Consider the following 57,477-nt stretch of genomic DNA (forward strand, 5'->3'; position numbering starts at 1 on the left):
GGCTTTCTGGGCGTCAATGTCGCGCCTGAATATGGGGGCCTTGGCCTTGGCAATCTGGAAGCTCTCATCGTTGTAGAGGAGTTCGCCAAGATTTCCTCCGCCGTGGCCTTTCCGATCTTCGAATCCTGCGTGGGCCCGGTGCGCGCGATTGAGCATTTCGGCAGCGAAGCGCTCAAGCGCCGTGTGATTCCGAAAGTGTGTAGAGGCGAGATCGTCGTTGCTGTCTCCATGTCGGAACCCGATGCGGGCAGCGCGTTGACGGACCTCAAGACGCGGGCGGAGATTCGTGGCGACGAAGTGGTGTTGAACGGCACGAAACGTTGGTGCTCGGGTGGCGGCCATGCCGACGGCTATGTGGTTTATTGCCGCATGTCCGACGATCCCGGCGCCAAGGGGATCGGCGCGGTCTATGTGGAAAAGGACGCGCCGGGCCTGACATTCGGGCCGAATGAGACGCTGATGGGATTTCGCGGCGTTCCTTCCAGCGACCTGTATTTCGACGATGCCCACGTGCCGCGCGAAAACATCATTGTTCCGGCCGGCGGCTTCCGCAAATTGATGGAAGCCTTCGATCTGGAACGCTGCGGCAATGCGACCATGTCGCTTGGCCAGGCATCGGGCGCGCTGGAGGATGTGCTGGCCTATGTCCAGGAACGCCGGCAGTTCGGAAAGCCGATCGTGGATTTCCAGGCCGTGCAGTTGCGCCTTGCGGAAATGCAGATGCGCGTCGATGCGGCTCGCCTGCTGATCTATCGCGCGGCGGCCAATTCGGAAAAGGGCCTGCCGTCGGTGCTGGAATCGTCGCTCGCCAAATGTTTCGCCAATGAAATTTCGCGCGAGGTGACGGGCCATGCGGTGCAGTTGATGGGCGCTTATGGCTATTCCAGCGAGTTTCCGATGGAACGGCGGTTGCGCGATGCCTGGGGTTGGGGGATCGCGGGCGGCGCTATCGACATACAAAAGACGAATATTACGAGCGCCATGATCGGTCGGCGTTTCGATCAGCGCGGCTGAACGCAATGTCCGGCCGCAGCGCGTAAATGATGCGACAACAAAAAGGGGGGAGCGCGCGTCTCCAAGCCCGATGAGTTCATCGGGCTCGGAGTCCCTCAACTTATGCCGAAGCCGCCATCGACACGGAGCTCCGCGCCGGTGACATAGCTGCTTTCGTCGGACAGCAGGTACAGCGCCGCGCCGACGATTTCCCGTGTCGCGGCCGTCCGGCCGAGGGGCACCATTTGCGCGCCCATCGCCAGGCCTTGTCCCCCCGATGCGTCATGCAGCAATTTCGTGTCGAAAAAGCCTGGATGGATCACATTGACCCGGATATTGCCCGGGGCAAGTTCTGCCGAAGCGGAACGCGACATGCCGACAATCGCGCCTTTCGTCGCCCCATAGACGGCCTGTTGTGGGATAGCCTTGACGAAACTGACGGAACCGATGTTGATGATCGAACCGCCACCCGCGGCTCGCATCGGCCCGACGACATGCTTCATTCCCAGCAAAGGACCCAGCTGGTTGACGCGGAACACGGCTTCGGCCGTATCCGCGCTGATATTCTCTATGGCGGACAGTTCCGGACGGCCGGCATTGTTGACCAGCGATGTGATGGCGCCGAAGCGTTCCAGCGTGCCGCTGACAACCCGCTCCCAATCGCGTTCATCCGCCACGTCCATCGGCATGTAGATGGCACGGTCGTCCAGCGACGCGGCGATTGACCGGCCCGCCGCGCCGTCCCTGCCGCCGATGACGACCCGCGCGCCTTCCGCCACGCATGCACGCGCAATCGCTTCGCCCATGCCACGCGTGCCGCCGGTTACGATGACGACCTTGTCAGCCAGCCGGGACATGGTTCAGCACCTGCCGCCGATGGAGGCGAGATGATCGGTGCGCAATTCCGGCAATTGAGACACGCATTCTTCCGCTAGCAGGAAGCGATTGCGGCTGCGGTCGAAGAAATTCTCCTCATCCTCCTCGAACGCCTGTTTCAGGGCAGGCTCCGTCAGCAGGAGCATCGCCTCCTCGAAAGAGGCCCGGTCGTCATACCACATCTCGGTAATGACATCGAATTCCGGTTCGACCAGCTGGCCCGTGAACGGTTCGCGATAGGCCTCCAGATAGGTGCGGCTGTAACGGCGCAACTGCGGCACATAACGGGCCATCTGGCTGTGACGATTTTCATAATAGTCCCGGAAATCCTGCATCGACATGCCCGACTTGCGTTTGAACAGTCCTATGGTCTTGAACATCGATGCTCTCCTGGGCTTCCGGTGGGCGAGCCCGGCTTTGCCGGGGCCCGCAGCCAGCGATGGCGGTGCGGAACAAATCGACCGCATTTCGCGAGGATTGTCGACTGGCCGTTCAGTTCGACTTCCATTCATCATGCAGGTGATTTCGGCATGCGGACTTTGACGAAGCATCAAAGGCGGGCGGATAAACGCGCCGTTGCAGCATATCAGATGAAATTCGAAGGAGAAGGTCATGACGCGCATAAGCACCGTGGACAGTCCAGACCATCCGGTCGCGAACGTTCTGGACCATGTCGATGCCGTGCTGTCCCATCGGCCCGACGCGCTCGCCGCCATGAAGGGGCTGGCCGAAAAGATCCTGACGACCGGGACATTGCCGGGGCGCCTCATGGAACTGGTCCGCCTGCGCATCGGCTTTCACAATCAGTGCCGGACCTGCATGGCCGTCCGCTATCAGCCCGAAGATGTGGTGACGGAGGATCTGGTCTGCTCGCTCGAACGGCCGGAGGAGGCGGATGATCTGACGGATCAGGAGCGTGCGGCGCTGCGTTTCGCCGACCTGCTGGCCGTCAATCATTTCGGGATCGACGACAGGGCATATGACGAGTTGCGGCGCTATTTCAGCGATGGCGAGATCGTCGAACTGGGCATGTATTGCGCCTATTGCGTCGGTTTCGGCCGCTTCTTCGCAACGCTCAAGGTCACGGAAATGCTGGTCGACACCTTCCGGGTACCCGGCGACGGTGAACGGGTCACGCCTTGGGGCCATGACCGGGTCGAGCGCCCTCTGGGCTGAGGGCGCTGGCCCGGCTTCAGCGCGGCGGCGGAATCTGGCCCTTGCGGGGGCCGAGATAGCCGAACAGATAGCTGGCGACCTTTCGCATCTGGATTTCCTCAGACCCTTCCGTGATGCGATAGCGGCGATGGTGGCGATAGATATGCTCGAAGGGCTTGTGGCGTGAATAGCCGATGCCGCCATGCACCTGCATGGCCCGGTCCGCCGCCTCGCAGCAGAGGCGGTTTGCCCAATAATTGCACATGCTGACCTTGTCGGAGATGCGCTTTTCCACTTCGGGATGCGGCATCTGGTCCATTTCCCAGGCGGTCTTGCGGATCAACAGGCGCAGCATCTCGATCTGCGTCGCCAGTTCGACCAGCGGCCACTGGATCGCCTGGTTGCGGGCCAGTTCCTCGCCGAACGGCTTGCGCGCGCGGGCATAGCGCACAGATTCCTCGACGCAATAGGCCGCGGCGCCCAGAGAGGAGGCGGCCTGCCTGATACGGTTTTCGTGCACGAATGCCTGGGCCAGCGCCAGGCCGCGATCAGGCGGACCGAAGATGCAGCTGTCGTCGACCCACAGGTTCGAAAAGCTGACACGGGGATGATCGGTCGGCATGTTGAACGTCCAGAGATATTCCTCGACCGTGATGCCCGGCGTGTCGGTGGGGACAAGAAAGGCGGTTATACCTTTCGCATCGCCATCGTCGCCAGCGGTCCTGGCGAAGATGATGACATGCGTCGCGGTGTGCATGCCCGTGGTCCACATCTTGCCGCCGTCGATGCGCCATCCGGCCTTGCCTTCGCGCATTTCCGGAACGGCGCGCGTTTCCATGTGCGTCGCGTCAGAACCATGATCGGGCTCGGTCAGGCCGAACGCCAGGAACAGCTTGCGATCCAATATTCCGGGGATGAAGACGTCCTTTTGCTCAGCCGATCCGAAATCGCGCAGCATGATAACAGACGGGAAATTGCCAACGATTGAATGTTCGTTCTGAAGGTCGTTGTGCAAACCCAGCCCGCGGGCGGCCAGATGCTCGCGGATGACCGTCATCCAGAGGTTCGACCCATTGCTGCCGCCATATTCGCCGGGCAGGGCGAAGCGCAGGAAGCCTGCCTTGTCGGCGCGCCGCTTGGCCTCTTCCAGCAGTTCCTCCCACTCATGGCGGGGCAGGCCACCCTCCTCGAAATTCGTCCGTGCCCATTCCCGACGGTGATCGAAGAAGCGGATATTGTCGTCGGCTTCTTCGAGAGGCTTGATCTCGCTTTCGATGAAGGCGTCGATCTTCGCGAGATATTGAGTCAGTTCATCGGGAAGTGAGAAATCCATACCATACCTCTCCATCAGTCTTTGTCGTCGGACAATGTCCGCAAGGTGGGATAGTTGGGCTGGTCGACACGGATCTTCTCCAGCGTCGTTTCCCAAAGATGCGCTGCAACCTGCGCGTTCATGCCGTCGGCACCCTTTTCGCGCAGCTGGACGCAAAGCGCCTCGTTCAACATTTCCAGATCGCCGTCCATTCCCAGCAGAGCCTGAAGACGGGCGCGTTCTCTGGTTTCGCTCGCAATGCCCAGCGATAATTCGCGCTGGACGAGGCCCAGCGCGTTGATCGCGACGCGGACCTCGAACTGTTTGCGGGCGGGCAGATGTTCGATCACGCTGCGCAGGGTGGCAATGACGGCGGTCAGGAAGTTGTCAGGACCGGGGCGATCAAGCATCGGCTATGCCTCCGTCCAGCGAGCGTCGAACATCCAGCGCCACCAAAAGGTCCAGTTCCGTTTCGGATGCGCGTCGCGCGATTACATGGCGCTCCAGCGAGCGATCCACGCCGTCCAGCACCCATTGCCCCATATCAGCGCACATTCCCCCCCATCGCAGTAATGAAACGATGCTCCAGAAACGAAACCGTGCCGGGTCGATGCGGCGCCCCGATGCGGCGGTATAGGCGTTTTCAAGGTCAGCGAATTGCCCGATCCCGCCAACCGGCTTGTCGAGGGCGCCGAACCGCCAGCTTGGCATGCAGAGCCAGGCAAGATCCTCGACCGGATCGCCGACATGACAGACCTCCCAGTCGAGCACGCCGATGATGGAGTCAGGCCCGAGCATCAGGTTACCGGTGCGAAAATCGCCGTGAACCAGTGTCGGCTGACCGACCGGCGGCGGCATGTTGTCGGCCAGCCACCGGAACGCATATTCGAACACGGGCCGCCGGATCGATGTCTGGCGATAGCGGCTTTCCAGATCGGCGACCATCGCGGCCGGTTGTTGCAGCGGAAGGCCAAGATTCTGCCAGTCGAGGGCGTGAATTTCGGCGAGGATATGTCCGGCGTTTCGGGCATAGGCTTCACGGGCCGAGGCATGATGGGGATCGCGCATGATCCGCTGGGGAAGCGCTTCGCCCGCGATGAAGGTCATGACCAGGGCGGTGCCGATTCCGTCTTCCGGTGCGAATATGTGCCGGATCTGCGGGACGGGCACCTGCGCCTTGTTGACATGGGCGATGAGCGCCGCCTCGCGCAGCAGGCCGATACCGCGGCCGTCGGCGCTCCTGTCGTCGGGTTCGCGCCGCAGGATCAGCTTTTCGCTATGGCCGTTGCCAGATACGTCGAAAAGCCAGGTTTCCATGCTCGCGCCGCCGGACAATTGCCGCAGCCCCTCAATGGCGCCCCCGCCCGGGGCAAGCCGTTCTGCCTTCGCCGACAAGGTCGCAAGAATTTTCGCGCTGTCCATCAGTCGTTCCCGCAGCTGGATGCGATGCGCCGGGGAAGCATCAAAGTGCGGCTGAGACGGCGTATGGTCATTATCTGATGAACAGGCTGGCCAGCCATATCTTCTCTCCTTCTCTTCCGCTTCGTCGTCGGCTCGGACCGCTCTTGCAGGAAAGGCTATACAGCGCGTGCCTGCAACAGCACGCAAATAGATCATCACGGATGTAATGCCTTGGGGTCCGGAAGATCAGGCATCATTCATCTGATGGCTTGACCAGCGGTGGCGATTTTCGCTGCGGATCGTTCCGTCTTCGATAGAGAATGGGCCTGTCCGCCAAAGGAGCGGACCGCAAGCCGATCCGTGTGATCAAGGAGAGCCGACGTGGATGAACTGCTTCTTCGCGCCCCGTTCGAGCTGCGCGAATATCGCACGATGATGAGCGCCTATCCCACTGGCGTATCCGACGTGACAGCGACGGACGATGAGGGGCGGCGTCGGGCGATGGTGGTTGGATCGCTGACCTCCATCTCGCTTTCGCCCCCGTTGATCGGCTTCTTCCCCGATAAGATGTCGACCAGCTGGCCGCCCATCGGCCGGGCAGGGCGCTTCTGCGTCAACATTCTGGGCACGCATCAGCTGGACCTGTGCGATCGGTTCGCCGTCAGGGCGGAGGACAAGTTCGCGGGCCTCGTTCACGGCTTTTCTCCCTCCGGCCAGCCGTTGCTGGACGAGGTCGTTGCCTGGATGGACTGCGCAATCGACCGGGTGATCGAGATTGGGGACCATTGGCTCGTCGTGGGTGCGGTGGAGGCCATGGGCCGATCCGGTGACAGAGACGCGCTGCTGTTCCATCGGGGAAGCTATGTCGGTGTCGCCGGGAAGGAGGCTCGCTGATATGCCGAGATTGCCGGTTATCGACGGCGATAGCTTACCGGCAGATGCTCGATGGCGCGGAACATCCAGTTGGGGGCGTAGTTCACCGACGACCCCGGCTGCACACGCATGTCGCACACAGTGTCGAGCAAGGCGCGGAAGCCCCAATATAGTTCGCGCCTAGCCAGATAGGACCCAAGGCAGGCGTGGGCGCCTGAGCCGAAGGATAGATGCGTCGCGGCATTGCCCCGTTCCAGATCCACCGATGCCGGGCAGGCGAACTGGCCATCGTCCCGATTTGCGGCTGCCACGCGCAGGGCGACCAGCGCGCCCTGCGGAATGGTCAAGCCATGCAGCGAAATGTCGCGTTTCGCCAGCCGATATAAGCCGACCGCCGGGCCTTCCAGTCGCAGCACTTCCTCGGCAAAGCCGCGCCGCAGGTTGTCAGGGCCGCTGGCAAGCCGATCCTGAAGCGCGCCGTCCTGACACAGCAGATAAATGCCGCTCGACAAGGCCTTGGACGTTTGTTTCTTCCCCGGCCATGAACAGGTCCAGCATGACATGCATCAGAATCTGGGCATCGGTCATGCGCGTGCCGCTGGGCAGGTCAGCGTTCACGAATGCGCTGAGGATCGTGTCATCGGGATGGGCGCGTTTGGATTCGATGAGCGCCATGAAATAATGCTGGGCTGCGATTTCCTTCTTGGCTCCGGCGATCTCCTCCTCTTCCGTTCCCACGAAGCCCAGATTGGCGACCATCGCGTCCAAAGCGTCCTTGATGACCGGCAGGGCGTCGGTTGACGCACCCAGCAGTCTGAAGATGATGCGAAATGACATTTATTCGTAATATTGCGATACCATTTCAGCTTGACCCCGATCCGCTATCGTCCTGGCCAGAGCATAGGCGATGTCCTTGATGTCATCCTCTTTCTCGCGAATCCTGCCGGCGCGCAGAAAGCTTTCGAACAGGCGGCGCCTTTCGCGATATTCCTGGCCCTCATAATGGCCGATCGCGCGTTCGCGCGGCCAGCCTTCGTCAATGAACAGCTGGCGGATTCGCGCCGCCCGTTCAGGATCGGGATCGCCACGCAGCCGTTCGCCGACATGTTCGGATGTGAGCGCCGTGGCGTCGCTTAACAGGGTCCGGCAATCCTCATAGCGGCTGACGACATAGAATCGCGCGACCGGATCGAAATAGACCGGCGCCTCGTTCAACAGATAGTCATGCGCCTGCTGCGGGCAGCGAATGACATCGGCATCCTTGAGAGAAAAGGCCATAGATTATCCTCGTCCTGATATATTATCCGGGGGCATGCCGGTTATCTGCGCGAGATGACGAGATGAAAGGACGCAGGGCCTCTACAGGCAAGATGGGCATTCGATTATTACGGTGGTGATGGACACTGCGGTCATGTGCCCGATTTCTCCCATCATGCATATGATGACTTTTGGCATAGTTTGCTGGCGCGCGCACGGAATGATAATTCTGCTCGACCGTTGCATATATCCGGTTGCCCTCATTCCCCGGAAAGGGGAAGTAGCGCGTCTCCGGCAAGATTGATTCAGATCATAGTCAGAACAGATAGAGGAGAGGCCGTGCTCGATCTTGTCATCAGAAATGGGCTTGTGGTGGATGGCAGCGGGGGGCAGCCCTTTGCTGCGGACGTCGGGATTCGCGATGGCATCATTGTCGAAGTGGGGCGCATCACCGCCGATGCGGTCGAGGAGATAGACGCGCGCGGGCATATCGTCACGCCGGGCTTCGTGGATATCCATACCCACTATGACGGTCAGGTCATCTGGGACACGCATCTGCGCGCATCCTCCGCCCATGGCGTGACCACTGTCGTCACAGGCAATTGCGGGGTCGGCTTCGCTCCGTGCCGCGCGACGGATCGCGAGCGGATGTACGCGTTGATGGAGGGGGTCGAGGATATTCCCGAAGTCGTGATGGCCAAGGGATTGACTTGGGAATGGGAAAGCTTTCCCGAATATCTCGACGCTATCGAACGCCGGCCGCATGACATCGATGTTGCGGCCATGCTGCCGCATTCGCCAATGCGGGTCTATGTGATGGGCGAGCGCGGCGCCAATCGGGAACCGGCAACGGATGACGACATGGCGCGCATGAAGGACATCACGCGCGAGGCGATGGAGGTCGGCGCGCTGGGTTTCGGGACGTCTCGCCTCATTCTCCACCGCACGCGAGAAGGCTCGTTGATTCCGAGTTACGATGCAGGCGCGATGGAGCTCAACGCCATCATGTCGGGCATCAGGGAATCGGGGCGCGGGGTCGTCCAGGCGGTTCTGAACCTGGGCGCGGGCGTTGACTTCGACAAGGAGTTCGGCGTCTTCACGGATATGGTCACCAACGCCGAACGACCTGCTTCCTATTCCCTCGCGCAGACCTGGGACGCACCGGATCTCTGGAAACGGGCGCTCGAATTGACGGAAGAGGCGAATGACAAGGGGCTGGAAGTCCGGGCGCAGGTGATCGGCCGGCCGACCGGGCTGCTTTACGGGCTGGACCTGTCCTTCCACCCTTTCTGCCGGCACCCGTCCTACATGGAAATTGCGGATTTGCCTCTGGCTGAGCGCGTGGCGCGGATGCGCGCGCCGCAACTGCGTGAGCGGATATTGGCCGATGAACAGCGAGCTGACGATGATTTCCCGCTCCTGGCGCTGCTCAACAGGTTCGAATGGATGTTCCCCATGGGCGACCCGCCCATATACGAACCGGCGCCCGAACTCAGCATTGCGGCACAGGCCCAGGCGCAGGGGCGCACGCCCTATGAAGTCGTCTACGATCTGTTGCTGGAGGATGATGGACAAGCCATTATTTTCCAGGCCGTCGCCAATTATGTCGAAGGCAATCTGAACGTCGTGCGGGAAATGCTGTCGAACCGGCACACCTTGTTGGGCCTGGGCGATGGCGGTGCGCATTACGGGGTCATTTCGGATTCCAGCTATCCGACCTTCATGCTGACCTATTGGGGGCGGGATAGAAAAGACAGTGTCCTAAGCGTCCAGGAAATCGTGCGCAAACTTACCGCCGATCCGGCCCATGCGGTCGGACTTCACGATCGCGGCCACATTGCGGCAGGGTATAAGGCGGACCTGAATGTTATCGATTTCGACAAACTTCGGCTGGCGCCGCCGCAGGTTCATCACGATTTGCCGGCGGGCGGCAAACGGTTGATGCAGGGGGCGAGGGGCTTTCGTGCCACCATTGTCAGTGGCGTGATTATCCAGCGCGACGGAGAGGCGACGGATGCGCTTCCAGGCCGTCTTGTACGCGGGGCGCAGCCGGTTCCGGCATAATAGCGGCCGAACAATTTCCGGATAACCGGAAATCGTTCAGGACTTTTGCGTTAATTCCGTACAAAAATCCCGAATAATTTCGGTTTCCTATCCCGTCCGGAGAGAGGCTATGAAAATATTTGTCCAACGTACTCATAATTAATTATATATATCCTATACATGATGATATTTGAAATATCATACAATTATATTGTACGTAACATTATTAATTGTAATATTATTAATATAAATATTATATAGGAGAGTGCGTTGACTGGGGGTTATCAGGGGAGTGAGTTGAAACTGGTCTTGTGCGGCTTTGCATTGATGATGCCGTGCGAAGCCTTTGCGCAGGGTGTCGATGAAATCATCGTGACTGCGCAGCGTCGCGAACAGGCTTTGCAGGATGTCCCGGTCTCTGTTTCGGTGGCGACTGGCGCAAGCCTGGCAAGGCAAGGCGTCATTTCGCTGGCGGAACTCAGCGCGCGATTGCCGAACCTGCGTATCGTTCAGGGGTCGTCGGCGGATCAGTTGCACATCCGCGGCACGGGGTCCGGCTATAATGGCGGTTTCGAGCAATCCGTCGCAACCTTCGTGGACGGCGTCTATCGCAGCCGCGCCCGCTCCACGCGCCTTGCGCTGTTCGACATTGAGCGCGTCGAAGTGCTGAAGGGGCCGCAGACGACCTTTTTCGGCGCCAATGCCATCGCTGGCGCACTCAACATCACCACCAAGCATCCGGGCGATCGTTTCGAACTCAACGCGCTGAGCCTCTACGCGCCGAGCGATGGGGAATATAATGCCGAACTGGGGGTGACCGTGCCGGTGTCGGGCAACTTGAGCCTACGCGCGGCCGGCCGGTTCTCCGGCATGGACGGCTATGTGAATTTCGACCGCGACGTCGATGGTCCGCATCTCAATGACCGGCAGGGACGGGTATCACTTGTCTGGAAACCCGGCGACAGAGTCGAAATCTTCGCGCGGTTTGATGTCGCGCGGATGCGCGACCGGGGCGCATTCCCTATGGAAATCTATGGCTGTCCGCCAAAGGGGCTGCCCGCGACGGGCATTTGCGCGGCCGCGATTGCGCAGTTCGGACCCATTGACGACAAGATTGACTATCATTCCGATGGTGCTTTTTCTGGCCGGTTCAACCTCAACATGCGGGAGGGGTTGATTAACAGCCGGATCGAATTCGAAGACTTTGATCTTATCCTGTCGACTGCCTATATCGACCAGAACCTTCGTGCTATCGTGGATACAGCACCATTCCCCGGATTGACTGTGACCGGAACCGGGACAAGAGTGCCGGTCAATACAGGTGAGGACTATCAGCAGTTCAGCCAGGAAATCCGACTGCAATCAACCGCCGATGGTCCGTTGCAATATATGATCGGCGCCTATTACGAACATGGCGATCTTTTTACGGACACTTATACGGGCCTTTACCTGGCCAATCTTGCCGCGGCGGCTCCGGCGTTTTTCCCTAATAAGACACCTATCGCGATTGACTGGGACTTTCACCAGAAGTCAGAAACGATGTCGGGCTTTGCGTCGCTGACCTACAATCTGACGGATGCCTTGAGCATCAGCGGCGGCCTGCGCTATTCCCGGGTGAGGAAAACGGCGAGCAGAAGTGCGCGAATGGGAACGGGCGGCCACCTGTTCGTGACGCCCGAAGATTTTGTGGAGGCGCCTGAAGCGGCGCAGATCCTGCTGGCTCGCGCCGCGGCTGTCAATCGCTCGCCCTTCGCGGTGCCGCGGCGGGTGGATTCGGAATGGATGCCCAGTGTCAATCTGCGCTATGAATTTTCTCGCGATGTCATGGCCTATGCCTCCTTCTCGAAAGGGTTCAAGGCGGGCGGTTATGGCTTCGTGTCGCCGGACACCTTTGAACCGGAAACGGTCAAGGCCTATGAGGTGGGTCTAAAGGCCTATTGGTTTGGTCGTCAGTTGCTGACCAATATTGCCCTGTTCCGCAGCGACTATGACAATCTTCAGGAATCGCAGAACATCACCACCGCCGCCGGCATCCCATCGCTGGTCATCGGCAATGCCGCGAAATCGCGGGCCGAGGGCGTCGAGTTTTCCGGGCAATGGAAGGTGAGTTCCGCGCTCAATCTATTTACGGAAGTCGCTTATCTTGATTCGAAATATGTGAGTTTCCCGAACGCGTCCTGCAATCCCATCCAGGCGGCTGGGCAGACTTCCTGCGTCCAGGACCTGTCGGGCCGGCCGCGACCATTCGCATCGAAATGGTCGGGCAGTGCAGGAGCCGACGTGACTCTTCCTCTCGGCCGCGGCCTGCAATTCGAAACGGGTGCGGTTGCCTATTTCACAAGCAGTTTCTATTCGCAATCCGTCCTTGGCGCGCCCGTTCGTCAGCCGAGTTACGGAAAGCTCGATCTTCGCGCCGCGCTGGGCTCGCCCGAGGGCAACTGGAAGTTTTCGATCATTGCGAAGAATGTCCTGAACCAGAAGACGGCATCATTCAGAAACTACGCATCGGGAACATCGGGCACGGGAAGCGTTATTGCGGATCGGCCCCGGTCGATCGCGCTTCAGCTCAGCTATTCCATGTGATGATGCACGCGAGCGCGATGAGGGTAACCGAACAGTCATTCACGATATCAGCCAACTGCACGCGGGGTTGATCCGTATTTCGCCGCCAGCCCGGGCAGAATGTATCCCATAAGGCGAACGAAGGAGAGTTAGGATGGATTTTCCAGTTATTTCCGCCGATTCCCATGTGACCGAACCGCCCAATACCTATGTCGACTATGCCGATCCGGATTTTCGTGACCGAGCACCTCGTCTTGCGGAGGAAGAGGAAGGGGTAGCCTTTGACATTGAAGGCATGGGCAAGTTCCGCATCGCCGTCGCCGCCGGCGCTGGTGTTCCGCCCGAACAGCGAACCGAACGCTTGAAGAACATGTCGGATTTGCACCGCAGCGGATGGGATGCCAGCTATCGTCTGGCCGATCAGGCAAAAGACGGCGTGGCGGCCGAAATCATCTATCCGACCGTGGGTATGATCCTGTGCAATCACCCCGACATCGATTTCAAGGTGGGCTGCTTCAACGCCTATAATCGCTGGATCGCCGAATATTGCGCCTTTGCGCCCAATCGGCTGCTGGGCGTTGGTCAGACTGCAATGCGCACGCCGCAGGAAGGAATCCGCGATATCGAAGCCATCAAGGCTGCCGGGCTGCGCGGGATTATGATGCCGGGCGTGCCCGGCGTCGAGGACTATGATTCGCCGATCTATGACGATTTCTGGGCGGCTGCCGTTGAAAATGACATTCCGCTCGCTTTTCACATCCTCGCCGTTGGCGGCCATGAGTTCAAATATCGCGGTGAGAAGGTCAATATCTTTTCGATGGTCCTGCGGGGCGTGCAGGATGTCATTGGAATGATGATCTTTGGCGGTGTGTTCGAACGCCATCCCAAGCTAAAGATCGTTTGCGTCGAGGGCGACGCCGGATGGCTACCGCATTGGGGTCATCGCCTGGATAGGGCGTATGTCGAACATCGCCATCATCTTGGCAGTCGTGGACTAACCAAGATGCCCTCGGAGTATTTTTTCGAGAACATCTATTTTACGTTTCAGGACGATCCCATCGCGTTCCGCTGTGCGGACATGATGAACTGGAAACGGCTTATGTGGGCGAATGATTTCCCCCATTCGGACGCGACATGGCCGAACAGCCAGAAAATATTGGAAGAACACACACGCTGCGTGACCGAAGAACAGAAGCGTGCCATTCTTTGCGATAATGCAGCAGATCTTTACAAGATAGATCTCACGACTTTTGATAAGATGCTTGCCGCATAGTCGCATTCGTAGACGACATAATATCTCGTGTGACCGGGTTCAGGACAGATCTGACAACTTGTCCTGCCACGTCTGAAGCACAGCAATCCGTACTTCCCAAACCTGCAAGCATGGTCCGTTCCTATTGAAACGGACCATGCTTCTATTCCTTTTTTCCCAAGTCGTCCGGCGACCGGATTCCCGGAAATGTTTCGACAGGATTGCCGATCCTAAAATTTATGACGCAATTCCAACGTATAGGTTCTCGGATCACCCGGAATTAAAGTATTGACCTGATAGATTTCGCCGACCTGAAGGCCGCCGGTATAATATACTTTGTTGAACACATTCTTGATGTTGCCGGTAAGCGACCAGCCCGCTGCCTGGTCTTCTATGCCCGCGCGGAAATTGGCGAGCGTATATGGCGCCATTCGCGTGCCCGCCGAATTTGCCGAACGCGGGGAAGTGAAGCTTTCGGACTGATGGTACACATCGCCATGCATGATCAGGGCCAATCCGCTATCCATCAGGGGCACATTCACGTCCGCGAAAATCGAAGCGCTATATTTAGGCGTGTTCGGTACACGGTCATATAATACGGACGTGCCAAGGAGCGTCACATTGCCATCGGTAAATTCTGCCTTGGTAGAATTGAAGTCACCCCCAAGAGTCAGCCATTTCAGCGCTCGGATCTGCGCCTCGAGTTCGGCTCCGTAAGTGCGTGCCTTGGGAACGTTGACGGTCAATGCGGCCGGACCGCTGTTGACCAGCGCGAATCCCGCACGCTGGCTGTTGACAATCCAGTCGTGGAACAGGGCAAGACTGGCGCGGGCGGGACGTCCGCCGATGCGTCCATTGAACTTGGCGCCGACCTCTATGTCAGTCACTCGCTCCGCTTCATAGCTGTCGCCGCCGATCTGGGCACTGCCCACTATAGGAGCAACAGCGGCGTTGAAACCGCCGCTCTTATATGCCCGGCGGCTGTTGGCATAGATCAGGAGATTAGGGTCGGCCTGATATTGCACGCCAAGAGTCCAGCTGAAATTCTCGAAGGTCCGACGCTGGTCGTAGTCGAAACCGGGGGGTGCCGGCTCGCCGAGCGCGACCCGAAAGGAATCTGCGGGCTCGACATGCTTGGCGGAGGTTTCGCGGGTGTAGCGTCCTCCGGCCGTCAGTGCAATGCCGCTGTCCCCCAGATGATAGGTGCCCTGTGCATAGCCGGCATAGGTGCGATTGGTGTTTTTCGCGGCATTGCGCTGCTGGACGCCGCCGAAGACGACGTCGAAGAAGGTCGAAGTCTGATCGAAATATGACGATTCATAGGAGTAATATCCACCGACGACATAATCCAGCTGGCCACTGAAAGCCTTGCCGAGCAGCTGGATCTCCTCCGAGAACTGCTTGATATCATTGATCTGCGGAAAGGCCTCGGATCCAGTGACCGACAAACCGTAGGGCGTACCATCCGAGTCTGTAGAGGATTTCGATTTAACGTTTATATAGCCGATGATGTTCTTGATCTCGATATCATTCGCGATTTCGAACTTAGTCGTGTTGGTGACGATCACGTTGCGCGAACGGTAAAAATTCGTACCGTCCAAAGCAACGGCAAATGGACCTCGCACCTTTTGGTCGGCAAGTATTTGGGAGATCCCACCTGAAGGATGGGCGGGATTTGCGAAGTAAGCGTCGTAGAAGCCCGCAAACATCGGATTGACCGGCGGGCAGGTGCCCGGAAACCGGACGAATGCCTGAACTGTGCACTGCCCGGTGAGAGTTGCAATCGGATTGGCCGTGCCGGCGTAAAGAAATTGCGTTGGCACGAATGGGGCGCCTGTCCCCGTGAAGGGCATCAGTCCAGAAATGACGGCTTCGGTATTTTCACTGTCGATTTGGGTATAATCGACGACGAGTTCGTTGGTGATAACCGGACCGAGATGGGCAGTCAGGCTGGGACGGAAACCATAGCTTTCCTGATCGCCTTCACGTCCGCCGGTCAGGAGGTTGTGCTGAAAGCCATCGCGACCTCTATAATATCCGGCAACACGGAGTATCAGCTGATCGGTTGACAGGGGCAGATTGACCGCACCTGCGATCTTGTATTGATCGTAGTTGCCGTAAAGCGCGCTGGCATAGCCGCCAAAATCGTCCGTAGGCTTCTGGCTGGCGTAGAGCAGGGCGCCGCCTGTCGCGCTCCGGCCGAAAAGAGTGCCCTGCGGCCCCTTCAGCACCTGGATTGACGCGAGATCGTAGAAGGTTGTGGCACCGGCGAGGGAACTGATCTGTACTTCGTTGATATAGGGAAGGACACCGGGCCGGCTGTTGCTGAAGGGATCCTGCGACTGACCGCGCAGCGAGAAATAGAGCTGGTTGGACGACACGCCGCCTCGAACCTGCAAGCCAGGTGTTGCCTGGCGCAGATCATATTCGGACACGATATTCGCCTTGGCCAAGGTTTCGCTGGAAACCACGGCAACAGCGACCGGAGTGCGCGACAGGCTTTCGTCACGCCGCCGCGCCGTCACGATAATATCGTCAGCATTGCCGCCTGCCGGAGAACCCGTTGCGGCTGCACTGGGGGAATTATCGGCAGAAGCTTGGCTTGCAGCTTGCTCCTGCGCCACCGCCGTTCCGTTCCATGAGGCCAGGCACACTGACGCGAGCAAGGCGATTTTTATGTCTGGACGCATTATCCTCTCCCTCCTTCTTCTATCATGGCGCTACTTCCGGTCGCTTCGCGAGCGGGCGCAATATCGACTGGCATTCGATTTGTCAGCGGAGGGAGGGAGGAACAATCGTTCTAGATGACAAAATCATATGCTTCCAATTACACGCGGATATTCCGGGCAATCGCTATGTTCGGTGGCTTCCGCCCACCTTATGCCAGAAAGGCTGGAATCATGAAATTCTTGACCCAGGCGGCGCGTTGCCCGTCGTCGGTGGCCAGCACATTCGGGTGCGTCAGTAGCCAGAATTGCTGATATGCGATCCAGCGCACGGCGCCGGGAAGGTCCAGATCCGATCGCACGATCTTTGCATTGCGATAGCGTTCCAGGATCGGAATCCAGATCGCTTCCAGCGCGGCAATAAGGTTGGGCGCGTTCAAGGTCAGTTCCGCCATATAAGGCGCGACCCTGGGATCGAGCGCCTCATCGAACAGGGGGAATGACCTGGCTGCCTTAAGCTGCGCCATGAAGAGCTCGGCCAAATTGGCGGCGGATGGCGCGCGCACCGCAGCCGCGCGCATCGCATCCGGGTGTAACTGCTCGATATGGCGCACATAGACGCCGACAAGCAGATCGTCCTTGCTGCGGAAATGTTTGTAGACGGTCTGCCGTGCAATGCCCGCCGCACGGGCAACGTCTTCCATTCCGAATTTGGCGATGGTGAATCGTTGAATCACCGGCAATGCGGCCTGAAGGATCCGATCACGCATCTGTGTTGGAAGCGCCGGGACGTTCCCCGTCGCTTCCAGAGCACATCGATCGGCGAGAGAAAGAAACGGCCGGCTCATCGATGGACAAGAATCTCTTGCGCGCGGGATTCGAACTTCTTCATTTCGCGGATGACGTCATCGGGATCGGCGACCTCTGTTTCGCCCTTGCGCAGTTTGGTGGCTGCCCCGAAGGCGTCGAGTGCGCGTAATGCCTTTTCCCTGTCATCTCGGGAAAAGAGACGCGACATCCAATCATATGTCGCGACGAAAGGGCGCGCCGCAGGCACGAGATACCGCAACCGGTTATTTGGTATTGCGAGCTGTTCGCAAATATCGTCTCCCGCCCAGGCCCGCATCAGGCCATAAGTAAGCCGCTTCTTCTGTGTGACAGTCATATGTCTGGCGATGAAAGCAGGAATAACTTCATACCCTTCGATTTCTTCCTCACACATATAGTCGCTCAGTGCCTTCATCAAGGCCCGACAACCTTCATCGGCGGGATGCTCCAGCAGCCGGATCAACTCCGACTTGGCCTGCAAATCCCGCCAATCGGAAAAGTTGGCCGCCTCGGGAATGCCCATAATGTGCCCGATATAACGCCACAGGGCGGTGATGTCCTCCACTTCCTGTGCGCTCAAGCCAACGCCGACCTTGCGGAGGGCATTCACCACCGCCTCGCAAAACAGGCAACCCATGGTGTAGACGGAGTCGGTGTTGCTGACGACCATTCCCCAGTCCGCCCAATCCCAGTGCGGACTGCGCGAGAGGTGGTAGCGAACGGCGGCATGGATCCACCGCACGTTCATTGTCATCCTGAACCCATCACCGTTGCGGCGCATGCCGTCGGGCTTGGAGGAGTTGGCCGCCCAGCGCAGCGTTTCAACGAGACGTTGCCCCGCTTGGTTACGTTCGATCAGGCGGCGGCTCAACACCAACGGTCGCGATCCACCATAGGTACGGAAGCCCGCGCCGATTGCGCCATATGCCAGCGTCATGACCACCAGCTTGCCCGCGCGCCAATAGGCGATGCTTCCCCTCTGGAGTTGCTCCCAATCGACCCATGAAGGCGGTTGATCGACATCCTTGAAGAGTGCCACCAGCTCGACCGGAGGATTTTCCACCGATTCGATCCCGTGGTTGACCACTTGCTCGAAAATCCCCTTGGCGCGGGCGGCGCCGCCTTCTCCCTCGACCAAGGCTTTATAGGCAGCATAGCCGAGCTCATCGCCTGTCTTATAATCTTCCACCATGACCTCAACCGCTTGCCTGCCGAAGCGAGTCACCGCCTGGTCGTAGTTGACCGTCCGCCCGAGCGAGCGTCCGGGGCTCAGGTCGGCGGGAACATCGAGCCCGGCAGGCCGGGGCATCACGAACGCATCCATCAGGTCATCCTTCTTCCATTGACCTCGGTAATCGAGGCGTGATGACAGAATACGGTAGTTGTCGTCTGACTCCAAGAGTAAATATGCGTGCATGATTTAACGTCGGAAGCCGCTTGAACATTCCGCGTCGGTCGGCGGCGGCCCATTTTTTTGTCAGTCAGGGCTGTTGTTGGACAAGGCCTCTGTTCCGTACTGCTGTTCATCGAGATGTTGGGCAGAATGGGAGAGGCGACAGATGTTGCCACGCGAATTCACTGAAGAGCAGCAGCAATTCCGCGAATCTTATCGTCGTTTCCTGGCGACGGAGATTGTTCCGCACATGGAAGCTTGGCGCGAGGAAGGACTTGTGGACCGCTCGGCTTTCCGCAAGGCCGGCGAGCAAGGTCTGCTGATGGTCTGGCCGGACGAGAAATATGGCGGTATCGGCGATACCGATTTTCGGTTCGAGCAGATTATCATCGAAGAAAACGCCTATGCGCGAACCAGCGATTGGTATTGCACACTGCATTCACGGCTTGCCGCGCCCTATTTCACGCGCTTCGGCAGCCAGGAGCTGATTGATCGCTTCTTCCCCGATTTCGTCGGCGGTAAGAAGATTCTGGCCATCGCCATGTCCGAGCCGGCGGCAGGCAGCGACCTTGCCGGCATAAAGACCCGCGCGGTGGACAAGGGGGATCATTGGCTCCTCAATGGGGCGAAAACCTATATTTCCAATGGCATCAATGCCGACGTTGTCATCGTCGCCGCGAAGACCGGAGGTCCGGAGGAACGGCACAATATGACGCTGTTCGTGGTCGAACGCGGCATGGATGGTTTTGAACGTGGACGCAAGCTCAAGAAGATGGGCAAGATGGCCCAGGATACCGCGGAACTCTATTTCAACGATGTAAGGGTTCCGAAGGAAAATGTCTTGGGTGAAGTCGGCAAAGGCTTCAAGCATCTCATGCACGGTCTGGCCGAAGAGCGGCTGATCGGTTCCACGGGTTACCTTTCGACCGCTCAACTGTCGTGGGATCTCACCCGCGATTTCGTCAGGGATCGCAAGGTCTTTGGTCAACCGCTTTCGGACATGCAGAACACGCAGTTCAAAATGGCCGAAATGCGCGCACGGCTCGACATTGCGCAAATCTATGTCGACCAGTGCGTGAGATCGTTCAACGCCGGCGCCTTGTCCAGCGAGGATGCGGCGCGCGCCAAGCTGACCACCAGTGAACTGGCGGTGGATGCAGCCGACCTTGGCGTGCAGCTTCACGGCGGCGCGGGATATATGGATGAATATCCCATCAGTCGTCAGTTCACCGATGCGCGCATCGCCACGATTTATGCCGGCAGCTCTGAAATCATGAAGCTGATCATCAGTCGCCAGTGTCTTTCGGACGGATATATGCCGTTTAACACACGTAATTTTTAATAAAATATTCAGGAGCAGGACATGCAATTGGAAAATCGTGTCGCCATCATCACGGGCGGTGCTTCGGGTCTCGGGCGCGCGACGGTGGAGAAATTTCACGCGGCCGGTGCCAAGGTGGCAATATTCGACCTCAACAACGGTTCGGGGAACGAACTCGCCGGCAGGCTGGGTGAAAAGGCGCTCTATCGCAACGTCAACGTCGCCGACGAGGATGGCGTTCAAGCGGCGATCGACAATGTCGTGAGTCAGTTCGGCAGGCTCGACATTTGCTGCAACTTTGCCGGTATCGGCGGCGCGCAGCGCATATTGGGCAAGGATGGAGTCTACCCGCTTGCCAAGTTTCGCGGCGTCGTGGAAGTGAATCTTGTTGGCACTTTCAACGTCCTGCGGCTTGCCGCCGAACAGATGGCGAAGAATGAGCCGGACGCGTTCGGTCAGCGCGGGGTCGTCATCAATACCGCCTCGGTGGCAGCATATGACGGGCAGATCGGGCAAATTGCATACAGCGCGTCCAAGGCGGCAATAGTGGGTATGACATTGACGGCCGCGCGGGATTTGTCGTCCTACGGCATCCGCGTCAACACCATCGTTCCGGGTCTGATCGACACGCCCCTGCTCGCCAAATTGCCCCAGGCGGCCCGCGATGCGCTGGGCCAGCAGGTGCTTTTCCCCAAGCGGCTGGGTCAGGCAGAGGAGGTCGCTGCAACTGCCGCTTTCATCGTGGCGAGCGATTATCTCAACGCCGAATGCATTCGCCTCGACGGCGGTATCCGCATGCCGCCGAAGTAAGACTCCATCGACAGGAAGCCCCATGAGCCCCCTCAACGGTTATACCGTCATCGAACTCGCCGGCATCGGTCCCGCGCCCATGGCCGGCATGATGCTAGCCGATATGGGAGCGGAAGTGATCCGTATTGAGCGCTCGACCCAGGTTAGCGAGCGGCGCGCAAAAGACATCAGTCTGCGCGGCAAGAAATCGGTCGTACTTGACCTGAAGGATCCGCGGGCCGTCCGCGCACTGTTGCAAATGATCGAGAGCGCCGATGTGCTGATCGATCCCTACCGGCCGCTCACTTGCGAGAAGCTGGGTATAGGACCTGACGAATGTCTGTCTCGCAATCCCCGGCTCATTTTCGCTCGGATGACCGGATGGGGCCAGTCGGGTCCGTTGGCCATGGCGGCGGGGCATGACATCAACTATATCGCCCTGACCGGCGCACTCCATGCCATAGGGCGAGCGGGCGAGCGGCCGGTGGTTCCATTGAACCTTGTCGGTGACATGGGCGGCGGCGGGACGCTTCTGGTCGCGGGCATATTGGCCGCGCTGCTCGAGGCACGTGGATCGGGCAAGGGGCAGGTTGTGGATTGCGCGATGATCGATGGCGCGATCCAACAGATGTGGATGTTCCAGGGCATGCTCGCTGCCGGCGCCTGGGACGATGGCGCGCGCGAAGCCAATCTCCTCGATGGCGGCGCCTATTTCTACGACTGCTATGAATGCGCCGATGGCGGTTATATCAGTCTGGGCGCGATAGAGCCGCAATTCCATGCGACCATGATCGCTCTTCTCGGTCTCGATCCCGGCGACTTTGCGAACCAGCACGACAAGGCGCAGTGGCCGGCGCTCAAGCAGACTATCGCCGCGGCCGTGCGAACCAGGACACGCTACGAATGGTGTCGCGTGATGGAAGGAACGGACGCTTGTTTTGCACCGATCCTGAAGATGTCCGAGGCACCCGCGCACCCGGCCAACATTGCCCGCGGTTCATTTGTCGAAATCGACGATGTGATGCAGGCGGCGCCTGCCCCACGTTTCAGCCGCACACCTTCAAAGGTTCGGCACGGCCCTCCAATCACCGGCCAGGATACCGTGCAGGTGCTGTCGGCCATGGGAATAGCGCCGCGCGACATCGCCGCTCTCGCAAAGGGCCTGACAGCAGGAGACGCAGTCGATGTCGCTTGAAGAATCCGGGCAGACGGTCGCATTGGAAATACGCGATGCGATAGCCATCATCACTCTCGATCGCCCCGATGCGCAAAACGCCTTCAACACGGCAATGCGGAACGATTTATTGCAGGCGATTCGATCGGTGGAGGATGCCAAGGCGATCAGGGCGGTCATCCTGACCGGACGCGGCCGCAACTTCAGTGCCGGCGCTGACCTCATCGACAGGCATCGTCAGGATCCCTCGGTTGAACGGATGCTGAACGAGGAATATGGTCCCATCTTGTTGGCGATCATGCGATCGGACAAGCCATGGATTGGAGCGATCAATGGCGCTGCCGCCGGCATCGGGTCGTCCTTCATGCTGGCCTGCGACCTCTCAATCATGGGGGAAAGCGCTTTTCTCTATCAGGCTTTCGCGGCGATCGGCCTCATCCCGGATGGTGGCGCCTCCTGGCATCTCGTCAGGACGCTTGGTTTCCAACACGCGTTCGAGACGGCGATAAGGGGGGAACGGATTTCCGCTGAACAATGCCTTACGCTGGGTCTCACAAATCGTGTCGTGCCGGACGCGCAATTGCTCGACCGCAGCCTGGCTCTTGCAGGTGAACTGGCGGCCAAGGCGCCGTTGGCGATCAGCCGCGCGAAGGCGGCGCTCCGTTTCGCGGCCGATCATCCGATCGAAGAACTCATGCCGCTTGAAGCCCGTCTGCAGCAGCTTTGCGCCGACAGCGAGGATTTCAAGGAAGGAATAGCAGCCTTCCGTTCAAAGCGCATTCCTCACTTCAAGGGGCTGTGATCGCAAAAACCCTTCAACGAAAGAAATATCATGGATTTCTCGTTAAATTCCGATCAACGGGCACTGCAGGAAATAGCAAGGCAGTTCGCGCAGCGTGAATTGCCCGCGATTGCCCGGCAGTTGGAGGAGCACAATGCCCCTCCCTCGCGCGATCTGGTGCGCCGCTTTGCCGAACTCGGTTTCCTGGGCATCAACGTTGCGCCCGAATATGGTGGACTTGGCCTCGGCAATCTCGAAGCGCTGATCGTTGTCGAGGAATTCGCGAAGGTTTCCTCGGCGATCGCGTTCCCGGTCTTCGAGTCCTGCGTCGGACCGATACGCGCCATCGAACATTTCGGGACCGAAACCCTGAAGCAGCGGATCATTCCCAGGGTTTGCAGTGGTGAAGCCATTGTCGCGGTCTCGATGTCGGAACCAGACGCTGGTAGCGCGCTCACCGATCTGCGGACTCGCGGCGAAATCACGGCCGATGCGGTTATCCTCAACGGCAGCAAGCGATGGTGCTCCGGCGGAGGGCATGCCGATGGCTATGTGGTCTATTGTCGGCTGTCGGATGCGCCGGGCGCGAACGGGATCGGGGCTGTGTTCGTCGACAAGGATACACAGGGGATGACCTTTGGCCCCAATGAAAATCTGATGGGCTTCCGCGGCGTCCCGTCAAGCGACATCCATTTCGACAATGCCATTGTTCCGCTCGATAATATTGTCGTTCCCGCTGGCGGGTTCAAACAGCTGATGGAGGCATTCGATCTGGAGCGCTGTGGCAATGCGACCATGGCATTGGGCCAAGCCTCCGGCGCGCTTGAGGAAATACTGACCTATGTCCAGGAACGTCGGCAGTTCGGCAAGCCTATCGTTGACTTCCAGGCCGTCCAGTTGCGCATAGCGGAAATGCAGATGCGGGTCGATGCCGCGCGCCTGCTGATCTATCGGGCGGCGTCCAACACGCAGATGGGCCTGCCTTCGATGCTTGAATCGTCGCTCGCCAAATGTTTTGCGAACGAAATCGCGCGTGAAGTCACAGGCCATGCGGTGCAGCTCATGGGCGCTTATGGCTATTCGCGCGAATTTCCAATGGAACGGCGGTTACGCGATGCGTGGGGGTGGGGCATTGCAGGCGGAGCGGTGGACATCCAGAAGGTCAATATCGCGAGCGCGCTGATTGGCCGGCGGTTCGATCAGCGGAGATGAGTGCAATGGATGTGCGTGAAGCGCTATTTGCGCGCCAATCGACCCGTGCCTTCCTCGACAAACCTGTCGCGCCCGCCTTGCTGACAAGCATTTTCGAGGCGGCCCAGCAGGCTCCGTCCAATTGCAATACCCAACCCTGGCAGACAATCATCGTGTCGGGATGTGCTCGCGATGAACTGGAGCGCGCTCTGGCCGCCCATGTGGCCAGCGGCGAATCCCCGGCGCCCGACTTCGGCCCCTCGGTACTGCCTGCCTATGCCGGGGTCCATCGCGACCGACAATATGCGGCCGCCGCCGAACTCTATACCGCGATGGACATCGAACGCGGCGACAAGCTTGCCCGGACGCGGGCATCCCTCAGGAACTGGTCGTTCTTCGGCGCGCCGCACGTCGCGCTATTCACCATGGATCGTAGCCTGGGCCTGATGGGGGCCGTTGATGTCGGCGGCTACGCCCATGGGTTGGCTTTGCTTCTGACGGTAAATGGGATCGGGAGTTGTCCGCAGGCATCGCTTGGCTATTTCCCGGCGCCGATACGCGAATATCTGGATATCCCCGATCATATGGGGATATTGTTCGGCATGTCGTTCGGATATCCCGATCCCCATGCCCTTGCCAACCGCGTCCGCACCGGACGTGCCACGGTTCTGGATGCCGTGCGGTTTGTAGAGTAGAAAGGCCCAACAGCCGATTGTCGCCCATGCGTGAGATTTCTGTTCCCATCCGCCTTGTCAGGGCCGTTTTGAAGCACTGCGGCGATTACGACCTCGACCAGCGCCAATTGCTTGTGCAGGCGGGGATTTCGCCGCGGCTTGTCGAGGAAGAGTCCGCGCGGGTTTCGATAGAGCGATTTGCCCAGCTCCAGATCGTGACCATCCTCGCCATGCAGGATGAGGGCTTGGGCTATCTCACGCGCCGTCTGCCCATCGGCACCTGGTCGATGATGTGCCACGCTACAAGGAACGGCCGCACTTTGCGGGAAGCACTCAACCGCTATTGCCGTTTCTTCACCATGCTCGACATGGGTTTCAGGTTAACGCTGTTTGAGGAGGGAGAGGCAGCGGCGGTCCGGTTCGATCATGATGCCGGCTGGCATGCCGATCTTTTCATCAGTGAGCGCGCGCTCTACAAATGCAGCCGTTACAGTTCCTGGCTGATCCAGGAGGACATGATTGTGACCGGCGTCGCGCTGACCGGGCCTGATCCCGGTCATGGAGATGAATATCGTTTCCTGTTCCATGGGGCGCCAATGGCTTTCAACCAGCCCTATGACGAGATACGCTTTGCCGCCAGCTATTTGGATCGCGGCATTTCTCTCGACGATCAGACCGTGCGGCGTTTTCTTCGTGCTCCGACGCTGATGCTTCTGAGCGAAGAGTATCGCAATACGAGCTGGACGAACCGAGTACGCCGGGAATTGCGTAAGGACATGCCGCACCTGAAGGGGATGGAGGAGATCGCCGACAACCTTGCCGTTCATCCACAGACATTGCGCCGGCGGCTGGCCGACGAAGGCCAGTCGTTCAAACAGATCACCGACGACCTGCACCGGGACACCGCGCTCTATTATCTGGGCAAGCGCGGGATGAGCGTCGAGGAAGTCGCCTGGCGCGCCGGCTTTGCCGAAACCAGCACCTTCATCCGCGCCTTCAAACGCTGGACCGCGATGACGCCTTACGCCTATCGGAAGGGTTTGTAGCAGACGCGGTATGGCAGGGTATTTGGCCCTGTTATTTCAGGTCGGTATTTTTGTCGGGCGCGAACATTGTTGGTGATGGTGCCGCGCTGCATCTTTCCCGCAACAGACCAATGGCGTGGCTCTTTCGCCATTGGACGTCCATGTCGATGGGAGAGTGAATTTGACCACGGAAGTTCTTACGCACTGCGAGGATGGAGTTCTCGTGGTCACAATCAACCGGCCTGATGCTCGAAATGCCGCCAACAAGGCAGTCGCGGAGGGCATTGCTGCGGCCGCGGATATGCTCGATGGCGATGACAGCCTGCGTGTCGGCGTTCTGACGGGGGCTGGCGGCACATTCTGTTCTGGAATGGATCTCAAGGCATTCGTGGCCGGCGAACGCCCCGTCGTCGAGGGGCGCGGTTTTTGCGGGATTGTCCAGCGACCACCGCTGAAGCCGCTGATCGCCGCGGTCGAAGGCTATGCACTTGCCGGCGGCTTCGAGCTTGCCATCGCCTGCGATCTGATCGTGGCGGCCAGCAACAGCAAATTCGGGATTCCCGAGGCTAAGCGAGGCCTGGTCGCCAATGCCGGAGGCCTGCTGCGATTGCCGCGCCAAATTCCGCCCCGCATCGCCAAGGAGTTGGCGCTGACCGGCGAGTTCATGGGCGCAGACCGGGCACTTCATTATGGCCTGGTCAACGACTTGGCCGAGCCAGGCGAGGCGCTGGCCGTCGCGCTGGATCTCGCGCGCAAGATCGCTGCCAATGCGCCGCTTGCGATAGCATCGAGCAAGCGGATCATCGATCAGTCGCAGGACTGGCCGATTGAGGAAATGTTCGACCGTCAGGCGCAGATCAGCCGACCGATTTTTGACAGCGCCGATGCAATCGAAGGGGCCAAGGCCTTTGCTGAAAAACGTGCTCCGAACTGGAAAGGGATTTAAAAGTGCCGACGCAATCGCCCAATCAGGCATTGATCATCGACGCATGCCGGACGCCCCGGGGTATCGGCCGGGCAGGGAAGGGCGCGCTCTCCAGCCTGCATCCCCAGCATCTCACATCCTGCGTATTGCGCGCCATCACTGAACGGAACGGTATAGATACCGGCCATGTCGACGACGTGATCTGGGGGACCAGTTCTCAGATCGGCGAGCAATCGGGGGATCTCGGTCGTATGGGAGCGCTCGATGCGGGTTATGACGTGCGCGCCAGCGGCGTGACCCTTAGCCGCTTTTGCGGCTCCGGCATAACGTCGGTGGCCCTTGCAGCCTCGTCCATCGCTGCGGGTCATGAGGACCTGACGATTGGAGGCGGGACCGAGATGATGTCCAAATACGGTCCTGGCACCGCCGCCAGCGCGGTGTTCATGGACCGTGACAATCTTCGCCTGCGCGCCTTGCATCCGCAATCCAACCAGGGTGTATGCGCCGACGCGATCGCAACGCTGGAAGGGATCGGCCGGCAAGAGCTCGATGCGCTGGCGCTTCTCAGCCAGCAGCGCGCCGACATGGCGATCCGCGAGGGGCGATTCGACCGATCGCTGGTGCCGGTCCATCATGAAGATGGGATGCTCGCGCTCGACCGGGAGGAATATCCACGCCCGTCGACCACCGCCGAGACGCTGGCGGGTCTCAAGCCCGCCTTCGAGGCGATGGCCGACGCCCCGCTGGATGCCGAAGCCACGACCTATCGCAGCTTGATCCTGCGGAAATTTCCTGGCCTGGCCATCAACCATGTACACCATGCTGGCAATTCCTCGGGCGTCGTTGACGGAGCCGCGGCGGTACTCATGGCTTCAAGAGAATATGCCGACGCGCACGGGCTGAAGCCGCGTGCCCGGATCGTGACCGCTGTCAATGTCGGGGATTCGCCCACCTTGATGCTCAACGCGCCGGTGCCTGCTGCGCGCAAGGCGCTTGCCCGGGCGAGATTGTCTCTCGAGGATATCGATCTGTTCGAGGTCAACGAAGCTTTTTCTGTCGTCACCGAGAAGTTCATCCGCGACCTCGATATCGATCGTGAGAAGGTCAATGTGAATGGCGGCTCCATCGCCCTGGGCCACCCCATCGGCGCGACCGGGGCGATCCTTATCGGCACGTTGCTTGACGAACTCGAGCGGCGCGACAAGCAATTCGGCCTGGTTACCATGTGCGCGGCAGGGGGCATGGCACCGGCGATCATCATCGAACGTATCTAACGCTGCGGGGAAAAAGCAATGGCTGACTCATCCGAATATCCGATGCTGATTGACGGCGAACTGGTTGCCGGCGCCGCGACCATGACGGTTGTCAATCCGGCAACCGGTCATCCGTTCGCCCAGGCTCCCGATGCCTCGGAGGAGCAACTGGAATGCGTCGTCGCGGCGGCGACGCGCGCCTTCCCCGCATGGTCGGCGCGGCCGATCGGCGAGCGACAGGCCCTGCTGGTGAAAGCCGCGGAGGTGATCGCCGCTCATGTCGACGAGTTGGCGGCGCTGCTCACGCGCGAACAGGGCAAGCCGCTCGCAGCCGCCATGGCGGAAATTCAGGCCTCGCTGGGCTGGTTCCATTATTTTGCCCAGATGACGCTGCCTGTTCTGGTCAGTGAAGACAGCGAGACACGACGGGTTGAAACCTGCTATGTTCCGCTCGGCGTCGTCTGCGCAATTTCGCCATGGAATTTTCCGGTGATGTTGTCCTGCTGGAAAATCGTTCCAGCGCTGCTAACGAGCAACACCGTGGTCTTGAAACCTTCGCCGTTTACGCCGCTCACCATGCTTCGCATCGGCGCTCTGCTCAAGGACGTATTCCCGGCCGGCGTGCTCAACATCATCACCGGTGGCGACATGCTGGGCCCGAAGATGACGGCTCATCCGGGTTTTGCCAAGATATCCTTCACCGGTTCGACGGCCACCGGCAAACTCGTGATGCAAAGCGCATCGGAAACGATGAAGCGTGTCACGCTTGAACTGGGCGGCAACGATGCCGCTATCGTCATGCCCGATGTCGACCTGGATGAGGTAGCCGTCAAGATCTTCATGGGCGCATTCTACAACAGCGCGCAGGTCTGCACGGCGACCAAGCGGCTTTACATCCATGAAGCGATCTATGATGCATTGCGCGATCGCTTTGTTGCGTTGGCCGAAATCATGAAGCTCGGAGACGGCGCGGAGGAAGGCACCGTCTTCGGGCCTATCCAGAACGAACGGCAATATCGCCGCGTTATCGCATTGATCGAGGAAGCCCGGGCACAGGGATTGGCGGTCATCCAGGGGCCGGAAGGGCCGGATGGCGACGGCTATTTCGTGCCGATCACGATTATTGACAATCCGTCCGACGATACCCGCGTCGTCACCGAAGAGGCCTTTGGTCCCGTGCTGCCGCTGCTCAAATTTGCCGACGTGGACGATGCCATTCGCCGCGCCAATGCGAGCGAGTTCGGACTGGCGGGAGCCGTCTGGTCGCGCGACGTGGACAAGGCGGTCGAAATTGCGGCCCGGCTGGAAACCGGAACCGTCTGGATCAACGAAAACCTTTATTTGCCGCCAACCGCTCCCTTTGCCGGTCACAAGCAATCGGGCCTAGGGATCGAGAATGGGATGGATGGGCTGTTGCAGTATACAGACCCCAAGACGGTCTATATCCCCAAAACCGCATAACAAGACGGCGCGTGCAAATTCTGGGAGAGTGAGGAGAACAGATGCAGCATCCGACACATCATGCCACAGAGACGCCGGACAAACCGGCTTATATCCTGGCCAGGACCGGGAAGGTCGTAACCTATGGCGAACTCGACCGGCAGTCCAATCGAATCGCCCAGCTGTTCCGCAGTCTTGGATTGGGAGCGGGCGATCATATCGCCTTGCTCCTCCCCAATGATGAGCATTTCATGCAAGTCTGCTGGGGTGCGCAGCGCTCGGGGCTTATCTACACCCCTATCAGCACACATCTCAAGCGCGATGAAATCGCCTATATCTTGCAGAATAGCGATGCCGCCCTGCTGGTGACGAACGCCGCGTTCATGCCGCTACTCCGCGAGGTCGAGGATAGTGGAGTTGAGCTGCGTCATCGCTTTCTGGTCGACGGGAGCGACCAAGGCTTTATTTCATGGCAGGAGGCGATCGCCGCCCAGCCGGACGGGGCGATCGCCGACGAGCAGGCTGGCGCTCGCATGGTGTACACATCAGGCACGACCGGTCAGCCCAAAGGCGTGCTGTCGGACTTCGCGCCCGACATGCCCATCGGGACCATGCCGACCAAGCTTACTGGCATGGCGAAGATATTTGGTATCGACGCGCAAACCGTGCTGCTTTCTCCGGCGCCGCTCTATCATTCCGCGCCTCTGGGGTTTGTGCATATCGTAATGCATCTGGGCGGAACGGCCGTAATCCTCGATAAATTTGATGCCGAGGCCGCGCTTCGCGCCATCCAGGACTATCGCGTCACGCACAGCCAGTGGGTGCCGATCATGTTCCATCGGATGCTGGCGCTCGACGAGAATGAGCGGATCACATATGATCTGTCCACTCACCGAATGGCAATTCATGCCGCCGCGCCATGCCCGGTTGAACTCAAGCAGCGCATGATCGATTGGTGGGGGCCAATCCTCGCGGAATATTATGCTTCAACCGAGTCCACAGGCTTTACTTCCATAGACTCGCCGGAATGGCTTGCCCATCCGGGTTCCGTCGGGCGGGCGAAGGGCTCGACGGTTCATATCCTCGATGACGAAGGCAGGGAGTTGCAGGCCGGGCAGATCGGTACAGTTTATTTCGAAGCCGCAAAAGCGCGTTTCGCCTATTACAAGGACCCGGAAAAGACCGCTTCGTCGTACAATGACAAGGGTTGGGCAAGTGTCGGAGACCTCGGCTTTGTGGACGAGGAAGACTATCTCTATCTCACTGACCGCAAGAGCTTCATGATCATATCTGGAGGTGTGAACATCTACCCTCAGGAGATCGAGAACCTGCTGCTTGGGCACCCCAAAGTTGCCGATGTCGCGGTCATCGGCCTTCCCAACGAAGAATTCGGCGAAGAAGTGAAGGCGGTGGTGCAGCCTCGTAGCTGGGAAGACGCGGGCGCCGATCTCGCCGCTGAATTGACCATGTGGTGCCGTGAACGGCTTGCCAATCTCAAGGTGCCGAGGTCCTTTGATTTTGAATGTGAGCTGCCCCGGCAGGAGAATGGCAAACTTTACAAGAAAATTCTCATCGACCGTTATCTCCAAAAGGAAAGCGCCTGATGAAGCGCGCCCAGGGTAGCGCACTTGGCAAGCATCGGGTGGCAGGTGGTGACCGTTCTCAGCTCGACTTTGTACGATTAGGTGGCGAAGCAGAGGGCCTCGACCATGCGTATGACGCGGGGCGTTGGAATATTTTGGGGTTCGCGGTTTGACGGGGAGTGTCGATTAATGTCTCCGACCCAGAGTTGGAGGCGGACGGCAGTGATTGCGTCACTGAATGTAAGGCTGGTTTTTCGATACCAGGCTGCGGAGTAAGGGATGGTGGTGCTGGCAAGCAGGTCGCCGGCCCAGAGCGACACGAGGCTGTAGAGTCCGAGGAGGATTGGGGTGGTTCGGGCTATAGCTTTGTCGGACCATTGACGCTGTGTCTCGACACCGAGATGGGCCCGGGTTTCAGCGAAGGTGACCTCGATCTGCCATCGGCGGACGAACAGGGCGATGATGTCGGCGGGTTGGAGTGTCACATCGGTGCTGAAGAAGGCTTGCGGTGCCCTCTTTCCGTCGGGGTCACGCACCAGTACCCATCGGACAGGCATTACGGGGGTGCCCGGCCTGTACCACAAGGCGGTGTCGGAGGTGATCTCGAGTTCCTTACCCTCGACATGGCCATACCAGGCGGAGACGATGATCCTTGTCCAGATTGTCGCGGGGTTGGAGAGCAGGGTTTTCAGTTTTGGCAGTGCCGGGCCTTTTTGCGCGGGCCGGCCCATGGTGCGTGATGTTCGTTGCGCGGATGGTGCAAACAGGCTCGCATCCAACCGCAACCGGCTGATGAGTGTCGCGCGCCGCGTAATGGCATGGGCCAGTTCATGAACGGCGAAGCTGCTGTCGCCCACGAAGATGATCCGACGGCCTGGCAGCCAGCGACACAGCTGCAAGGCGCCCTGCCGAGCCCAGTCAGTCAGCAGCTTGTGCCGCCGGCCACGTTGAAGGTCGGATCGCTCCGAAGGGGCGAGCAGGGTCAGGACCGGTAAGGCCTTGATCAGGCTGGTCCATGGCACCGGGGTGAGCACCATGAAGCTCAACCAACGCAGCCCGCTGGCTTTGACGAAATGGCCGTGACTGGAACGGACCGGGTCCCGGTATATACCCCGTGCAGCGATGCGGCGTCCCCATCGGCGCTCGATGGTGTCATCCATACCAATGACGATAGGGCCATCGGGCACGAGCCGATCGACGACAATGCCCAGTAATCGTCTGGCGACGGCACGGGGGCTCCAGCGGGCCCGACTGAGGATCTGATGATAGCTTGCAAAGTTGGCGGCTTCGGCCCGGCCAGTCATGCGCAAGCAGGAACTGACGGTGCGCTTGCCCGGTGCCAGCAAGGCACCCATCACCAGGACGAGCACATGCTCCCAGCTGGGCGCAGTGAAGAATCTACGCCATGGTTGCAGCCACTGTCGCAGTATCTGGGGGTGGATTCTAGATCGAAGTGCGAAATCCTAGGATTTATAGGGGTTTGATCCCCTTTCCAGGAAGGCACGCGATGAACGGCTATCAGCATCTGGGTTTGGACGAGCGGCGCGATATTTATCGGTTGGTGGCGACCGGCCGGTCCGTGCGGGAGGTTGCAGCGACACTGCGCCGGCATCCATCGACGATTTATCGCGAGCTTAAGCGCAACCGGTACCTGGATGAGCATCCGCTGTTTCGCGGCTATTTCCCGACGGTGGCACAGACCATGGCGAGTGGACGTCGCGTGCGTGGCGGCAAGATTGCGCGCAGGCCGGAACTTGCCACCTATATCGCCGATCGCTTGTCGGCCGCCTGGTCGCCCGAGCAGATCGCCGGCTATCTTCGGCGTCATCGCGGTCTTCGGGAGACCGTCTGTCACGAAACCATCTACCAGTTCGTTTACGGGCCTGACGGTCGCAGCCAGGGATTATGGCGCTATCTGCCGGTCGCCCGTCGTTCTCGCCGACCGCGCTATGCGCGCAAGCCTCGGGGACTTCATATCCCGTTGGCCAACACGATCGGTGCGCGACCCGCAGAAATCGCCGATCGCCGCAGCCGGTTCACGATCCTTGCCCGCAATCCGAGCCGCCACTCTGCCGGGGTCATGGCGGGCATCCAGCATCATTTGCACGGCATGCCCCCTTCCCTGCGACAGAGCATCACCTTCGATCGGGGAACGGAATTTGCCGCCTTTGCGACCTTGCAGGAGAAACTCGCCATGACGAGCTATTTCTGTCTGCCATCCGCCCCCTGGTAGAAAGGGAGCGTGGAAAACAGCAACGGACGGATACGGCGCTTCCTGCCGTCTGGAACGGACATCGCGCTGCTGTCGGACAAGGAGATCCAGGCCGTGGTTGATCGCCTCAACGGGACGCCTCGCAAATGCCTGGGCTACCGAACCCCACAGGAGGTTCTGGGAGAGCAAATAGCCCTTCTCAAGGCCGGATAGATTTTGCCATCCAGGGTGGGGCTCGCCCCACCCTGGATGAAATGTTACGCATCTCACGGATGTCGCGCTTCAAATCGAAACCGCCGGCATTCCGCAAACAGTCAGCTTGAAGCGGCCAACCCGCGCCAGTCGAACGGTCCGAACGGTCGCGTGAGACGGTGCCCGAGCTATTTCGCGAGAGGACTATTGGCAACTGGCTAGCCTATCAGATATGGGGGCCATTTCCTGATTATTGGTGCGGTAAGTTCAAGCGGGAGCGCAAATCGGCTAATTTCTCCTGACAGAGTTCGTTTACGACGGTTCCAAGAAGCTCGACGCGTTCGGAGAGGTAAGCGAATTCCTCCTCGGTCATCTTGAACTGGTCAGAGTGTCGGGCTTTCACATAGGCATCCTTCAGTTTCAGAAATCGCGCTTCGACCTTTCGAACTTCTCTCGGCCAAACATCAATCAGGCGTGGCGAAATCCGTTCTGCCAACGAACGTAAGTATTTTAGATTATGACTATATGGTGTGTAAAAAGTGAAAACGAGAAGGACGGTGTAGTACAACTGTTCGCACGTCTGTTGGAGATTGTAGGCTGCATGGGCAAACTTGCCGCTTTCACGGCAAAACTGAAACACAATCTTTGATGAAATCGCAAGATCGAACCACTGGTCGAAATACTCTTGCGCCATGTCATAGGCTTGCTGTGGTGTTTTCGGCTTTGGCTTGTGCAACTCGCTATTGTCAGACTGGTAAAGTGCGATGCCATCCTTTGCGATGTCCATGAAGAAATAGCGGCCGTGCGCCAGGCCGTCGTTCACCTCCTGCAAGGTGTGCACGATGAAATTGACGGGTGCGCGCAGGCGATTCAGGATCATGAATTCCCGATCAATGCGCTCGGCAGCCTTATCCCAATATTTGAGCCAATCCGTCAATTCCTTCTGATTGACGATGACGAGCAGGTCGAAATCCGATCGATAGCCTCTCTCGGTGTGAGGTTCATGTACCCAACGGCCCGTGGCATATGAGCCGTAGAGAATTATCTTGAGTATGCGTCCCAGCTTGCGCGGGCCTGTGGGTTCTCCAAGCGCGTCCTCGAATTCCTCGAACAGGATCTGAACAACGCGATCCAGTTCGCGGCGCTTGTTCGCGGGAAGGTGGTCCAGATCCGTTTTCATATGCCTATATCACTCAATTCGTTCAACCATGGCCTAATGATGCCTACGGCTCAACATAGATTTTCCCGAATTTTTCCGCCAACTTGGCGGCATCTGCCGGGGAGATGGGGAGCTTCATATTGGGGCTTTCTGCGATTGATGAGGCAGCCCGACCGAAAAGTGCTACGCAGCGCTGATTATAGAAGCGTGACGTGTAGAGAATGCCATCCGCGGGAGTGTTGTCATGGATTTGGGCACTCACTGCCCACGTCTTTGCATAAGCGTCACCATGCAGGTCCGTGAACGAAAGGCCGAGCTTGGAAACGCTGCCATCGATGAGCGGAAACAGCCTTAGAGCTTTAGTCACCAGCAATTCGCTTCGAACGCGCGCGTTCACGGCGGTAGAAAGCACAAATGCAATATGCGGCGACCGCACCAGTGTCTCCCCAAAGGCTGTTTCAAGCGCACGAGCCGCATAGAGGACTTTGAAGCTGCCGTCTGGTGCGTCAAATCGGCCTTGTGGGGTGGCACCGGTGGGTCCGAAAAAGACAGCGTCGTGAAACGGACGATGGATACGGTGGAGCGTCGCCCCAGCTGCGATGCGACGCAAAACGGTCACTGTCATGAACGTTCAGTTTGCCCAGCCGGAAGCGAGCGCCACGAGCTGACGCAGCACCTCGGCATCGGGCTTCTGCGCAAGCAATTGGAGAAGCGTCCGTGGTTCGGCTTCAAATCCCTCCAGCGGGGTGGTCAGAAGCATCAACTGCTGCCATGGATCGGTATCATCGAACGCTTCGAGAATGCGCTTCAGATGGTTCACCGTCTCCCCATTGACGAACTGGGCGGCGGGATAGCGGATCTCCGAGCCATAAGGGACGCCCAAAACCTGCCGCCGCTGCCGTTGTTTCTCGATCGCAGCCGTCGAAACGCCGAGCATGGCGGCGACTTGCGCGCGATCATACATGCCGCCGGCACGGGTTGCCATTTCCTCTCGAAATTGAGCGGTCTTCTCCCGCGCAGCCTTGATGACTGCGATATCTGCGGGGGATTCTGGTGCTATGTCGCGTGGGGCTACCGTCAGCGCATGACGCAAATCACTTGAGCCGACAATATCGGCCAGCGTATCATCGCTTGCGGATTCAACGGCTTTTGCGATTGCGAGAGTCAGCTTTTCGAGGGCTTTTCGGCGCAGCGTATCACTGGCCGAGATAGCCTTGCCGCGACCTTCGCGGGTGCCAGAACCGGCAATTGGTGCAGGGCTTGCCATAAGCGTCCTTTCTGTCTCTATGTATATCATTCTGACAGATAGGACAAGGTGCGTGGCAATTCAGCGTGACTTGGACAGCGCTACACGGTAAAGTCGTCCGGAAAGGAATAGTTCATGGATCCGGCAGCTTACGACGATGCTGAGGTGTCACCTTCGACCCTGAAGCTGTCGCATCTGCTGTGGCGCCCTGGGTATGCGAAGGCGTGGTGGACCAGCGCGGCGGTCTTTTGGACTGCGGTGGCGTTTGTCCCTTGGGCGGCGAGGGCAACGGACGATGGCATCGGCTTTGCCCTTTCCCTTTTTCTCCATCCCTTCGCTCTGATTTGGTATTTGACGGGGCTGTATCTTTGGGGTTGGCGGCAGGGCCTAGCCTATCCATGGAATCCGAGCAGTGAGGGACGAGAGCTGTCAGCCGAGGAGTTGGCGGAAATCCATGCTGGAGAGAATTTTGGTTTCGATGAGCGCGTACCCATGTCTTACCTCTCCGATCCAACAGACATTCGATCACCAATGAATCCGGCTAATCCGGGTTGGATTGGAAGGCATCGTCGGTGATTAGCGCTTTTTGTAATCTGAATCTCCGTCATTTGGGCCGTGATCGAGATCGCCGCTGAACCTGCCGGTCTCAAGAATTTGGCGCTGCTCTGCGCTCGTGAGAGGAGCAAACCAGTCGCGCAAACCTCGGCCTGAGTCTGCCTGCTCAAGATATCGATTGCGAAGCCCGTCGCTTCCGAGGATCTGTTGACCAAGCTCATGGGTGAATGTTCGTGCGGGGTCGGCCGCTCCTGATGCAGCCCGCTCTGCTCGCGAAATCGCCTCGCGGACATCGTGATTCACAACATCGATGCTCGCGCCGGCGTCGCTTGTTGTTGTGCCATAATCACGACTGCTCGCGCCAAGTCTGAAAGACGCTTTTCCGCTATGTGAGGTATTTATCCTTCCGCCGCCCGGCTTTCCTGACGTCTCGATCTGGGAGGCGTTCCCTCCAATTTCGCCTCCAACCTCGGTGCCTTGGGACACTTGATGCATTGCACTTCGGGAGATTGAACGACTCCAACCTGTCTGCGTCATCACCGCTTGCACGTCCCGCTGGAGCGTGTCCGCCACCTGCGGCTTCAACCGCCACTCGCCCTTCCGGTCCATCTCGAACCCTCCGCGCAGCCAGTTTGCCATCATCGCCTGACCCTCGGCGCCACCGCCCATGAAATGCTCGATGGTATCTGGGCCGGCCTGCTTGCCTGCCTCGAACCGAGTGCTGGTGTCGCTGCTGGCCGACTGGCTGAACGATGTGCCGCTGGAAACCAACAGGTCATTATGAGCGAAGCTGAACCGCGCCCGGCCGCCATTCGCGACTGCGCCGAGCTGGCTCTCGTTGATGAGCCCAGCCTGCCACATCGCCGCCGCCGTCTGGGGCGTCAGGTTGAGACTGAGGTCACCATTCTGGTCCATCGCGATCTGGCGCTTGCTCATCTTGATGCCGTTCTCCGCGAGCAGTCCTTGCATGCGGGTCAAGCGTTCCTTGTCGACGATGGAGGTCATGCGGTCATTACGGGCACGATCGGCAATGCCCTCAGCGCCGCCTTCAGCCATGTCGACCTGATTGCCCGCTGTCCGGCTCAGCGCCTGGATGAAGCTGTCGAGGCGTGCGGCTTCACGCGTCGAACTGCCGACGGCCTGCGCCCCTTCCGCGAAACCGAAATTCTCGGACTGGCGGCGTTGCTCGCCGATGCGGGCGGCTGCGCGTGTGCCATCGGTCCCGACTTCGCGCTGGGCATCGAGCTTGCCGGACCGTTCCGCAAAGTCATAGCCTGCCGCCTCACGGGTGCGACCATAGACGCTTGTGCCCTCGCGGCCGGCCTCTGCGGTGACGCCGTCCGCTGTACCGACCTGGACCGAGGCATTGTACCGCTCGAGCGCGGCAACGACCTGCGCCTCATTGCGTCCTGTTGCGCGGGAGAGTTGGGTGATGGCGGTACTCCGCGCCTCACCGGACAGGGCGTTGATGAAGCCGATGCGCCTGGAGGTGGTGTCGAGCGAGAGGCCAAGCATGGAGGCTGCTTCCCGATGGCCCTGATTGCCGCCAGTCCGCCACGCCTGTTCTGTCGCGACATTGGCCCTCTCGATTCCAGCGACATTCTCGCCCGCATAGTCACGGCGGCCTTCCATCGCGCCGACCTGTACCTGCGCAGCGGTGAGGTCGTTGACCAGCATTTGCTGCTGATCAAAGGCATTGGCGATGAGCTTGCCGAAGGTCGGATCGGCCTGCGCCTCGCCGATCACCCCCGAGGCCTTGAGGCGCGCATCCTGGGGCGAATAGCCCGCCCGCTCGAAATGCCGCGTCGCCCCGTCGATCAACATGCCATAGGCGCGTGTGTCGCCGAAGGCCCGCCACTGGACAAGGTTCTGGGAGAAGGCCGCGAACGCCTTCTCGCCTGCCTGCCCATTCCCGAAATAGGTCGTGCCAAGGTCGCGCAGCGCATCCTTTTCCGCAAATTGATGGATCGCCGTGGTGGCGGCATTGGACTGCACTGCTCGCGCCACCTGTGGGTCGGAAAGGTCGCGACCGCCAAGCGCTGGTGCGAGCGCACCGAGCTGGCGCGCGCCTTCGATGCCACCCAGCGCGAACGCGGTGCCCCCAGCCGCGCCAGGCCGTTCGCCAAGGATATGGCCAGCTTCGCCAAAAGTCCGGTTCGAACTGAAAGTCGACCGTTCCCCGAAATCCCCAAAGCTGGAAGCGCCGGCCGCCCGCGTCCGCGTGCCCATGGCGGATGCCTGGGCTTCGAGCGCGGACGCCTGGCCCTCCGTCGTCGCCATGGGCGCGGCGGCAGCCGTTGCTTGCCCAGCGATGCCGAGGGAGCCGGAGGTGAAGGCGGTGAACACATTGCCGCTGAACCGGAACACCGTGAATACGAACGCGCCAGCAAGGCCCGCTGCGGCCGTGCGATAGCTCCCGAATATGGCCAAGGCTTTCATCGCCGCCGACGGCGCGAGCAACCAGGCATTGGCGGCGACCGCATTGGATCGCAGTTCCGAGAGCGTCGCCATCGCTCGGCCCAAAGTGAGCTGGTAGATGCCCGCATCGATCACTCCCCACAGCGCCACGAACACGAACATGCCAAGCGAGAAACTCGCGACCCGCAGGTTGATGGGGGTGAGAATGAATAGAAGCGCGATCGGCACCATGAACAACATGATCCCGAACACCGTCGCCCGGATAGTCGGCATCCACTCATTGGCGACCGACATGGCGGAGAGGCCATTGGAAATCACGGCCCGGTTCGCCATCACCCGCGCGGCGGTCGCCGGAGAATCTTCGAACAGGACATCGCCCACGCTATTGCCGAGCAGGATATGGCTCAGGAACGCCTGGGCGCTCAGCGGATGGCCGAGCATCATTTGGCCCATTTCCCCAAGCTGCTGGCGGCAGCGCGTCAGCCGCGCGGCGTTGGAGACGTCGAACCCGGTTCGCGCGCACACCTGGCGTGTATAGTCTTCGAACAGATCGGGATCGGAGAGCCGGTCGGCAATATGCGTCCATGCCTCGGTGCAGCTCACTGTCGTTCCGCCCTTGTCCGACGCGGTGTAGACCGTGGAAAATGTCGAAGGCCCGGCCATGGCGGCAAAGGCCGTCGGCAGGTCGGTCGCGGTACGGAAAAGCTGATCGTCATCCACGCCATAGGCCGGCGATACCCGCGCGACGGGATAGCATTGACGGACATAATCCTTGATCGTCGCGTCAAGGAAGCTGTCAGTCATGGGGCCGCGTGGGCTGACAGCGTTCAGGAACAGGTCGAAGCTGTGGCCGCCAGCGCCGAACTCGATCTTCGCGTCGGGATCGATGGTATTGTCATCGATCGTCTCAACGAGGGCGCGCTCCATCATGTTGGTAGCGCCCGCCACCAGGACGATGAGGTTCGGGACATCGCCCACGGGCTGATAGGCATTACGGACCCGGTCATACACATGGACCGTGCCGGTCGTGGCGATGAGCCCTGTGAACAGGCCGATCCCGAACAGGATCTGGAACCCGAAGGCGACAATGCCCATGCTCGACCCACGGACGCTGGCGACGACGGCACCGAGCGCGATGCCGGCCGTCGCGATAATCAGCACCAGCGTCTCATAGCGCGGATCGCCAAAGATCATCGCCACCTGGCGGAAGGCATCCACGGTTTCGGCAAAGCCGTCATAGGTGTGGAAGCTCGCATCAATCGCGCGGGCGGGCGACGCGAGGGCGAGCATGGGGAGGGTAGTGAGGGCGGTCAGGAACCGAAGGGCGCGGCGCATGGCGTGCAGCCTCCTATTGATTACGGGCAGCAGCGCCGGCGGCGTCGCGCGCGTCGCGGTCACGTTGGCGGAGCAGTCCTGCATAGCTGGCGGAGAGGTTCGTCGCCGAAAGCGCGGCCATATAGCTTTGGCGCATTTGAGCACGTTGGCGCAGAACCTCCTCGCGCAGGTCGCGCAGCTGCTCGATGCCCTTCACAAGAATGCGGGTCTGGCAGATGTTGGCTGACGCACTATCGGCAGCGCCTGCGGCCGTCGCGCCCCGCTCGGCATTGCTGACGGTGAAATCGATGGTGCGGGTCAAATCGTTCAGCATCTGATAGGCAAGCGTCAGCGCCACCAACTCGTCGGTGTCGCCGATGACAGAATCCACCACGCCCTGCCGGACGCCCCATTCCAACATGCGGTAGATGGGCAGGGTGCGCACGCTCGCGACGAATTGTCGCTCCTCGGCTGACAGCGCTGCGCGCGTGCGGATATTGGTCGCGATCGACTGCATCCGCTCTCGCGCCAGCACGAGCGCGCCCCTGCCATTGCCATCCTGCCCGCAATCCGCGGCGCTCGGCGGCAAGTTGAGCGACCGGCGCTGGACTCGTCCGGTCAGGAAATCCTGCGCGCTCTCGGTGTCTTGCGCGGGGCATTGCGGGATCGCGGTGAACAGGGGCACCTTGTCGTTTGCGTCCCAGCGCATGTAGACGTCGCCGACCCTTGCCCGCATCACGCTCGCCCAGTCATCCGCGCCAACGCGGGCGGCGGCGTGGGAGAGGAGCGAGCCGGTCCTGAAAATGTCCGTCACCTCCGCCGGACAATTGGCGAGCGCGTCCTTCAGATCCTCGGTCGGGTTGTTGCTGTTGGCCTCGATCTTTTCCCGGCTCTGCTGGTAGCTTTTGGCAAAGCCCTGCTTGACCGAGCGGTAGCCCGTCATCTCCTCGATGATCCCAGACATATTCTCGTCGCCCTTGGCGATCTGGACCATGCGGTTGGCGAGGCGACAGTCATTCACCTGGATGGAATTGAGGAAATTGGTCGCCGCTTCCATCTTCGAGATGATATTGCCCATCTTCTCGTCGAGGGTTTCGAGCAGATATTGGAAGGCGACCGCGGGCGCTGCCTGGAGGATGCTTTCGAGCTTCTGAACCAAATAGTCGGGATCGAGGAACGACATGCCACCCAAAAACATATCGATGCCGCCGCAGCCCGCCCGAACCTTGGGCAGGCTGATCGACATGAGATAATCATTATGGACGTCGACCCGCCCGGACATGCCGCCCGCCGTGATATAGCCGCGGGTCTGGTCCTCGAAACTGCCTGGCGAGGTATAGGTTACATTATCAAACCAGCTCTCCGCCCAGCTTTGCGCATGGGCGGGCTCTGCCGGCAGCGCGCAAAGCAGAAGCAGCGCCGTCAGCGATCGGCGGACGCAGCGAAGCAGTGCGGGCATGGCGATCTTTCGCGGGAGAAGTGGGAGGGAAGGGGTAGGGCAAGTGGGCATGGCTCAGCGTCTCCCAGCTCGGTTCGCCGGCAGTGCCATTATGCCGGTGAACTTGGCCATGGCGCGCACGCCGACTGCGGGACGCACTCCTGTCAGCATCTTGGCGGCGAGGTAGAGATTGCGCGCAAGGTTGGGGGAATGATCGGTCCCGATCGCGATCGGCACGACCCGCATATCGTCGGCGAGTGGCCGTGCCCAGGCGACGGGATGGCCGACCCAGGGCAGGCCCAGCCGGCCAGATCGGACCATCGCCTCCTGGGCGCCGATGATCCGCACCCGCCAGCCATAACGGACCCCAAGCGCGGTAAGCTTCGTCCAGAGATCGCCGCACGGTACGCAACCTGGCGCGCTTGTCATCTCGACTACAAAGGCAGGACCATGGCCTTGCAGTGTCGTCACGAAGTCATCGGGGAAATCGCGGGTCACCGGCACCCGGGAAAGCCAGGTCTGCATCGTCTTTGCGTCCCCGACAGGATGGATGGCAGCGCGCATGGCTTCCTCGCGCGTCACGGGCTGCGCTACTGCTGATCCCATTCCGACTACGAGGCCGGGAATGCCAAGCAGGAAAAGAGCACGCATCAAGGCTTCTCCTCGTTGGAAGTGTCCAGAAGATCACCGCCCAGCACACGCGGATCGGTTGCCGAGACGGGGCCATTGGCGAGGGCATCAAAGAAGCCGGCTTCCTCGCCCGCACCCGTCATGAACTGCTCGGGTCTGATGTCGCCGCGCAGCAGCCGGACCGCCTGATAGGCCATCTGCGCGAGGGTGGGATAAGCTTCGACACCCGTGGCTATGGTCATTCGCTGCGCGCTGCCGCGGCGGATGACCATGGTGGTCGGCGTCACCTCGACCCCGAACCGCTCCTTGACGTCAGGTCGGCGATCGAGATCCATCAATGTGACCTGCCAGCCCATCTCGTCCTGGAAGCGCTGGACGATCGGCCATTGCACGCGGCAATAACCGCAGCTCGAACGCGAGAACATGACCAGCGCGAATTCCCGTGCCTGGCCGCGCAGATAGGCTTTGCGGATCGCGTCCTTTTGCGCTGTCATTTCCGATCGCGCATCGCCCACCATGGGATTGGCTGATTTGGAGTTGAGTTCAGGATGCTGGAGCATCGCGATCTGGGTGACCCCGGCGAAGGCCCGCGCCTTGCGCCGGGCAAAATCCTGGAGCCGCCAGAAATCAGCCACCGCATCGACCGTGAGGACAGTCGCGGCATAGTCGCGCTGCTCCTCGATCAGCTTGCGGATGCGCGGCGGTGTCCAACGTGCCAATTCCGCCATCGGTGGAATGTCCGGCTTCTTGACCTCTTCGGTGGGTTCCTCCTCCTTTGGCTTTGGCGCCTCATACCACCAATAGCCTTGCTGCGGACGCGGGGCGGCAGGACTTGCCTGGGCGGAGGCTGGAAGCGGCATCGCAGTGCCAAGGAGGGCGATTGCGAGAGACCGGGCGATCACAGGATGCGCTCCATGCGGGTCAGGCGCGCGATTGGCAGCAGCCCGAGATAGCGGCTGTCGAAGCCACGGGGATGGGGTGAGCCGACATAGGCCATGCCGGATGGGATGAGGCCACTCCAGCGCATATGGTCAAGCTTCAGGCCATTGTGCGCGAAGGGAAGGCTCTGCCCCAACAGCACGCCATTGCAATAATAGCGGCCGTCGAGGGTTCTGATCGCTTGGGAAGAAGGCGCTTCGATCAGGGTCAGGCGATCGCCGGGCAGGCAGAGCGCGTGCTTCGTCACCAATATGGGCTTTGGCCCGGCGATGGGATGGCGCAGGGTGAACATCACATAGTCGCCGCGCCGGATTGGCCCCGGCGCCTTGCGCACGGCCCATGCCTCGATCGATGGCGTCATGACAAGGGTCACCTGCGGTACCAGCAGCGCAGCGAACAGGGCGATCGGCAGCACGACCAGCATGGTCCACCAGAGCCGCCAGGGTCGCGGCGCATTGCTGGGGCCAGGCGCACCCAGCGCGATCGCCGCTTGGCGCGGCAAGCACCGCAGGCGCGGCCACAGACCGACCAGCGCCTTAACGAGGAGCCAGAAGAGCCTGAACATGGCGCACCTCCTCCTTGCCGCCTAGGCGGGCATATTCATCGAGCAAACCGGGAAGCGCGCTGTCGCCATAGACGATATGCGCGGCTGCCAGGCTATCATCGTCGCGCTCGCAATAAGCCTGGGTGGGATCGCCCGGGATCATCGCCAGCGCGGGCACGCGGGCAATGCCATGTTGGCGGAAGACGATCGGATCGACGATCAGCTGGACATTGCGCATGGTGCAGGATGGGCCTTCGCAGCCCGGATCGAGCCGCAGGATTTGCGCCGTCAGCCGTGCCATGGGGCCGACCTTCTTGAGGCCACCTGGCATCCCGCGAAACGCCATGACGCCGTGCGCCTTTTCCAGTTGGACGGCATAGGCTCGCAAGGTCGCAAGCGGCATGGATGAGGAAACAAACAGGACCGGCACCCAGCCTTTTACCTGCGTGGGCGCTGCTGCCTTGGCGATCGCCTGCTCCTCGGAAGGCTCCAGTCCCAGGGCCTTGCGCAAGGCGGCGGCCTGTCGCTCGCGCTCGGCGGCAAGGCTCGCATCGCCCCGGATTTTGGCGGCGCGGGCGCGCGCTTCCATGTCTGGCGCGGGCAAGCGCTTGCGCAGGTCCTCAAAGGCGCGACGGCGATCAGCAGGCCGGTCGACTATCGGCAGGCGAGGATCGGGAACGCGCGCCCCGTCATTCCTGGCCCTGGCAACGGTCCCTTCGAGGCGGTCCATGGCATCATGCCCTTGATCCTGGATGGATTGTCGGGCAGCGCCGCGAAGGGTGTCACTCGCGAAGCCGTGGGCGAATGCCCCAGTGGCGACACTGAACATCGTTACCATCGCCGCGCTACGGGCTAACGGTCTTGAGATACGCATTGATGCGATCCTCCATGTCTTGTCGGATGTCGGATTGGGCGCGGGCTTCGATGTCCGCATAATATTCGGAGAGGTCCATCTTGCTGAAATCCAGCGCCTGGAATTCTTCGGGCGTGAAGCCCCGGCACATCGGCTTCTTCGCCGTGCCCCAGAGATTACCGTTGAAGCTCCTGAGCTGGGGCCGGCCCTGTTCCTGGATGATGCGGCCAAGCTTGGTGTTGAAGCAGCAGGAGCTGATTGCCTTCTGGAGGCAGACTCCGAGGAAACTAGACGAGCAATAGCTGCCGACCTCATGGCACATGCCCGAGGAGCGCAGCATGGCCGCCTCCATGTCCTGTTGGTCACAGCCGGAGAACAGGAACTCCATCATGAAGTTGATGGCGAGGCTGATCGCGATCGATGTCGGATCAAGACCGACGATCAGCACATTGGCGCCCGCGCTTGCTGCCTGGCTCGCGGTTGCCCCCGCCTTGAACGCCACATAGGCCGCCTTCATGCCGGTGAAAACGCCCTTTGCGACGGCGATCTTGGTGCCGATCGAGGAGATGGACGAGCCCATGCCGTCCTTGACGATCTTGCCCTTGTCCTTGCAGCAATTGGCAAAGGTGGTGGAAAGGCCGGGCGGACGGCAGCGGAGGCCCCGGCCGGAGAAAATCTCGATCGTGCCCAGGCAATTGCCATCGGCATCGATGCCGCCATTGGACTCGCTGCCCGGATCATCGATCGGCGGCTCCTCCACGATGGGGTTGGACGCGACATCGGCGCACGCGTTGGGTGAGCAGGCTGGCGGTCCGCCATTGGCCGGTGCAAGGCAGGCATGTTGCGAACCCAGCGGACAGCTATATTGGCCCGCTGCATCGGCGACGCAGTCGACAGCCTGGATCGGGCAGAGCCAGGCACCACCGACGGTCGCCGTGCAGCTTGCCTGCTCGCCTTCATCGGCGGCATCGCCATTCTGGTTGAGGTCGGCCGCGCAGATCTGTTGCGCAAGCGCGGTGGCGGGGAGGGCGACGCTGAGGCCAAGCCCCAGGGCCAGCGCAAAGGCGGCGGCACTGGCGCGGCCATGCCAGGGGCGATGGCGCGAAACCGCGGTCATGGTGCGCTCTGCGTGCAGACCATGTCGGCCCCGGCAAGGCGCATGGATTGCATCATGACGACGGCTTCGGGGAAATCGTCGAGGCAGCCGCAGGCCGAGACGATCTCCTCACCGGGCCCTGTAGGACATTGATTATCGGTCGTGCAGGCATGGTAGAAGGTGTCCCAGCCCGCCGGATCATTCTGCTTCGTTCCCACGACGCCATCGGGCGCGACCGCGCTGTTCACCTTGGGCGCGCGGGTCTTGCAGATCGGCTCGCAGGCCGGCACCGATCCGCGATCGGGAAGACTAAAGGGCCTGGTCGTGGTCGTAACCGTGCCGTTGGACGCGCCGATCCGATCGGCCAGCAGGGATCCCGTAGAATGGTCGATGATATAAGCGCCGCGGCTGAGATCGGGTGTCGGCGCGTTGCCAAGATCGACGGCGCACTTATAGCGTCGGTCGCGCTCGAAGAAGTCGCGGGCATATTGGAATGTGCAACTCCCTGAACCGAAGCTGCGGGTCTGGGGCAGGGGTTTCAGCCCGGTATGGACGCCGTTCCGGAAGGTGACGACGCCGTCGACCGTTTCGCCATCGAGGTGGCAGGCAGGGTTGGCGGCATAGCCTGCGCACAGGTCCACCAGCCGCTCGCTGACCTCGCAGGCCGTATCGACCTGGATCTCGACAGTGACATAGCCCCAATTGCCGCCACCACCGCCGCGCACGCGCGCGCCGACGATGGTCGCGCCGGCCTTGAGCTGTGGAAGGATGTCGATGGCATTGCGGTTGTACCAGGGATCATCGCTGATCCGGCAGTCCCCCGAGGGCAGGGCTTCGCCGAGCCAGGGCCGCTTACCCGCATAGCCGACGATCTTCCCGTTGACCCGGCCCTGCACCCAGTCGTCCGCGCTCATTTCGACGATGCGGGCGGACTGGATACGCGAGGGCGCGAGTGGATCGAAGGTCGCGCTATAGATGGGCGGAACGCTGCCACAGCTTCCGGTCCCGCGAATCTGATATCGGCGGCAGCCCGTCCCGCAGCTGGTCACAGAGGCTATCGATCCGCGAACCGCAATGATGTCGTCATAGTCCCAGGATTTGACGGTGATCTCCCGGTCGATGGTGCAGCTTCGGCTTTCCTCCGCCTTGCCGCTGGCCGCCGCCGAGCCGGACAGCGCCTGGAATACACTGCTCGTCTGGGAGGCGGCGGTGGCGTCGCCGGTGATCGCAGCGGGGTTGGAGCGATAGCGGGTGGCGGTAACCGAAGGGTTGCCCGTGCAGGCGGTTGTTTGCGCGCCAGTATAACGGATGAGCGGGCCATCAATGATCGCCTGGGCAACGCCAATGCGCGGATCGGCGGTGGTGAGCGCGCCGATCGCGCCCCCGCCCAGATCCTTGAGGATCGAAGCCATATTGCCCCAGGCGAGATTGGTGCCGCAGCTGTTGTTGATGCAGTAGCACCCCGATAACTCGCTGAGTTCCACCTCGCTCAATTTGAGGTCGCCGCTGCTGCCGACCGCCCACTGAAATGGACGGCACTGGTTCCAACTGCCGGGCTGGCAGGAGATAATCCCGTTGACGCACACCCCCGACACCGGGACCGGCACGTTCAGACTTTCATCGAAAGCGCCGTCGAGATTCTTGTCGCGCGATATGCTGAGCGTTCCGATATCACCGGTCGACGAGGGCTGGGCGAGCAGTTCGAGCAAGGTCGCCGTCTTCTGGCAGGCGATATTGGGATTGAAACTCTTGCTGTTGTCGATCGTCGTGATCGGCTGCCCGGCAAGTCCGGGCGTCAGATAGTTCTTCTGGATGGCTTCACTGTCGCTGGACTTTGTGCGGGAGGCTTGCGCGGCTGACCGGGCACGCTCCTCCATCGTCTGGGCATGGGCATTGGGGACAAGCAGGGTGGCCAGCGCGGTCGCAAAGAAGGAACAGGCCGAGAGGGGGTGCCTGTACCATCCAGGGGTTATCGCGGCCGCGCTGGCCATGGATGGAGCGGCGCCGCGGGGGAGGCAAGGCGACGCCGCTCCTGTCGCGCACGCCGGCCACCGGCCGCAGGGGCCTTGGCGAACCAACCTTCGGATGGATTGGCCGGACGGTACGGGACATGGGGGAAGTGAACCGCTCATGGGACCGACATCCCGGCGCAGCAGATCACCTTTTCAAAGAGCATGAACTGGGCATTGTCCTTGCCCGGTGCATGTTTGGCCGACGACCAGAGCGCGCCGGGTCGGCCGATATTGACGCATTTGCCGCCCTTCACCGGCTCCATGATCTGGAGCTTGTAGCGGCTCTTGGTCCAGATCGGCTGCGGCTTGAACGAGCAGCCGTCGGCGGATGAAATGGTAAGTGCGCCGAGCCTGCCCATCATAAAGGTGCCGCGCGCAGCCAGGCCCGCCCAGGCTTCGACGCTGTCGTCGAAGTGGATGTCGCCCGCGATCGGATAGGTCGCGCCCCAGCTTCCCATGCACCAGAAGAGGGGATCGATGACCTTGCCGGCTGCCGCCGCCGCGCTGTCGCCCATGCAGGCCAGGCCCGCGGCAGGGTTACCGAACAAGATGCCCTCGGGCTGGATGATGGCGCCCAGCGTCCCGGACTGCCAGGTCGGCAGCACCTCGGTGATCATGGCGACATCGAAGCCGTCATTTTCCAGGCAGGGGAGATCGGTGAACATGTCGAGCATCGCCCAGACCGGCGAGATATAATAATGCATCTGGGCGAACATCTTGCGCGTGTTGGTGCCATCGGCGATCGAGGACTGGCTGCCTTGCAGTTTCCCGCCCGTCGGCATGAGGTCCGCCCCCAGCGCCATCATGCAGCCCGGTTCGGTCACGACATCGATCATCCGATTGGGCGACCAATAGGAGATTTTGACCCCGAACCAGAACTCCACCCCCTTGCGGCAGGCACATAGCGGCTTGGAGGCGGACTGCGCGTCCAGTTCCTTGTCGAGCTTGTCGAAGCTCCCGATCCGGACGCCACCGACCGTGATCGGAAAGATGCAGGTCCAGCGTACCTTGGTGATGGGATTGAAGATCGTGCCTGCTTCGCATTTGGACGCGTGCGCCGTGCCCGGCCAGGCAAGCGGGACGGCTCCTGCCAGCAGCAGCCCGATGAGGGCGAGGGATAGCCGCCGTTTCATGGGAGCATGCCCTTGGACAACAGCCGGCTTTTCGGGCCAAATTCGGTGAGGAGAAGCCGCGTGCCCGACTGGGCGACGATGACCGGCGCTACGGTAAGACCGAGCCGCTCCTTTACCCGTTCCTCCAAAATGTAGATGGCCCGGCCGGTCTTTTCGCTGAGATCGATGGCGTCGCGATTCTGGCCGCCGAGCGCGCTCAGCAAAATGAAATCGCTGGGCCGAGCAGTGCGCAGCGCCCAGCCAAGGTCGCGCGGATGGACCACGACGAGCCGCTGGGGCAGCTTCACATAGGTCAGCGGATTGAAGGTGAAGCCCTTGGGGTACAGCGTCTTCCCGTCCGGCAGGGTGATATCGAAGTCGAGCGTGTAGAAGGGAATGACGCTGCGCACCCGGTCTGCGGCAGCAACACCGAGCGAGGCGGCCTTCATCGCGGTCCAATTCTCGCGCGGGCCAAAGGATTTGCTGAGATCAGGCGGCAAGGTCGCGGCCTTTGCTTCGATTTCGGCGAGGGCATCAGGTTCCGCGATCGGCCAGGTACGGCCGATCGTGCTGCTGGTCTGCGCCGCAGTGACGGCCAGTAGCATCGGTGCGGCGATCGTGAGCGCAGAGACTGCCATCTCGCTCGATCTTTCCCAATTACCGATCATGGCGGAGCCTCCAATGCTTCCTGGGCGGTTCCGGCATTCCGATCAGCGCGGTGAGGAGGGCGGCCATGGCAATCAGCGTCATGATCGCGATCAGGGTTTCCGAGCCTTGGTCTGGCGTCGGCAAGAGCAGCAACAGGAGATTCTGGGTCAGCAACAGGAGCAGGCCGCCGATCGCGAGGCGGATGGCCGATTGCGATGGTGTCGTGGAAAGGAGGCCGTTCATGACCGTTTCCCCAGGCGAAGCCGCGCCATCATCCTGGCGGTGCCGGCCGAAAGGCTGAGGAGCAGCACACCGGTGGCGAGGCAGGAGGCTGAAATCATCAGCGCAGCGCGCAGGACCAGCATCGGGTTCTGCTTCAGAACCAGGCCGGCCACCAGCACGAGGAGGCCCATGATCACTGTCTCGATGACGACCAGGCGGAAGCGCCACTGGAAGGATTCCGCCTCGAACCGCTGGGCGATGCGCTGCTCAACGATGCGCTCGATCGCGTCATCGTCCGGCCACTCGATCCTGCACTTATCGGGGTTGGGCATGGGGTGTTCCATTATGATCACTCTGCGGCAAGGGGTGCCGGCGATGCCGAGCCAAGGATTTCGGACGGGTCGACGCCAGCGAGATGGCAGACCGCCTCCAGTGGAGACAGTCCCCGGCGAATCAGCGCCTCGAAGGCGGCGACTTCATCGGGCGCGGATGTATTGATCCAATAGGAGAAGGGATCGACAACCAGGCGAGCAATACCGAGGCCGAGTGGAGAGTCGATGAAGACTTCGCTATAGTTGGGCTTGGAGTTTCGAACGGACTTGAGAAGATCGAGAACGAACCCGGAATAGTCGAGGATCTTGTTGTCGACCGCCTTGTCGTAGGTCGAACCCTGCAACAGGAAGCGCGTCGCGGCATTTTCGAGGATCACCTGCCCGGTGCCGCCGAAGAGCAGCAGGTCATTGAGGCTTTGGAGCACGATCCCAAACGAGCCGCGATATTTACGCGCGCGTCGGTAGCCCTGGCCGAAGGCTTCGGCGAGGCGCGAGAGATCTTGCCCATCGGTGCGGGTCATGAACTGCGCGGCTTCATCGCACAGGACGAAGCGGGGCCGGTCGCGCGCCGAGAGGTAAAGCTCCTGCGTCACCGCGTTCACCACCACCATGACGATGACGTTGAACAGGTCCGGCATGGATTTCAGGCGCTCGAGCTCAAGGACGACGAATTCGTCCGAGCGGATGTCGAGCGTGGAAGGGCCGTTGAAATAATGGCCATAGGCCCCGCTCGACCCGAAATCGCGCAGGTTGAAGGCGAGTTCGCGGGCCACCGGGACCAGATGCTCGACCCGGTCAAGCTCACTGCCGGCATGGGCCGGATAGGTTCCCAGCCAATCCCGCACGGCGTCGATGCCATGGTCCGCCCGACCTCCATCGATCGTCCATTGCACGGCGGACTTGAGCAGGTTCCATTCGGAGGTCGTAACGCCTTTGCGGGTGGAGGCATTGGCCATTTCCGCGACGATCGCCACCGCCATGGTGATGGCCGACTGTTTGTCGTCGCCATCGAGGGCAAGGCCCATATCGAACGGATTGAGGACGAGATGCTCCTCGCCAATGTCGATATAGCGGCCCGAGCAGAGGGTGCAGAGCTTGCGGTAGCTGCCGCCAATATCGATGATGCGAATGAGCGCGCCGCAGGCAAAATATTGCTGGCAGAGATTATTGAGGAGGAAGCTCTTGCCCGCGCCGCTCTCGGCCGAGACGATGAAATTATAATTGTTGATCCGCGGATCGAAGAGGTCGAGCGTGATGAGCTGTCCCTTGCGGCCGGTGTAGAGCAGCGCCGGGCGGCCGCCACCCCGAAAGTCGGTCTGGACGGGCGCCATCAGCACGGCCGCCTTGACCGGCATCCTGAAATCCCGTTCGAGCATGCGGAGCGTCGACCGGTCGGGATAGAGGCCAAAGGGCAGGGCCATCACCAGCAGCGTGGAATTCAGATAGCTTTCCTCCTGCATCGAGAAGGGAAGCGGTTCGCTCTCCCACAGCCGTTTGGCCCGGGCGGCGAGTTCGCGGGCATGGGCGCGGTCACGGCCGAAGACCCAGAGGCATGGGATCACACGGACAAAGCGCGAGTTGCTGGCTTCGTCGAGGATCCACCCGATCTCATCGATCTGCTTGCCGACCTCGATGGCAAAGCTGCCAGCGGCCTTTTGCGCCGAGAGGATCTGGGCGCGCTTGTGGATCTCGAACTGGGAATGGTCGAAGAGGATGTTGAGCGTGTAGAGAAACGGACCGCCAATCTGGTCGCTGTCCTCGGATGACCCGCGCATTCCGCCAAGCAGCCGATTGGCGCGTTCGGCCGTAATCCGGCGCGCGGGTGCCTTTGGGGTCAGGCAGCGCGCAACCTGATTGCCGAGGAATACCTCCGGCCCTTCAAAGACAAGGTCGGGACCGGCATCGATGATCTGCTTGGCGATCGGTGGCGCACCGACCGTTGCCCCGTCCGCGAAGACGCCGGGTGCTGCGTTAGCGACGCCATTGAAGACACGGCGGTAGAAAGCGACCATCTCCTCTGGCGCGAGCCGCTGGATGCCGAGCTTGGACAATTGCTCCTCGACCTGGCGGCGCAGATCCTCTCCCAGCGGGCGCCGGGTCTTGATCGAGAGGAGGGTGCGGAAGTTGCGTACCGGGATGTCGTGGAGAGCCTTCAGACCATGGCGGCCGCGGGAGAGATAATCGCGGGTTCGCTGGGCGGAAGCCTGGATGAGCGGATCATTGCGCGTCTTGAGGTCGAGAAAGGCATCGAGAGCCTCGTCGATCAGCGGATCTGCAAAGGTGTGGATTTGAAGAACTGTCCCATCCGGGAACTGGATGTTGAGGAGGCCGAGCAAGGCAGCCTGGACATGCGAGAACATATAGGCCGTCGGGATCAGCTCCCAGGCATGACCCCAGCTATCGTCGATGCAGAGGAAAGCCTCGCTGTCCGGGTTCCAGGCAACAAGAGGGAGATGGTTGGAATAGCTGTCGCGCCGGACCGCATTGCGCAGGCGGGAGAAGCTGAGATTGCTCGATGCCCTGCTCATGGACGGTTTTCCTCAGATGGGATCGGTGAGGGGGCTGGCGCGTCACCAACAGCGGCTTGCGGCTCCTTCCGCTGGCCAAGGACGGGATCGCGCGATGCCGGGGCTGGCGAGGCGATCAAGGCGCCGCCCACCACCCAGACCGGGCGGTCGACCACCGAATAGACATAGCGCGGCATGTAGAGCCGGTCCGGACGCTGGCGGTCAGCATAGGGCAGGATCAGCGTGCGGACGGTGCGCGCAGGCTTCAGCATCGGGGTCGTCGGCGCGTCGATCAGGCCCTTGAGTTCCTGGTAGACGCTGTCGCGATAGCTGCCCCACGCATCGGCGCCAGCACGCTGGACGCCTTTGCCGATGCGGGACATTGCGTGCTTGCCGTGCAGCATGGCCTTGTCGTTCGTCACCCTGGGGTCGGATTTGGACGGGGTTCCCGCGACCGCATCTTCATAGGCCCGCTCAGGATGGATGCATTGGCCGTGGTCATCATTCTTGCAGGAGAATTTTTCGGAATAGGGCGACATCATCGAGCCGATCGTCGCGCAGCCTGTGACCGTGACGAGTGCCGACAGGGCGAATATGGCTCGATGGAAACGCCCGGGACGATTGTATGGCATGGGGAGGCCTCTTGCGACGGGGTGGATGGGGAGCATCAGAATTTGGCTCCGACCGATGGCTTGATTTCGAGGGCGAGCCCCTCCTGGATGACGACGACCACATCCTTGGCCGCGCCCACTTCGACGACAGGCCCGGCCTGGCGGGCGAGATCGAGGTAGAAATCGGTGAGCTTGTCGGAGGATTTCGAAAGCCCTCCGGCGACGCCCGTTTTGATGGCGTCGCCTGCGTCGAGGGATCGGACGCTGCCAAGGGCGGAGGTGGAAAGGCTGCCAAACGAGCCTTCGACCGATTGGGATATCCCGGCAATGGTCCCGGCGAGGAAGGAGCGGGCAAGCGTGGCGCCGGCGCGGGTTACGACCTTGCCCGACAGGCCCTTCTTGCCATCGGCGTCGACGAAGAAGCCCTTGATGGCCTGATCGACCACGGCATGCTCATCGAAATCCACGCAGGAGATTGAAACCAGCTGGATCTCGACCCGCTCCTTGGCGAGGCTGCCTGTAGCATTGCCGATCACAAAGCAACCGGCGAGATTGGCTTTGACATCATTGGGCAGCACCGCCGGTGCCTGGACCCGGGCAATGATCGGCTCAGGGTTGGTCGTTGCGTCCCTACTGGCCAGCGCGTCGATCCCGGTCAGCAGTCTGGCTTTCATGAAACCAGGCGGCAAATATATCGTCCGATTGCCTTTTTTTGACCGTGCCCCGCCGGCAGCGCCTCCTTCCGCAGGAACCGTCATGGCTGCGCCGATGGCGCCGACCTGCCGTTCCGTGGGTGGCGGCGGAGGGGCTGAAGGGGCAGGCGGGGTCGGCGGCGGCGGTATCTCATCCGCTGCGGCCTGTGCCCCTCCCGGTGCTGGTGGATAGGCAGGCGCCTCTGCCGGTAACGCCGGTGGCAGCCCATCCTCGCCGCCGGAAGGGAGTCCATTGGTGGCTGGGCCGGATCGCGGCGCGACCTTGCCTTCCTCGATCGCGGTGACGCGGTCGCCAAGCAGATTTTGGCCATCGAGGATTTTTTGAAGGTCGCCGCGCAGCTTCACTTCCAGGCTGTCGCCGCGAAGGCCCGCGCCCATGTCCAGCTTGGACGCCTCGGGCGCCTTGATGACTGGCTTGTCGCCGCTGGAGCTTGCCGTATAGAGGCCAAAGCCAAGCAGGCCGACGGTGGATACCACCGCCAGTTGCTTCGCGCGCAGCTTCTGGTCGGACGTCATTCGTGCCCATTGGGCGCGAAGGTCGAGCAGGGCAGGGGAGGTGCTTTCCCGCCCGTCCTGATGGTCGGCGGATGGGGTGCGGCCTGCCTGCTCGGCGCGATCAGCATCGCCTGCTTTGGGATCGGTCATGGCTGGATGCTCCTGCGCACGACGATCAGCCGGGCGGTTTCGCGCGGACCGATGGCGAGCCGGTCAAGCGTCACGGCGAAGATGTCCGCGCCGAGGCTTCGATCGAGGAAGCTGCGTTCGTCGAGCGAGGCAGAAGTCGTGCTGCTGACCAGATACTCGCTGACCGAAAGGCCCGCTCCGTCGATTTCCAGCCGTCGCCGTTCCTTCACAATCAGGCCGGGCGTATCGGTAATCGTCACGCTGTCGCGCGACGGGGCTACCTCCATGAAGGAAGCGGGGATGCGATCCTGCAACAGGGCGAGCGCAATGCCGACGGCGCGCTCCTCTTCGACCAGCGGGCCAAGCAGCGCCTCATTGGCGCGCGCGCGCTGGGCGATGCCCGGAACGAGCGAAACTGTCTGCGCCGGGATATCGGCAGGCTCGGCATAAAGGGAATAGATGGAGCCGTTGCATGACACGAAAAACTCGGAGGGCGTCGTCACATAGGTGCGGGTTTTGGCGCCCTGGTCGTCTGTCTCAAGAACGAGGAATTTGATCCAGGCATCCGAGCCGCCGCGCTCGACGGCGAGCCCCTTTTCGGCCGAGAATTTGACATCCTCGACGTCCCCACCGACGCAGACGATATGATTGACGTCGCGATTGGAGAGCCGGATGTGGCTCGCCTGATCCGGCAGGGCCGTGATCGATTGGGCGAGGGCTGGGCAGGGCGCGGCAAGGGCGCCCATGAGGCACAGCAGCCTCAGGCGGTTAGCGGATGTCGGCACTGAAACTCTCCTCCTGGAGGGCGGTCAGCCAGAAGCGGCCATTTTCGAGGGCGTAGCGAATGCGCAGATTGCCCCGGAATTTTCGGATGACGCCGCCAATGACGCGCACCTTTTCAACAGGGACGACGATCTCGCTTCCCGTGTAGGTGACGGGCTGATCGCTCCGAATATAGGTCGCGATTGACAGGGTCGGGTTATTGCCGAGTTCGTCCAGCAACCGGTTGAGGCTGTCGCGCAGCGCATTATAGGCGCTGGGATGGACAATGCTGAGCAGCTCCTGGAACTGCCGGTCGGCTGAATAGGCCGAATAGGTGCTGGCCAGGCTCACGATATTGAAGGTGATCGTCCGCAAATAGGTGGGCGATGGCTTGTTGCCGGTGACATAGAGGTCGCCGCCCGCGCCGAACGGCACGATGACTGTCCGCTGGTTCTGGTTCGACGTGTAGAGCACGGTTCCCAGGATCGCGGTGATCCCGAACATCCCGCCGATCGCCACCTTCAGCAGGCGGTTTTCTTCGAAGAGGTTGGCCGAGCCTTGCAGATAGCGGTGGAGATGCCAGCTCGGCCTTGTATCGCCGATCATGTCTCCGTCCGATTTGCGCCGAAAGATGGGCATCGAGGTTACTCGAAGAAGCGGGTCTGGGTCGGACCCGGATAATGAGGAAAGCGGACGAGACCCCAGCGCCATGCAAGGTGCTGGATGAACCCTCTCGGTTTTGTCCGTTTCCAGGGAATGAAGAGGAGAAGAGTGCCGATGAACGCCCACCCGATGATCCCGCCGACGATGACCGCGACGAAGATCACGGCAATGACGACAATGAATTCCTGACTGTCGAACCAGAGGATCTGGACCGGCCGATGCAGGTATTGGGGCAGGCGTTCATCCAACGCTCTTCTCCCTTGCTTCATCACGCTTTCGCGTGACCTACAGAAAGGTGACCATCACCTTCCGTCCTGGTCGGGCGTCCCGCAGCGGCCACGCCGCTGTGGGGCGCACCGGTGCTCAAATGACCATGCCGAAGGTCTGGAGGATCGAATCCGCCTTGATGAGGCAGACCGCCGCCACGATCGTCGGGATGCCGATCATGATATTGGAGAAGAGCCGCGAGACCCCGAACAGGAAGGCCGCGACCCCGCCGACGAAACCGAGTGGGCCCTTGACCCCCTGGTTCACGACAATGTCGTAAATGTCGTAGCCGAGATCGCCGGCGGCCGGGGCCTGGAAAGCGTGGGCGATCCCGGCTGCGCCGATCGCGGCCAGGAGGAAAAGGATGGCCGCGTCGATCGTGCGGATCGTCCTTCCCCGGAACAATGTCATCATATGCAGTCTCCTTGGGTTTGGAACCATCCGATGATGTCGGGAGCGATCATGATCGCTCCGGCCGACGGACGTGCTGGACGGCTCCGATGCGCGCGTCCGCCGGCATTCAAGGTGCCGCTTGCGCCGACGGATTGCCGGTGCGAGCGTTCGTGAAGAGAGGTCGCGGTCTTCCCGCGCGATGGAGGGTCTAGGAGGCCGGGGGCTTATGCTGCTCGGCCAGGAACGCCTCCAGTGCAGCCTGCTGGAAGCCTGAGATGAGCTTGCCGTCGACGATGAGCGTCGGCGTGCCGCTGATCCCCATCTTGCGCACGGCCTCGGCATCCCGGGCGACCGTGGCGGCGCCTGCCGCGCATTTGCGCAAGGTTGGCGGATGCTGGCCGGAATAGAGGGCCTTGAATGCCGCTGCCTTGTCGGGCGAGCAGAGAATATGCTCCGCCTTGGCCGACGCCTCCGGGTGGATGCCGCTCACAAAATAGATCAGCCTCTGGACTGGCTTACCCTCCGCGGCCTTCGCTGCCCAGAAGCGATCCAGCGCCTGGCAATAGGGGCAATCGGGGTCCGTGAACTCGATGACCTTGGGCGCGCCCGCCGGTCCGATTACCAGCGCGTCGGCCGGGTCGATCGCTGCCATGCGCTTTCTTGCACTGGCATCCTGGGCAAGAGCGGTGAGATTGGTGCCGTTCTTGTCGTAAATGGCCGCAAAGAGCAGATGGTCGCTCTCCGGCGCGAAATAGACCATCCGTCCGCCAGCGAGCGCCTGGTAGATCGGCCCCTTGACCGGCGCCGGCCCGAAATCCTCGAATTGGAGATTGGTGAATGTTTGCCTGAGCTGGTGCTCCGCTTCCGCCGCGGCCGCGGGCAGAGGATCGCACTTATTCTCGCCCGCGATCGCCGGAACGGCGGCGCAGAGCAGGGTGGCCGCTATCAGCTTATTGATCCGACGCATTCTGCTCTCCTATGGCAAGAGGGCTGGCGCTGTGCACCAGATCCCGATCGAAGGTGACAGCGCTCCCGATGCTGATGTTGCGAGCGATCGCCGGGCGTGGGTCGGTCTTCTCCGTGATGACGAATTCATTCCCCTGCTGCACGATCGCGAGCGGTCGGATCGCAAGCGTCACCGCATGCACGGCGCCGTCGCGGACGGGATGGGCGTGGAGCGGCGTACAGGCCAGAAGCGGCACAATTGGTGCTGAGACCGTCAATATGGTATCTCGAAAGCGCATGGCA

Annotated in this window: 54 protein-coding genes and 1 pseudogene (1 of these 55 running past the window's edge); 19 read left to right on the top strand and 36 right to left on the bottom strand. The window is 60.8% G+C overall.

Annotation, left to right across the window (positions count from 1 at the left end; translation table 11 throughout):
* Window positions 1-1,014: the 3' portion of an acyl-CoA dehydrogenase family protein gene (locus HUK73_RS03210; protein ID WP_176590613.1), read on the top strand. 147 nt of this gene lie to the left of the window's left edge; the window shows 1,014 of its 1,161 coding nt (coding positions 148-1,161); its start codon lies beyond the left edge, outside the window; the stop codon is at window positions 1,012-1,014.
* A 95-nt stretch (window positions 1,015-1,109) separates the two neighbouring features.
* Here HUK73_RS03210 and HUK73_RS03215 read toward each other — a convergent pair whose 3' ends face one another.
* Together HUK73_RS03215 and HUK73_RS03220 are read right to left on the bottom strand one after the other, a co-directional pair.
* On the bottom strand, window positions 1,110-1,850 hold the full coding sequence (locus HUK73_RS03215; RefSeq protein ID WP_176590614.1) for an SDR family NAD(P)-dependent oxidoreductase: 741 nt from the start codon (window positions 1,848-1,850) through the stop codon (window positions 1,110-1,112).
* 3 nt (window positions 1,851-1,853) lie between these two features.
* A complete protein-coding gene (locus tag HUK73_RS03220; protein ID WP_176590615.1) occupies window positions 1,854-2,249 on the bottom strand; it encodes an EthD domain-containing protein in 396 nt (131 codons plus the stop codon).
* A gap of 232 nt (window positions 2,250-2,481) precedes the next feature.
* Between HUK73_RS03220 and HUK73_RS03225 the strand changes: the two genes are divergently transcribed.
* Window positions 2,482-3,045, top strand: coding sequence for a carboxymuconolactone decarboxylase family protein (locus tag HUK73_RS03225; protein WP_176590616.1), 564 nt, complete (start codon window positions 2,482-2,484; stop codon window positions 3,043-3,045).
* A gap of 16 nt (window positions 3,046-3,061) precedes the next feature.
* Here HUK73_RS03225 and HUK73_RS03230 read toward each other — a convergent pair whose 3' ends face one another.
* Genes HUK73_RS03230 through HUK73_RS03240 form a run of 3 tightly spaced genes read right to left on the bottom strand, consistent with a single transcriptional unit; the run spans window position 3,062 to window position 5,758 of the window.
* Window positions 3,062-4,357 carry an acyl-CoA dehydrogenase family protein gene (locus HUK73_RS03230; RefSeq protein ID WP_176590617.1) on the bottom strand — a complete coding sequence of 432 codons (1,296 nt, stop codon included), beginning with the start codon at window positions 4,355-4,357 and terminating at the stop codon, window positions 3,062-3,064.
* Between the two features lie 14 nt (window positions 4,358-4,371).
* Entirely contained in the window at window positions 4,372-4,746 is a 375-nt protein-coding gene (locus HUK73_RS03235) for a DUF6285 domain-containing protein (RefSeq protein WP_176590618.1), read from the bottom strand.
* A complete protein-coding gene (locus HUK73_RS03240; RefSeq protein WP_176590619.1) occupies window positions 4,739-5,758 on the bottom strand; it encodes a phosphotransferase family protein in 1,020 nt (339 codons plus the stop codon). The genes HUK73_RS03235 and HUK73_RS03240 overlap by 8 nt, the downstream gene beginning before the upstream one ends.
* 360 nt (window positions 5,759-6,118) lie before the next feature.
* Between HUK73_RS03240 and HUK73_RS03245 the strand changes: the two genes are divergently transcribed.
* Window positions 6,119-6,631: a flavin reductase family protein gene (locus HUK73_RS03245; protein WP_369805424.1), complete on the top strand. Its 513-nt coding sequence runs from the start codon at window positions 6,119-6,121 to the stop codon at window positions 6,629-6,631.
* A 17-nt stretch (window positions 6,632-6,648) separates the two neighbouring features.
* Here HUK73_RS03245 and HUK73_RS03250 read toward each other — a convergent pair whose 3' ends face one another.
* Genes HUK73_RS03250 through HUK73_RS03260 form a run of 3 tightly spaced genes read right to left on the bottom strand, consistent with a single transcriptional unit; the run spans window position 6,649 to window position 7,888 of the window.
* On the bottom strand, window positions 6,649-7,122 hold the full coding sequence (locus tag HUK73_RS03250; RefSeq protein WP_176590620.1) for a cytochrome P450: 474 nt from the start codon (window positions 7,120-7,122) through the stop codon (window positions 6,649-6,651).
* On the bottom strand, window positions 7,055-7,447 hold the full coding sequence (locus HUK73_RS03255; RefSeq protein WP_176590621.1) for a hypothetical protein: 393 nt from the start codon (window positions 7,445-7,447) through the stop codon (window positions 7,055-7,057). Before HUK73_RS03255 ends, HUK73_RS03250 begins: the two co-directional genes overlap by 68 nt.
* Complete coding sequence (locus HUK73_RS03260) at window positions 7,448-7,888, bottom strand: hypothetical protein (RefSeq protein ID WP_176590622.1); 441 nt, start codon at window positions 7,886-7,888, stop codon at window positions 7,448-7,450. It abuts the gene before it with no gap.
* Between the two features lie 318 nt (window positions 7,889-8,206).
* Here HUK73_RS03260 and HUK73_RS03265 point away from each other — a divergent pair, with 318 nt between their 5' ends.
* The 3 genes from HUK73_RS03265 to HUK73_RS03275 all read left to right on the top strand — a co-directional run bounded on the left by HUK73_RS03265 (window position 8,207) and on the right by HUK73_RS03275 (window position 13,745).
* Window positions 8,207-9,931 (top strand): amidohydrolase family protein, encoded by a 1,725-nt coding sequence (locus HUK73_RS03265; protein WP_176590623.1) that lies wholly within the window; start codon window positions 8,207-8,209, stop codon window positions 9,929-9,931.
* A gap of 249 nt (window positions 9,932-10,180) precedes the next feature.
* On the top strand, window positions 10,181-12,493 hold the full coding sequence (locus HUK73_RS03270; RefSeq protein ID WP_176590624.1) for a TonB-dependent receptor: 2,313 nt from the start codon (window positions 10,181-10,183) through the stop codon (window positions 12,491-12,493).
* A gap of 274 nt (window positions 12,494-12,767) precedes the next feature.
* Entirely contained in the window at window positions 12,768-13,745 is a 978-nt protein-coding gene (locus tag HUK73_RS03275; protein ID WP_218036414.1) for an amidohydrolase family protein, read from the top strand.
* Between the two features lie 209 nt (window positions 13,746-13,954).
* Here the strand turns inward: HUK73_RS03275 and HUK73_RS03280 are convergent, their stop codons facing one another.
* The 3 genes from HUK73_RS03280 to HUK73_RS03290 form a co-directional block, all read right to left on the bottom strand.
* The gene (locus HUK73_RS03280) at window positions 13,955-16,414 is read right to left on the bottom strand and encodes a TonB-dependent receptor (RefSeq protein WP_176590626.1); all 2,460 of its coding nucleotides are present in this window, start codon (window positions 16,412-16,414) and stop codon (window positions 13,955-13,957) included.
* Window positions 16,415-16,602: 188 nt separating this feature from the next.
* Entirely contained in the window at window positions 16,603-17,160 is a 558-nt protein-coding gene (locus tag HUK73_RS03285) for a TetR/AcrR family transcriptional regulator (RefSeq protein WP_176590627.1), read from the bottom strand.
* A 74-nt stretch (window positions 17,161-17,234) separates the two neighbouring features.
* The gene (locus HUK73_RS03290) at window positions 17,235-18,542 is read right to left on the bottom strand and encodes an oxygenase MpaB family protein (RefSeq protein WP_176590628.1); all 1,308 of its coding nucleotides are present in this window, start codon (window positions 18,540-18,542) and stop codon (window positions 17,235-17,237) included.
* Window positions 18,543-18,711: 169 nt separating this feature from the next.
* Between HUK73_RS03290 and HUK73_RS03295 the strand changes: the two genes are divergently transcribed.
* The 11 genes from HUK73_RS03295 (at window position 18,712) to HUK73_RS03345 (ending at window position 30,788) form a co-directional block, all read left to right on the top strand.
* Window positions 18,712-19,953, top strand: coding sequence for an acyl-CoA dehydrogenase family protein (locus HUK73_RS03295; protein WP_255326177.1), 1,242 nt, complete (start codon window positions 18,712-18,714; stop codon window positions 19,951-19,953).
* Between the two features lie 21 nt (window positions 19,954-19,974).
* Window positions 19,975-20,742, top strand: a complete 768-nt coding sequence (locus HUK73_RS03300; RefSeq protein WP_176590629.1) for an SDR family NAD(P)-dependent oxidoreductase — start codon at window positions 19,975-19,977, stop codon at window positions 20,740-20,742.
* Between the two features lie 22 nt (window positions 20,743-20,764).
* Complete coding sequence (locus tag HUK73_RS03305; protein ID WP_176590630.1) at window positions 20,765-21,916, top strand: CaiB/BaiF CoA-transferase family protein; 1,152 nt, start codon at window positions 20,765-20,767, stop codon at window positions 21,914-21,916.
* Window positions 21,906-22,697 (top strand): enoyl-CoA hydratase/isomerase family protein, encoded by a 792-nt coding sequence (locus HUK73_RS03310; protein WP_176590631.1) that lies wholly within the window; start codon window positions 21,906-21,908, stop codon window positions 22,695-22,697. The genes HUK73_RS03305 and HUK73_RS03310 overlap by 11 nt, the downstream gene beginning before the upstream one ends.
* Before the next feature lie 30 nt (window positions 22,698-22,727).
* Complete coding sequence (locus HUK73_RS03315) at window positions 22,728-23,888, top strand: acyl-CoA dehydrogenase family protein (protein ID WP_176590632.1); 1,161 nt, start codon at window positions 22,728-22,730, stop codon at window positions 23,886-23,888.
* Window positions 23,889-23,893: 5 nt separating this feature from the next.
* Window positions 23,894-24,562 carry a nitroreductase gene (locus HUK73_RS03320; protein WP_176590633.1) on the top strand — a complete coding sequence of 223 codons (669 nt, stop codon included), beginning with the start codon at window positions 23,894-23,896 and terminating at the stop codon, window positions 24,560-24,562.
* A 26-nt stretch (window positions 24,563-24,588) separates the two neighbouring features.
* Window positions 24,589-25,587, top strand: a complete 999-nt coding sequence (locus HUK73_RS03325) for an AraC family transcriptional regulator (RefSeq protein ID WP_176590634.1) — start codon at window positions 24,589-24,591, stop codon at window positions 25,585-25,587.
* Window positions 25,588-25,717: 130 nt separating this feature from the next.
* The gene (locus HUK73_RS03330; protein WP_369805425.1) at window positions 25,718-26,512 is read left to right on the top strand and encodes a crotonase/enoyl-CoA hydratase family protein; all 795 of its coding nucleotides are present in this window, start codon (window positions 25,718-25,720) and stop codon (window positions 26,510-26,512) included.
* A 2-nt stretch (window positions 26,513-26,514) separates the two neighbouring features.
* Complete coding sequence (locus HUK73_RS03335; protein ID WP_176590635.1) at window positions 26,515-27,765, top strand: acetyl-CoA C-acetyltransferase; 1,251 nt, start codon at window positions 26,515-26,517, stop codon at window positions 27,763-27,765.
* An 18-nt stretch (window positions 27,766-27,783) separates the two neighbouring features.
* On the top strand, window positions 27,784-29,205 hold the full coding sequence (locus HUK73_RS03340) for an aldehyde dehydrogenase family protein (protein WP_176590636.1): 1,422 nt from the start codon (window positions 27,784-27,786) through the stop codon (window positions 29,203-29,205).
* 41 nt (window positions 29,206-29,246) lie between these two features.
* Window positions 29,247-30,788, top strand: a complete 1,542-nt coding sequence (locus HUK73_RS03345) for an acyl-CoA synthetase (protein ID WP_176590637.1) — start codon at window positions 29,247-29,249, stop codon at window positions 30,786-30,788.
* 77 nt (window positions 30,789-30,865) lie between these two features.
* Here the strand turns inward: HUK73_RS03345 and HUK73_RS03350 are convergent, their stop codons facing one another.
* On the bottom strand, window positions 30,866-32,137 hold the full coding sequence (locus HUK73_RS03350; RefSeq protein ID WP_369805426.1) for a transposase: 1,272 nt from the start codon (window positions 32,135-32,137) through the stop codon (window positions 30,866-30,868).
* A gap of 137 nt (window positions 32,138-32,274) precedes the next feature.
* Between HUK73_RS03350 and HUK73_RS03355 the strand changes: the two are divergent.
* Window positions 32,275-33,192 (top strand): annotated as a pseudogene (locus HUK73_RS03355) (IS30 family transposase).
* Between the two features lie 229 nt (window positions 33,193-33,421).
* Here HUK73_RS03355 and HUK73_RS03360 read toward each other — a convergent pair.
* The 3 genes from HUK73_RS03360 to HUK73_RS03370 are packed head-to-tail and all read right to left on the bottom strand — an operon-like array spanning window position 33,422 to window position 35,597.
* A complete protein-coding gene (locus tag HUK73_RS03360; RefSeq protein WP_176590638.1) occupies window positions 33,422-34,351 on the bottom strand; it encodes a HEPN domain-containing protein in 930 nt (309 codons plus the stop codon).
* Window positions 34,352-34,394: 43 nt separating this feature from the next.
* Entirely contained in the window at window positions 34,395-34,955 is a 561-nt protein-coding gene (locus tag HUK73_RS03365; RefSeq protein ID WP_176590639.1) for an RES family NAD+ phosphorylase, read from the bottom strand.
* Window positions 34,956-34,961: 6 nt separating this feature from the next.
* Window positions 34,962-35,597 (bottom strand): hypothetical protein, encoded by a 636-nt coding sequence (locus HUK73_RS03370; RefSeq protein WP_176590640.1) that lies wholly within the window; start codon window positions 35,595-35,597, stop codon window positions 34,962-34,964.
* A gap of 114 nt (window positions 35,598-35,711) precedes the next feature.
* Here HUK73_RS03370 and HUK73_RS03375 point away from each other — a divergent pair, with 114 nt between their 5' ends.
* Window positions 35,712-36,152 carry a hypothetical protein gene (locus tag HUK73_RS03375; protein ID WP_176590641.1) on the top strand — a complete coding sequence of 147 codons (441 nt, stop codon included), beginning with the start codon at window positions 35,712-35,714 and terminating at the stop codon, window positions 36,150-36,152.
* Here HUK73_RS03375 and HUK73_RS03380 read toward each other — a convergent pair whose 3' ends face one another.
* The 21 genes from HUK73_RS03380 to HUK73_RS03480 all read right to left on the bottom strand — a co-directional run bounded on the left by HUK73_RS03380 (window position 36,153) and on the right by HUK73_RS03480 (window position 57,473).
* Window positions 36,153-39,884 (bottom strand): conjugal transfer protein TraG N-terminal domain-containing protein, encoded by a 3,732-nt coding sequence (locus HUK73_RS03380; protein WP_176590642.1) that lies wholly within the window; start codon window positions 39,882-39,884, stop codon window positions 36,153-36,155.
* 13 nt (window positions 39,885-39,897) lie between these two features.
* Window positions 39,898-41,322, bottom strand: coding sequence for a conjugal transfer protein TraH (locus HUK73_RS03385; protein ID WP_176590643.1), 1,425 nt, complete (start codon window positions 41,320-41,322; stop codon window positions 39,898-39,900).
* A 54-nt stretch (window positions 41,323-41,376) separates the two neighbouring features.
* Complete coding sequence (locus HUK73_RS03390; protein ID WP_176590644.1) at window positions 41,377-41,952, bottom strand: hypothetical protein; 576 nt, start codon at window positions 41,950-41,952, stop codon at window positions 41,377-41,379.
* Entirely contained in the window at window positions 41,952-42,791 is an 840-nt protein-coding gene (locus HUK73_RS03395; RefSeq protein ID WP_176592794.1) for a conjugal transfer protein TraF, read from the bottom strand. Before HUK73_RS03395 ends, HUK73_RS03390 begins: the two co-directional genes overlap by 1 nt.
* A 38-nt stretch (window positions 42,792-42,829) precedes the next feature.
* Complete coding sequence (locus HUK73_RS03400) at window positions 42,830-43,435, bottom strand: S26 family signal peptidase (RefSeq protein WP_176590645.1); 606 nt, start codon at window positions 43,433-43,435, stop codon at window positions 42,830-42,832.
* Window positions 43,407-44,144: a type-F conjugative transfer system pilin assembly protein TrbC gene (locus HUK73_RS03405; RefSeq protein WP_176590646.1), complete on the bottom strand. Its 738-nt coding sequence runs from the start codon at window positions 44,142-44,144 to the stop codon at window positions 43,407-43,409. Before HUK73_RS03405 ends, HUK73_RS03400 begins: the two co-directional genes overlap by 29 nt.
* A 115-nt stretch (window positions 44,145-44,259) precedes the next feature.
* Window positions 44,260-45,384, bottom strand: a complete 1,125-nt coding sequence (gene traN / locus HUK73_RS03410; protein WP_176590647.1) for a conjugal transfer protein TraN — start codon at window positions 45,382-45,384, stop codon at window positions 44,260-44,262.
* Window positions 45,381-47,240 carry a hypothetical protein gene (locus tag HUK73_RS03415; protein WP_255326316.1) on the bottom strand — a complete coding sequence of 620 codons (1,860 nt, stop codon included), beginning with the start codon at window positions 47,238-47,240 and terminating at the stop codon, window positions 45,381-45,383. Before HUK73_RS03415 ends, traN begins: the two co-directional genes overlap by 4 nt.
* Window positions 47,241-47,491: 251 nt before the next feature.
* A complete protein-coding gene (locus tag HUK73_RS03420; protein ID WP_176590648.1) occupies window positions 47,492-48,508 on the bottom strand; it encodes a TraU family protein in 1,017 nt (338 codons plus the stop codon).
* A complete protein-coding gene (locus HUK73_RS03425; protein WP_255326180.1) occupies window positions 48,505-49,125 on the bottom strand; it encodes a conjugal transfer protein TraW in 621 nt (206 codons plus the stop codon). The genes HUK73_RS03420 and HUK73_RS03425 overlap by 4 nt, the downstream gene beginning before the upstream one ends.
* Before the next feature lie 19 nt (window positions 49,126-49,144).
* A complete protein-coding gene (locus tag HUK73_RS03430) occupies window positions 49,145-49,378 on the bottom strand; it encodes a hypothetical protein (RefSeq protein WP_176590649.1) in 234 nt (77 codons plus the stop codon).
* Window positions 49,375-49,689, bottom strand: a complete 315-nt coding sequence (locus HUK73_RS03435; protein ID WP_255326181.1) for a hypothetical protein — start codon at window positions 49,687-49,689, stop codon at window positions 49,375-49,377. The genes HUK73_RS03430 and HUK73_RS03435 overlap by 4 nt, the downstream gene beginning before the upstream one ends.
* Before the next feature lie 17 nt (window positions 49,690-49,706).
* Window positions 49,707-52,217 (bottom strand): TraC family protein, encoded by a 2,511-nt coding sequence (locus HUK73_RS03440; RefSeq protein ID WP_176590651.1) that lies wholly within the window; start codon window positions 52,215-52,217, stop codon window positions 49,707-49,709.
* Entirely contained in the window at window positions 52,214-52,828 is a 615-nt protein-coding gene (locus HUK73_RS03445) for a TraV family lipoprotein (protein WP_176590652.1), read from the bottom strand. Before HUK73_RS03445 ends, HUK73_RS03440 begins: the two co-directional genes overlap by 4 nt.
* Before the next feature lie 35 nt (window positions 52,829-52,863).
* Window positions 52,864-54,165, bottom strand: a complete 1,302-nt coding sequence (locus tag HUK73_RS03450) for a TraB/VirB10 family protein (protein WP_176590653.1) — start codon at window positions 54,163-54,165, stop codon at window positions 52,864-52,866.
* Window positions 54,162-54,890: a type-F conjugative transfer system secretin TraK gene (locus HUK73_RS03455; protein WP_176592797.1), complete on the bottom strand. Its 729-nt coding sequence runs from the start codon at window positions 54,888-54,890 to the stop codon at window positions 54,162-54,164. The genes HUK73_RS03450 and HUK73_RS03455 overlap by 4 nt, the downstream gene beginning before the upstream one ends.
* A 22-nt stretch (window positions 54,891-54,912) precedes the next feature.
* Entirely contained in the window at window positions 54,913-55,512 is a 600-nt protein-coding gene (locus tag HUK73_RS03460) for a TraE/TraK family type IV conjugative transfer system protein (protein WP_369805427.1), read from the bottom strand.
* A 38-nt stretch (window positions 55,513-55,550) separates the two neighbouring features.
* Window positions 55,551-55,817 carry a type IV conjugative transfer system protein TraL gene (locus HUK73_RS03465; protein ID WP_087576289.1) on the bottom strand — a complete coding sequence of 89 codons (267 nt, stop codon included), beginning with the start codon at window positions 55,815-55,817 and terminating at the stop codon, window positions 55,551-55,553.
* 115 nt (window positions 55,818-55,932) lie between these two features.
* Window positions 55,933-56,250 (bottom strand): hypothetical protein, encoded by a 318-nt coding sequence (locus HUK73_RS03470; protein WP_176590655.1) that lies wholly within the window; start codon window positions 56,248-56,250, stop codon window positions 55,933-55,935.
* Between the two features lie 187 nt (window positions 56,251-56,437).
* Window positions 56,438-57,196, bottom strand: coding sequence for a DsbC family protein (locus tag HUK73_RS03475; RefSeq protein WP_176590656.1), 759 nt, complete (start codon window positions 57,194-57,196; stop codon window positions 56,438-56,440).
* Window positions 57,180-57,473 (bottom strand): hypothetical protein, encoded by a 294-nt coding sequence (locus HUK73_RS03480; RefSeq protein ID WP_176590657.1) that lies wholly within the window; start codon window positions 57,471-57,473, stop codon window positions 57,180-57,182. Before HUK73_RS03480 ends, HUK73_RS03475 begins: the two co-directional genes overlap by 17 nt.
* Between the last annotated feature and the right edge of the window lie 4 nt (window positions 57,474-57,477).

The organism is Sphingobium sp. EM0848 (genome assembly GCF_013375555.1).
Lineage (GTDB): Bacteria > Pseudomonadota > Alphaproteobacteria > Sphingomonadales > Sphingomonadaceae > Sphingobium.

Bases quoted from the DNA above. Each gene is read 5' to 3' on its own strand.
- HUK73_RS03215 (WP_176590614.1), bottom strand. From the start codon at position 1,850: ATGTCCCGGCTGGCTGACAAGGTCGTCATCGTAACCGGCGGCACGCGT.
- HUK73_RS03220 (WP_176590615.1), bottom strand. From the start codon at position 2,249: ATGTTCAAGACCATAGGACTGTTCAAACGCAAGTCGGGCATGTCGATG.
- HUK73_RS03225 (WP_176590616.1), top strand. From the start codon at position 2,482: ATGACGCGCATAAGCACCGTGGACAGTCCAGACCATCCGGTCGCGAAC.
- HUK73_RS03230 (WP_176590617.1), bottom strand. From the start codon at position 4,357: ATGGATTTCTCACTTCCCGATGAACTGACTCAATATCTCGCGAAGATC.
- HUK73_RS03235 (WP_176590618.1), bottom strand. From the start codon at position 4,746: ATGCTTGATCGCCCCGGTCCTGACAACTTCCTGACCGCCGTCATTGCC.
- HUK73_RS03240 (WP_176590619.1), bottom strand. From the start codon at position 5,758: ATGGACAGCGCGAAAATTCTTGCGACCTTGTCGGCGAAGGCAGAACGG.
- HUK73_RS03255 (WP_176590621.1), bottom strand. From the start codon at position 7,447: ATGTCATTTCGCATCATCTTCAGACTGCTGGGTGCGTCAACCGACGCC.
- HUK73_RS03260 (WP_176590622.1), bottom strand. From the start codon at position 7,888: ATGGCCTTTTCTCTCAAGGATGCCGATGTCATTCGCTGCCCGCAGCAG.
- HUK73_RS03275 (WP_218036414.1), top strand. From the start codon at position 12,768: ATGGGCAAGTTCCGCATCGCCGTCGCCGCCGGCGCTGGTGTTCCGCCC.
- HUK73_RS03280 (WP_176590626.1), bottom strand. From the start codon at position 16,414: ATGCGTCCAGACATAAAAATCGCCTTGCTCGCGTCAGTGTGCCTGGCC.
- HUK73_RS03285 (WP_176590627.1), bottom strand. From the start codon at position 17,160: ATGCGTGATCGGATCCTTCAGGCCGCATTGCCGGTGATTCAACGATTC.
- HUK73_RS03290 (WP_176590628.1), bottom strand. From the start codon at position 18,542: ATGGATGCGTTCGTGATGCCCCGGCCTGCCGGGCTCGATGTTCCCGCC.
- HUK73_RS03300 (WP_176590629.1), top strand. From the start codon at position 19,975: ATGCAATTGGAAAATCGTGTCGCCATCATCACGGGCGGTGCTTCGGGT.
- HUK73_RS03305 (WP_176590630.1), top strand. From the start codon at position 20,765: ATGAGCCCCCTCAACGGTTATACCGTCATCGAACTCGCCGGCATCGGT.
- HUK73_RS03310 (WP_176590631.1), top strand. From the start codon at position 21,906: ATGTCGCTTGAAGAATCCGGGCAGACGGTCGCATTGGAAATACGCGAT.
- HUK73_RS03315 (WP_176590632.1), top strand. From the start codon at position 22,728: ATGGATTTCTCGTTAAATTCCGATCAACGGGCACTGCAGGAAATAGCA.
- HUK73_RS03320 (WP_176590633.1), top strand. From the start codon at position 23,894: ATGGATGTGCGTGAAGCGCTATTTGCGCGCCAATCGACCCGTGCCTTC.
- HUK73_RS03325 (WP_176590634.1), top strand. From the start codon at position 24,589: ATGCGTGAGATTTCTGTTCCCATCCGCCTTGTCAGGGCCGTTTTGAAG.
- HUK73_RS03340 (WP_176590636.1), top strand. From the start codon at position 27,784: ATGGCTGACTCATCCGAATATCCGATGCTGATTGACGGCGAACTGGTT.
- HUK73_RS03345 (WP_176590637.1), top strand. From the start codon at position 29,247: ATGCAGCATCCGACACATCATGCCACAGAGACGCCGGACAAACCGGCT.
- HUK73_RS03360 (WP_176590638.1), bottom strand. From the start codon at position 34,351: ATGAAAACGGATCTGGACCACCTTCCCGCGAACAAGCGCCGCGAACTG.
- HUK73_RS03365 (WP_176590639.1), bottom strand. From the start codon at position 34,955: ATGACAGTGACCGTTTTGCGTCGCATCGCAGCTGGGGCGACGCTCCAC.
- HUK73_RS03370 (WP_176590640.1), bottom strand. From the start codon at position 35,597: ATGGCAAGCCCTGCACCAATTGCCGGTTCTGGCACCCGCGAAGGTCGC.
- HUK73_RS03375 (WP_176590641.1), top strand. From the start codon at position 35,712: ATGGATCCGGCAGCTTACGACGATGCTGAGGTGTCACCTTCGACCCTG.
- HUK73_RS03380 (WP_176590642.1), bottom strand. From the start codon at position 39,884: ATGCGCCGCGCCCTTCGGTTCCTGACCGCCCTCACTACCCTCCCCATG.
- HUK73_RS03385 (WP_176590643.1), bottom strand. From the start codon at position 41,322: ATGCCCGCACTGCTTCGCTGCGTCCGCCGATCGCTGACGGCGCTGCTT.
- HUK73_RS03390 (WP_176590644.1), bottom strand. From the start codon at position 41,952: ATGCGTGCTCTTTTCCTGCTTGGCATTCCCGGCCTCGTAGTCGGAATG.
- HUK73_RS03395 (WP_176592794.1), bottom strand. From the start codon at position 42,791: ATGCCGCTTCCAGCCTCCGCCCAGGCAAGTCCTGCCGCCCCGCGTCCG.
- HUK73_RS03400 (WP_176590645.1), bottom strand. From the start codon at position 43,435: ATGTTCAGGCTCTTCTGGCTCCTCGTTAAGGCGCTGGTCGGTCTGTGG.
- HUK73_RS03405 (WP_176590646.1), bottom strand. From the start codon at position 44,144: ATGGACCGCCTCGAAGGGACCGTTGCCAGGGCCAGGAATGACGGGGCG.
- traN (WP_176590647.1), bottom strand. From the start codon at position 45,384: ATGACCGCGGTTTCGCGCCATCGCCCCTGGCATGGCCGCGCCAGTGCC.
- HUK73_RS03415 (WP_255326316.1), bottom strand. From the start codon at position 47,240: ATGGAGGAGCGTGCCCGGTCAGCCGCGCAAGCCTCCCGCACAAAGTCC.
- HUK73_RS03420 (WP_176590648.1), bottom strand. From the start codon at position 48,508: ATGAAACGGCGGCTATCCCTCGCCCTCATCGGGCTGCTGCTGGCAGGA.
- HUK73_RS03425 (WP_255326180.1), bottom strand. From the start codon at position 49,125: ATGGCAGTCTCTGCGCTCACGATCGCCGCACCGATGCTACTGGCCGTC.
- HUK73_RS03430 (WP_176590649.1), bottom strand. From the start codon at position 49,378: ATGAACGGCCTCCTTTCCACGACACCATCGCAATCGGCCATCCGCCTC.
- HUK73_RS03435 (WP_255326181.1), bottom strand. From the start codon at position 49,689: ATGCCCAACCCCGATAAGTGCAGGATCGAGTGGCCGGACGATGACGCG.
- HUK73_RS03440 (WP_176590651.1), bottom strand. From the start codon at position 52,217: ATGAGCAGGGCATCGAGCAATCTCAGCTTCTCCCGCCTGCGCAATGCG.
- HUK73_RS03445 (WP_176590652.1), bottom strand. From the start codon at position 52,828: ATGCCATACAATCGTCCCGGGCGTTTCCATCGAGCCATATTCGCCCTG.
- HUK73_RS03450 (WP_176590653.1), bottom strand. From the start codon at position 54,165: ATGACCGATCCCAAAGCAGGCGATGCTGATCGCGCCGAGCAGGCAGGC.
- HUK73_RS03455 (WP_176592797.1), bottom strand. From the start codon at position 54,890: ATGGGCGCCCTTGCCGCGCCCTGCCCAGCCCTCGCCCAATCGATCACG.
- HUK73_RS03460 (WP_369805427.1), bottom strand. From the start codon at position 55,512: ATGATCGGCGATACAAGGCCGAGCTGGCATCTCCACCGCTATCTGCAA.
- HUK73_RS03470 (WP_176590655.1), bottom strand. From the start codon at position 56,250: ATGATGACATTGTTCCGGGGAAGGACGATCCGCACGATCGACGCGGCC.
- HUK73_RS03475 (WP_176590656.1), bottom strand. From the start codon at position 57,196: ATGCGTCGGATCAATAAGCTGATAGCGGCCACCCTGCTCTGCGCCGCC.
- HUK73_RS03480 (WP_176590657.1), bottom strand. From the start codon at position 57,473: ATGCGCTTTCGAGATACCATATTGACGGTCTCAGCACCAATTGTGCCG.